At 72.4% G+C, this 54,362-nt stretch carries 43 protein-coding genes (1 of these 43 cut by a window edge); 28 read left to right on the forward strand and 15 right to left on the reverse strand.

All coding sequences use genetic code 11. From position 1 onward, the window contains the following. The 3 genes from ACFY0I_RS20435 to ACFY0I_RS20445 form a co-directional block, all read left to right on the forward strand. On the forward strand, positions 1 to 311 hold the final stretch of the coding sequence (locus tag ACFY0I_RS20435; protein ID WP_388897497.1) for a hypothetical protein. The gene continues 775 nt to the left of window position 1, outside the view; the window shows 311 of its 1,086 coding nt (coding positions 776–1,086); its start codon lies off the left edge, out of view; the stop codon is at positions 309 to 311. Beyond that, positions 308 to 1,423 carry a neocarzinostatin apoprotein domain-containing protein gene (locus tag ACFY0I_RS20440; protein ID WP_388897499.1) on the forward strand — a complete coding sequence of 372 codons (1,116 nt, stop codon included), beginning with the start codon at positions 308 to 310 and terminating at the stop codon, positions 1,421 to 1,423. Before ACFY0I_RS20435 ends, ACFY0I_RS20440 begins: the two co-directional genes overlap by 4 nt. A gap of 62 nt (positions 1,424 to 1,485) precedes the next feature. Beyond that, entirely contained in the window at positions 1,486 to 2,784 is a 1,299-nt protein-coding gene (locus ACFY0I_RS20445) for a hypothetical protein (protein ID WP_388897652.1), read from the forward strand. An 88-nt stretch (positions 2,785 to 2,872) separates the two neighbouring features. On the opposite strand, the gene ACFY0I_RS20450 is transcribed toward ACFY0I_RS20445, so the two are convergent. Next, positions 2,873 to 4,387: a peptide MFS transporter gene (locus ACFY0I_RS20450; protein ID WP_388897501.1), complete on the reverse strand. Its 1,515-nt coding sequence runs from the start codon at positions 4,385 to 4,387 to the stop codon at positions 2,873 to 2,875. A gap of 471 nt (positions 4,388 to 4,858) precedes the next feature. Here ACFY0I_RS20450 and ACFY0I_RS20455 point away from each other — a divergent pair, with 471 nt between their 5' ends. Next, positions 4,859 to 5,536, forward strand: coding sequence for a response regulator transcription factor (locus ACFY0I_RS20455; protein WP_361598543.1), 678 nt, complete (start codon positions 4,859 to 4,861; stop codon positions 5,534 to 5,536). Between the two features lie 31 nt (positions 5,537 to 5,567). After that, the gene (locus tag ACFY0I_RS20460) at positions 5,568 to 6,833 is read left to right on the forward strand and encodes an ATP-binding protein (RefSeq protein ID WP_388897503.1); all 1,266 of its coding nucleotides are present in this window, start codon (positions 5,568 to 5,570) and stop codon (positions 6,831 to 6,833) included. 22 nt (positions 6,834 to 6,855) lie between these two features. Here the strand turns inward: ACFY0I_RS20460 and ACFY0I_RS20465 are convergent, their stop codons facing one another. Then, the gene (locus ACFY0I_RS20465; RefSeq protein ID WP_388897505.1) at positions 6,856 to 7,386 is read right to left on the reverse strand and encodes a GtrA family protein; all 531 of its coding nucleotides are present in this window, start codon (positions 7,384 to 7,386) and stop codon (positions 6,856 to 6,858) included. A gap of 219 nt (positions 7,387 to 7,605) precedes the next feature. Here ACFY0I_RS20465 and ACFY0I_RS20470 point away from each other — a divergent pair, with 219 nt between their 5' ends. From ACFY0I_RS20470 to ACFY0I_RS20485, 4 genes are all read left to right on the forward strand, one after another. Then, positions 7,606 to 8,745, forward strand: coding sequence for a 5-(carboxyamino)imidazole ribonucleotide synthase (locus tag ACFY0I_RS20470; RefSeq protein ID WP_388897508.1), 1,140 nt, complete (start codon positions 7,606 to 7,608; stop codon positions 8,743 to 8,745). Next, positions 8,742 to 9,278, forward strand: coding sequence for a 5-(carboxyamino)imidazole ribonucleotide mutase (gene purE / locus ACFY0I_RS20475; RefSeq protein ID WP_388897511.1), 537 nt, complete (start codon positions 8,742 to 8,744; stop codon positions 9,276 to 9,278). The genes ACFY0I_RS20470 and purE overlap by 4 nt, the downstream gene beginning before the upstream one ends. Further along, positions 9,275 to 10,453, forward strand: coding sequence for a dipeptidase (locus ACFY0I_RS20480; protein ID WP_388897513.1), 1,179 nt, complete (start codon positions 9,275 to 9,277; stop codon positions 10,451 to 10,453). Before purE ends, ACFY0I_RS20480 begins: the two co-directional genes overlap by 4 nt. 319 nt (positions 10,454 to 10,772) lie before the next feature. Further along, positions 10,773 to 11,906: a membrane dipeptidase gene (locus tag ACFY0I_RS20485; RefSeq protein ID WP_388897516.1), complete on the forward strand. Its 1,134-nt coding sequence runs from the start codon at positions 10,773 to 10,775 to the stop codon at positions 11,904 to 11,906. Here the strand turns inward: ACFY0I_RS20485 and ACFY0I_RS20490 are convergent. Together ACFY0I_RS20490 and ACFY0I_RS20495 are read right to left on the reverse strand one after the other, a co-directional pair. After that, on the reverse strand, positions 11,903 to 13,195 hold the full coding sequence (locus ACFY0I_RS20490) for a glycosyltransferase family 87 protein (protein ID WP_388897519.1): 1,293 nt from the start codon (positions 13,193 to 13,195) through the stop codon (positions 11,903 to 11,905). The two genes, ACFY0I_RS20485 and ACFY0I_RS20490, sit on opposite strands and share 4 nt — an antisense overlap. A gap of 177 nt (positions 13,196 to 13,372) precedes the next feature. After that, positions 13,373 to 14,716 carry a UDP-glucose dehydrogenase family protein gene (locus ACFY0I_RS20495; protein WP_388897521.1) on the reverse strand — a complete coding sequence of 448 codons (1,344 nt, stop codon included), beginning with the start codon at positions 14,714 to 14,716 and terminating at the stop codon, positions 13,373 to 13,375. A gap of 181 nt (positions 14,717 to 14,897) precedes the next feature. Between ACFY0I_RS20495 and ACFY0I_RS20500 the strand changes: the two genes are divergently transcribed. The 3 genes from ACFY0I_RS20500 to ACFY0I_RS20510 all read left to right on the forward strand — a co-directional run bounded on the left by ACFY0I_RS20500 (position 14,898) and on the right by ACFY0I_RS20510 (position 18,519). Continuing rightward, positions 14,898 to 16,070 carry an acyl-CoA dehydrogenase gene (locus ACFY0I_RS20500; RefSeq protein WP_281206420.1) on the forward strand — a complete coding sequence of 391 codons (1,173 nt, stop codon included), beginning with the start codon at positions 14,898 to 14,900 and terminating at the stop codon, positions 16,068 to 16,070. 535 nt (positions 16,071 to 16,605) lie between these two features. Beyond that, positions 16,606 to 17,688, forward strand: coding sequence for a sugar phosphate nucleotidyltransferase (locus ACFY0I_RS20505; protein ID WP_388897524.1), 1,083 nt, complete (start codon positions 16,606 to 16,608; stop codon positions 17,686 to 17,688). Positions 17,689 to 17,712: 24 nt separating this feature from the next. Then, the gene (locus ACFY0I_RS20510) at positions 17,713 to 18,519 is read left to right on the forward strand and encodes a polyprenol monophosphomannose synthase (protein WP_388897527.1); all 807 of its coding nucleotides are present in this window, start codon (positions 17,713 to 17,715) and stop codon (positions 18,517 to 18,519) included. 229 nt (positions 18,520 to 18,748) lie between these two features. Here the strand turns inward: ACFY0I_RS20510 and ACFY0I_RS20515 are convergent, their stop codons facing one another. Further along, entirely contained in the window at positions 18,749 to 20,089 is a 1,341-nt protein-coding gene (locus ACFY0I_RS20515; RefSeq protein WP_388897530.1) for an LCP family protein, read from the reverse strand. 106 nt (positions 20,090 to 20,195) lie between these two features. Here ACFY0I_RS20515 and ACFY0I_RS20520 point away from each other — a divergent pair, with 106 nt between their 5' ends. The 3 genes from ACFY0I_RS20520 (at position 20,196) to ACFY0I_RS20530 (ending at position 23,717) form a co-directional block, all read left to right on the forward strand. Further along, the gene (locus ACFY0I_RS20520; protein WP_388897531.1) at positions 20,196 to 20,732 is read left to right on the forward strand and encodes an acyl-CoA thioesterase; all 537 of its coding nucleotides are present in this window, start codon (positions 20,196 to 20,198) and stop codon (positions 20,730 to 20,732) included. A 189-nt stretch (positions 20,733 to 20,921) separates the two neighbouring features. After that, positions 20,922 to 22,052, forward strand: coding sequence for an acyltransferase family protein (locus tag ACFY0I_RS20525; RefSeq protein WP_388897534.1), 1,131 nt, complete (start codon positions 20,922 to 20,924; stop codon positions 22,050 to 22,052). A gap of 141 nt (positions 22,053 to 22,193) precedes the next feature. After that, complete coding sequence (locus ACFY0I_RS20530; RefSeq protein WP_388897536.1) at positions 22,194 to 23,717, forward strand: glycosyltransferase family 39 protein; 1,524 nt, start codon at positions 22,194 to 22,196, stop codon at positions 23,715 to 23,717. A 47-nt stretch (positions 23,718 to 23,764) separates the two neighbouring features. Here ACFY0I_RS20530 and ACFY0I_RS20535 read toward each other — a convergent pair whose 3' ends face one another. Continuing rightward, the gene (locus ACFY0I_RS20535) at positions 23,765 to 25,141 is read right to left on the reverse strand and encodes an LCP family protein (protein ID WP_388897539.1); all 1,377 of its coding nucleotides are present in this window, start codon (positions 25,139 to 25,141) and stop codon (positions 23,765 to 23,767) included. A 276-nt stretch (positions 25,142 to 25,417) separates the two neighbouring features. Here ACFY0I_RS20535 and ACFY0I_RS20540 point away from each other — a divergent pair, with 276 nt between their 5' ends. Beyond that, positions 25,418 to 26,443 (forward strand): glycosyltransferase family 2 protein, encoded by a 1,026-nt coding sequence (locus ACFY0I_RS20540; protein WP_388897542.1) that lies wholly within the window; start codon positions 25,418 to 25,420, stop codon positions 26,441 to 26,443. A gap of 74 nt (positions 26,444 to 26,517) precedes the next feature. Here ACFY0I_RS20540 and ACFY0I_RS20545 read toward each other — a convergent pair whose 3' ends face one another. The 4 genes from ACFY0I_RS20545 to ACFY0I_RS20560 form a co-directional block, all read right to left on the reverse strand. Then, positions 26,518 to 28,212: an LCP family protein gene (locus tag ACFY0I_RS20545; RefSeq protein ID WP_388897545.1), complete on the reverse strand. Its 1,695-nt coding sequence runs from the start codon at positions 28,210 to 28,212 to the stop codon at positions 26,518 to 26,520. Positions 28,213 to 28,378: 166 nt separating this feature from the next. Further along, on the reverse strand, positions 28,379 to 30,118 hold the full coding sequence (locus tag ACFY0I_RS20550) for an LCP family protein (RefSeq protein ID WP_388897548.1): 1,740 nt from the start codon (positions 30,116 to 30,118) through the stop codon (positions 28,379 to 28,381). A gap of 223 nt (positions 30,119 to 30,341) precedes the next feature. Further along, on the reverse strand, positions 30,342 to 31,583 hold the full coding sequence (locus tag ACFY0I_RS20555) for an LCP family protein (RefSeq protein WP_388897551.1): 1,242 nt from the start codon (positions 31,581 to 31,583) through the stop codon (positions 30,342 to 30,344). A 247-nt stretch (positions 31,584 to 31,830) separates the two neighbouring features. Further along, a complete protein-coding gene (locus tag ACFY0I_RS20560) occupies positions 31,831 to 32,574 on the reverse strand; it encodes a TIGR03089 family protein (RefSeq protein WP_388897655.1) in 744 nt (247 codons plus the stop codon). A gap of 139 nt (positions 32,575 to 32,713) precedes the next feature. On the opposite strand from ACFY0I_RS20560, the gene ACFY0I_RS20565 reads away from it, so the two are divergent. Then, a complete protein-coding gene (locus tag ACFY0I_RS20565) occupies positions 32,714 to 34,153 on the forward strand; it encodes a peptidoglycan recognition protein (protein WP_388897553.1) in 1,440 nt (479 codons plus the stop codon). A gap of 274 nt (positions 34,154 to 34,427) precedes the next feature. Further along, positions 34,428 to 35,426, forward strand: a complete 999-nt coding sequence (locus ACFY0I_RS20570; RefSeq protein WP_388897555.1) for a DNA-3-methyladenine glycosylase family protein — start codon at positions 34,428 to 34,430, stop codon at positions 35,424 to 35,426. Here ACFY0I_RS20570 and ACFY0I_RS20575 read toward each other — a convergent pair. Genes ACFY0I_RS20575 through ACFY0I_RS20585 form a run of 3 tightly spaced genes read right to left on the reverse strand, consistent with a single transcriptional unit; the run spans position 35,423 to position 38,245 of the window. After that, the gene (locus ACFY0I_RS20575) at positions 35,423 to 36,718 is read right to left on the reverse strand and encodes a coenzyme F420-0:L-glutamate ligase (RefSeq protein ID WP_388897558.1); all 1,296 of its coding nucleotides are present in this window, start codon (positions 36,716 to 36,718) and stop codon (positions 35,423 to 35,425) included. The genes ACFY0I_RS20570 and ACFY0I_RS20575 overlap by 4 nt on opposite strands. Next, positions 36,715 to 37,674: a 2-phospho-L-lactate transferase gene (cofD, locus tag ACFY0I_RS20580; protein ID WP_388897560.1), complete on the reverse strand. Its 960-nt coding sequence runs from the start codon at positions 37,672 to 37,674 to the stop codon at positions 36,715 to 36,717. Before cofD ends, ACFY0I_RS20575 begins: the two co-directional genes overlap by 4 nt. 13 nt (positions 37,675 to 37,687) lie before the next feature. Continuing rightward, entirely contained in the window at positions 37,688 to 38,245 is a 558-nt protein-coding gene (locus ACFY0I_RS20585; protein WP_388897563.1) for a cysteine dioxygenase, read from the reverse strand. 641 nt (positions 38,246 to 38,886) lie between these two features. Between ACFY0I_RS20585 and ACFY0I_RS20590 the strand changes: the two genes are divergently transcribed. The 3 genes from ACFY0I_RS20590 to ACFY0I_RS20600 all read left to right on the forward strand — a co-directional run bounded on the left by ACFY0I_RS20590 (position 38,887) and on the right by ACFY0I_RS20600 (position 44,411). Then, the gene (locus tag ACFY0I_RS20590) at positions 38,887 to 39,150 is read left to right on the forward strand and encodes a WhiB family transcriptional regulator (protein ID WP_003983763.1); all 264 of its coding nucleotides are present in this window, start codon (positions 38,887 to 38,889) and stop codon (positions 39,148 to 39,150) included. 216 nt (positions 39,151 to 39,366) lie between these two features. Beyond that, positions 39,367 to 42,930 (forward strand): glycosyltransferase family 2 protein, encoded by a 3,564-nt coding sequence (locus ACFY0I_RS20595; RefSeq protein ID WP_388897566.1) that lies wholly within the window; start codon positions 39,367 to 39,369, stop codon positions 42,928 to 42,930. Then, the gene (locus tag ACFY0I_RS20600; RefSeq protein WP_388897568.1) at positions 42,927 to 44,411 is read left to right on the forward strand and encodes a DUF5719 family protein; all 1,485 of its coding nucleotides are present in this window, start codon (positions 42,927 to 42,929) and stop codon (positions 44,409 to 44,411) included. Before ACFY0I_RS20595 ends, ACFY0I_RS20600 begins: the two co-directional genes overlap by 4 nt. 117 nt (positions 44,412 to 44,528) lie before the next feature. On the opposite strand, the gene ACFY0I_RS20605 is transcribed toward ACFY0I_RS20600, so the two are convergent. Next, positions 44,529 to 45,005 (reverse strand): metallopeptidase family protein, encoded by a 477-nt coding sequence (locus ACFY0I_RS20605; RefSeq protein ID WP_384003993.1) that lies wholly within the window; start codon positions 45,003 to 45,005, stop codon positions 44,529 to 44,531. Positions 45,006 to 45,177: 172 nt separating this feature from the next. On the opposite strand from ACFY0I_RS20605, the gene ACFY0I_RS20610 reads away from it, so the two are divergent. The 6 genes from ACFY0I_RS20610 to ACFY0I_RS20635 all read left to right on the forward strand — a co-directional run bounded on the left by ACFY0I_RS20610 (position 45,178) and on the right by ACFY0I_RS20635 (position 50,917). Beyond that, positions 45,178 to 45,597, forward strand: coding sequence for a DUF3499 domain-containing protein (locus tag ACFY0I_RS20610; protein WP_388897658.1), 420 nt, complete (start codon positions 45,178 to 45,180; stop codon positions 45,595 to 45,597). Positions 45,598 to 45,675: 78 nt separating this feature from the next. Beyond that, positions 45,676 to 47,046 (forward strand): phosphomannomutase/phosphoglucomutase, encoded by a 1,371-nt coding sequence (locus ACFY0I_RS20615; protein WP_388897571.1) that lies wholly within the window; start codon positions 45,676 to 45,678, stop codon positions 47,044 to 47,046. A gap of 240 nt (positions 47,047 to 47,286) precedes the next feature. Next, positions 47,287 to 47,472, forward strand: a complete 186-nt coding sequence (locus ACFY0I_RS20620; protein WP_362883080.1) for a Trm112 family protein — start codon at positions 47,287 to 47,289, stop codon at positions 47,470 to 47,472. A gap of 97 nt (positions 47,473 to 47,569) precedes the next feature. After that, on the forward strand, positions 47,570 to 48,703 hold the full coding sequence (locus ACFY0I_RS20625) for an SIS domain-containing protein (RefSeq protein WP_388897574.1): 1,134 nt from the start codon (positions 47,570 to 47,572) through the stop codon (positions 48,701 to 48,703). 46 nt (positions 48,704 to 48,749) lie between these two features. Next, complete coding sequence (manA, locus tag ACFY0I_RS20630) at positions 48,750 to 49,907, forward strand: mannose-6-phosphate isomerase, class I (protein ID WP_388897578.1); 1,158 nt, start codon at positions 48,750 to 48,752, stop codon at positions 49,905 to 49,907. Between the two features lie 74 nt (positions 49,908 to 49,981). Further along, positions 49,982 to 50,917 (forward strand): cation diffusion facilitator family transporter, encoded by a 936-nt coding sequence (locus tag ACFY0I_RS20635; protein WP_388897581.1) that lies wholly within the window; start codon positions 49,982 to 49,984, stop codon positions 50,915 to 50,917. A 99-nt stretch (positions 50,918 to 51,016) separates the two neighbouring features. On the opposite strand, the gene ACFY0I_RS20640 is transcribed toward ACFY0I_RS20635, so the two are convergent. Then, entirely contained in the window at positions 51,017 to 53,092 is a 2,076-nt protein-coding gene (locus ACFY0I_RS20640) for a fructose-specific PTS transporter subunit EIIC (protein WP_388897584.1), read from the reverse strand. Positions 53,093 to 53,445: 353 nt separating this feature from the next. Between ACFY0I_RS20640 and ACFY0I_RS20645 the strand changes: the two genes are divergently transcribed. After that, a partial coding sequence (locus ACFY0I_RS20645; RefSeq protein ID WP_388897587.1) for an adenosylhomocysteinase occupies positions 53,446 to 54,362 on the forward strand: 917 nt, incomplete at its 3' end.

Consider the following 54,362-nt stretch of genomic DNA (forward strand, 5'->3'; position numbering starts at 1 on the left):
TGCTGCCCGGTCAGCGGGTGGAGCTGACCGAACCGTGGCCCGGCGCGCCGGTCCTCGACCGGGTCGCCGTCACCGTCACCGTCACCGCGCCCGGCGCCGCCCCGGCCACCGCGACCGCCACCGCGTGGTTCGTGCCGTGGGGCATCGCCGCCCTCACCGGCGCCGGCCTGCTCCTGCTCGGCGGGACGGCGACGGCCGCGCTGCTCCTCGTACGCCGTACCCGGGGCGCCCCGCGCGACCGGCCGCCGCCGGAACCCGCCGCCGCCCCGGACCGGGCACCGCACCACGAGCTGACGGGAGCATCCAGGTGAGCCGCACCCCGGGCGCGAAGGCCCTGCCCCTCCTCGCCCTGGCCCTGGCGGCGCTCGCCCTGGCGTTGCTGCCCGCCGCCGCGCCCGCCGCCGCCGACGAGAGCAAGGCCGCGGCGGCGCTCTCCCTCCAGGAGGCCGCCAAGGGCACCGAGATCACCGTCACCGGCACCGGCTGGCGGGCCAAGACCATGGTGATGCTGCTGGTCTGCGGCCAGAACATGATCGGCGGCACCAACAGCTGCGCCAACGCCGACGGGGCCGCCGTCGCGGTCGCCGCCGACGGGGGCTTCACCGCCCGGCTCCAGGTCGTCGCACCACCCAAGCCCTGCCCCTGCGTGGTCAACGTGGCATCCGTCAACGGGGACCAGTCCACCGTCGCCCTCCCGTTGCGGATCACCGACCACGAGAGCGCCCCGCTGCCCGCCGAGTCCGGGACGGCCCGGCTCGCGATGCTCACCGGGGTCCGGCTCCGGGGCGACGACGGCGTGCTGACCTGGTTCGGCGCCCCGCCCTCCCGCCGGTTCACCGTCACCGTCGGGAACCTGGGCTCGGCGCCCGTCAAGGACCCCGTCTTCCAACTCGGCACCGCCCACGGGGTGTTCGCCCCGACCTGGGAGGAGGCCCGGTGGAAGGGCACCATCGCGCCCGGTGGCAAGGCCGAGATCGGCCTGGACGTGGCCCTGCCCGCCGGAGCCCACGGCGACTACACCGTCTCCCTCAAGTACGGGGACACGGTGGTCGCCGCCCAGCCGTGGGGCGTGGACCGTCCGTACGGGGTGCTGCTGTTCTGGGGCCTGCTCCTGGTGGTGGTCCCGACCGCGCTGTTCCGGGCCGGGATGGCCGTCGTCGACCGGCTCCGACCGCGCGCCACCCCGGCCGCCGGCGGTCGCCACCGCGGCGCGAAGGCCCCGGACGCCGCCACCGCGGTGACCGCCCGGCTGCCGAGGATCCCCGCCGCGCGGGGCTCCGCGCCGGCCGCCCCCCAGACCCCCACGGCGGTCCTGCCGTGGTTCATCCCCGAGGAGCAGGCGCCGGCGCGGGACGCGCCGGCTGAGCAACCGCAGACATCCGCACCGTCCGATCAAAGTCCGACAACGAAGGGACATTCGTGAACACCCAACGGAGGGCGAGCGCGGCCCTGGTCGCGCTGCTGCTCGGCGGCGCGGGCATCGCCATGGCGGCTTCCCCCGCCCAGGCCGCCGATGCCACCTACAAGGTCAAGTGCGTACCGCCCGCGGGCGGCGGCGACCCGGTGGAGGGCGAGAGCACCGTCAAGATCACGGCCCCGGCCACGGCCAAGGTGGGCGACGAGGTCGACGTGTCGTGGGAGACCGTCAAACCCGCCTCCAACAACACCGACCTCATGGTGATCCCGAAGGACTCCGTGGTGCCCACCGGCTGGTTCACGGTGGGCGGGGGAGGGGGCGAACTGAAGGTCGTCGGGGAGAAGAAGAACCCGGAGATCCCGAAGAAGGCCCCCATGGTCATGTCGACGATGAAGGGCAAGCTGAAGCTGACCAAGGCGGGCAAGGTCACGCTGACGCCGGGCCGGTACGAGGTCGCCGTCTCCTTCCCGTTCGGCACCTTCGTCACCAAGTGCGCCCCGGTGGGCACCGTCTCGGGAGGCGCCACCATCGACGTCTCCGCGGGCTCCACGGGCGGCGCGACGACGGGCGGGGCGACCACGGGCGGGGCGACGACGGGCGGGGCGACCACGGGTGGCGCGACCACGGGTGGCGCGACGACCGGTGGCACGACCACGGGCGGCACCACGACCGGCGGCGCGACCACCGGTGGTTCCACCACCGGCGGCGGCGGAGGCGGGACCGACTTCCCGGGCAAGCCCGTCGAGGTCGCCTTCGACTGCGGTCCGGTCGTCCCCGGCGGCATCAAGACGCCGGTGACGATCAACGCCAAGAAGAACGGCGGTGACTACGAACTCACGGTCAAGACCGCCAAGGGGGCGATGGCCGCTCCCATGGCGTTGCCGGCCGGTGCGCTCAAGCCCTCGATGAACGTCAAGCTGGGCGGCGCCGACTCCGGCACCGTCAAGGTCTCCGGCCCGGCCAACGCCGAGCCGATCCCCGACAAGGCCCCGGTCAACCTCAGTGACATGACCGGCACCTACAAGCCCGGAAAGTCGGGCAAGGTGACGCTGAGCCCCGACCAGTTGACGATCGACGTCACGATGGCGCCGGGTTCCACCCCGATCAACGTGCCCTGCAAGGCGGCCAGCAGCGGCGTCTCGCTGGAGCTGGACACCGCCGCCCAACCGGGCGGCAGCGGCTCCACCACGGCCGGCACCACCGGAGCCACCACCGGCGGTTCCGCCGCCTCGGGCGGGCTCGCCGAGACCGGCGCGCAGGACGAGGGCGGCATCCAGGCCCTCGCCCTGGTCGCCGGCACGGTGATCCTGCTCGGCGGCGCCGTCTTCGCCTTCACCCCGTGGCGCCGCCTGCGCGGCACGAGGTAGGCATCCCGTACGACGTCGGACGCACCCGTACGACGGAACGGCCCGGCACGCCTTGCGGCGTGCCGGGCCGTTCTGCTGTGCGGGTGCGTCAGTGGACGCTGCCCATCAGGGCCTGGACGCGCTTGCGGTACATGTAGACCGCGAAACCGGCGGCGGCGGCGAGCGTCGCCTGCATGGCGATGATCCCGGTGCCGTTCAGGTCCACACCGGCCAGCGACAGCAGACCCGTCGTGCAGTCACCGGCGGTGACCGCGAGGAACCAGACACCCATCATCTGGGAGGCGTACTTCTGCGGGGCCATCTTCGTGGTGACCGAGAGGCCGACCGGGGAGAGGCACAGCTCGGCGATGGTCTGGATCATGTAGATCGAGACCAGCCACATCGGCGACACCATGGTGCCGTCGGAGGCCATGCTCATCGGGACGACGAAGACGAAGAAGGAGCCACCGACCAGGACGAGACCCATCGCGAACTTCACGATGGTGTTCGGCTCCTGGTTCTTGCGGGCCAGCCACAGCCACAGCCAGGCGAAGACCGGCGCCAGCGCCATGACGAACAGCGGGTTCAGCGCCTGGTACCAGGTGGTGGAGGGGTCCCAGCCGAAGAGCGTGCCGGTCTTGGAGTCGGCGAACAGCGACAGGGTGGAACCACCCTGGTCGTAGATCATCCAGAAGACGGCGGCGGCGATGAAGAACCAGATGTACGCGGACATCTTCGACTGCTCGGGAGCCGAGAGGTCCTTGTCGCGCTTGATGCGGGCCAGGACGACGACCGGGATGATCAGACCGGCGATGGTGATCGGGTACAGCGCCCAGTTGATCGTGAACATGCCCATGGCGGTCACGGTGCCGTAGAAGGCGGCGACGATCGCGATGGCGATGACGGCCTTGACGACGATGCCGTTGCGCTCGGTGGCGGACAGCGGGTTCGGGACGACGCTGCTCTGCGGGCTCAGGGTGCGGCCGAAGACCAGGAACACGATCAGGCCCAGACCCATGCCGATCGCGGCGAGCAGGAAGCCGAGGTGCCAGTTGACGACCTCACCGACGGTGCCGATCGCGAACGGCGCACCGAAGGCACCCAGGTTGATGCCGACGTAGAACAGCGTGAAGCCGCCGTCACGACGCGGGTCGTCCGCACCCTTGTACAGGTGGCCGACCATCGTGGAGATGTTGGCCTTCAGCAGACCGGAACCTATGGCGACCAGCAGCAGACCGACGAAGAACGCGATCTGGCCGGGCAGCGCGAGCGCCACGTGACCGCCCATGATCACGAAGCCGGCGATGGCGACGGTCTTGCGGGCGCCCCAGACGCGGTCACCGAACCAGCCGCCGGGCATGGCCATGAGGTAGACCATCGCGACGTACACGGAGTAGATCGCCGTGGCCGCGCCCATCTTGTAGCCCAGGCCACCGCCCTGGCTCCCGGTCGCGGCGTCCGTACCGCCGGAGACCAAGTACAGGACGAGGAGCGCACGCATGCCGTAGTAGGAGAACCGCTCCCACATCTCGGTCATGAACAGCGTGGCCAGGCCGATCGGGTGGCCGAAGAGGGTCTTCTCGTGAGCGGGGCTCTGAGAAGCCGTCGTCAGGCTGGAAGCCATGGTCGATCCTTGCTTGCTCGGGACGCTCGGCTTCGTGAGCCGAACTGCGCCCGGTGGGGGGTGGCCGGCACCGGCGACGGATGTCCCACCCCACGCCCGGGGTCTCGTCCTCCGGGGTGCCGGAGTCGAAGGGTCAGCCGTCACCGGGATCCACGCCCGGCGCGCACCTTCGCGCGCAGGGCCCGGCCCACAGGTCATTCACTGTCATCTGGGTCGGAGCAATCCGACCAGAGCAGAATTTGAGGTCCTTGGCTCGCTTTTCGGCACAAGGATCCCCGGAGTAGTGCATGAGGCGTCTCGCCACCATACGACACGACACTGCGGCATATGGAAGGACTTGAGAGATGGATCACAGGTTCCGGGGGAACCGATCGACCATATTCGAAGGCGCGGGGTCGTGCGCAAGCACAGATAGCGAGGGGCCCGCAGGAGGGCCTCTCCTTTGACCCGCCGCGGACTAACATCACCCACATGACGCGTGTACTGCTCGCCGAGGACGACGCATCCATCTCGGAACCCCTGGCCCGCGCCCTGCGCCGGGAGGGGTACGAGGTCGAGGTCCGGGAGGACGGCCCCACCGCCCTGGACGCCGGACTCCAGGGCGGCATCGACCTCGTCGTCCTGGACCTCGGGCTACCCGGAATGGACGGCCTCGAAGTCGCCCGCCGGCTGCGCGCCGAAGGCCACGGCTTCCCGATCCTGGTCCTGACCGCCCGCGCCGACGAGGTCGACACGGTCGTCGGCCTCGACGCCGGCGCCGACGACTACGTGACCAAACCGTTCCGGCTCGCCGAACTGCTCGCCCGCGTCCGGGCCCTGCTGCGGCGCGGCGCCGCCGAGACCGCCCAGCCGCCCGCCACCCACGGCGTGCGGATCGACGTCGAGTCGCACCGCGCCTGGATGGGCGAGGAGGAGCTCCAGCTCACCGCCAAGGAGTTCGACCTCCTGCGCGTCCTCGTCCGTGACGCCGGCCGGGTCGTCACCCGCGACCAGCTGATGCGCGAGGTCTGGGACACCACCTGGTGGTCCTCCACCAAGACCCTCGACATGCACATCTCCTGGCTCCGCAAGAAGCTCGGCGACGACGCGGCCAATCCCCGCTACATCGCCACCGTCCGCGGCGTCGGCTTCCGCTTCGAGAAGAGCTGACGCCGCCCCGTCCTAGGGCATCCTCTAAGGCATGCGCCGCCGCCTGATCAACTCCACGCTCGCCGTGGTGCTCGTCGTGATCGCCGTGTTCGGGGTCTCCCTGGTCATCGTGGAGACCCGGACCATCACCAGCAGTGCCCAGGACCGGATCGGGTCCGAGGCCCTGCGGCTGCTCGGCATCGTCGAGGCGGACGCCCTGGAGCGCAAACCCATCGACGCCGCGGCCCTCGCCGAACAGCTGGACCTCGGCACGTACGCCCGCATCACCGTCCCCGGGCAGCAGGTCGTCGAGGTCGGGCACCGCATCGAGGGCAGCGTCATCCGCGGCACCGCGCGCGGCGAACAGGGCGAGACCGTCCTGGTGGAGGAGAACCGCTCCACGGTCACCAAGGAGGTCGGGCGGACGCTGGCCGTGGTCGGCGCGGTGGCCCTGCTGGCCGTCGTGGCGGCCGTACTGCTCGCCGTACGCCAGGCCAACCGGCTGGCCTCCCCGCTCACCGACCTCGCCGAAACCGCCGAACGCCTCGGCTCGGGCGACCCGAGGCCCCGCCACAAACGGTACGGAGTACCCGAGCTGGACCGGGTCGCGGACGTGCTGGACTCCAGCGCCGAGCGGATCGGACGGATGCTCACGGCCGAACGGCGCCTCGCCGCCGACGCCTCCCACCAGTTGCGCACCCCGCTGACGGCCCTGTCGATGCGGCTGGAGGAGATCACCGTCACCGACGACCTGGAGACCGTGCGGGAGGAGGCGACCATCGCCCTCACCCAGGTGGAGCGGCTCACGGACGTCGTCCAGCGGCTGCTCACGAACTCCCGCGACCCGCGCACCGGCTCGGCGGTCCTCTTCGACCTGGACGAGGTCGTCAAACAACAGGTGGAGGAGTGGCGGCCCGCCTACCGCAGCGCCGGACGGGCCATCGTGCGCTCGGGGCGGACCGGCATGCGCGCCGTGGGCACGCCCGGGGCGGTCTCCCAGGTGCTGGCGACCCTCGTGGAGAACGCGCTGATGCACGGGGGCGGCACGGTCGCGCTGCGCACCAGGGTCACGGGCAACCAGGCCGTACTGGAGGTCACCGACGAGGGCCCCGGCGTCCCGCCGGACCTCGGCAACCGGATCTTCGAGCGGGCCATCAGCGGCCGCAACTCCACGGGCATCGGCCTCGCCGTCGCCCGGGACCTCGCCGAAGCGGACGGCGGCCGGCTGGAACTGCTCCAGACCCAGCCGCCGGTGTTCGCCCTCTTCCTCAGCCGTACGGCGCCGGAAGGGACGGAACCGACGAGCACGGTGCGGTGAGGGGGGCCCGAGCAGCCCGGTCCTACTTGGTGGCCGTCGGCTCCGGGGCGAGCGTCGCCACCGGCACGTCGTGGCCGTCACGCTGCTCGACGATCAGCGAGGGCGCGGCAGCGGTGGGCAGGGCCTTGAAGACCCAGGTCCGGTAGGACCAGAAGCGGAAGATGGTCGCCACACCCATGCCGAGGAACTTGAAGATGTTGTTCTGCAGCGAGCTGTCCCAGCCGAACCCGTACGTCGCGGCGTAGAGCACACCGCTCTCGATGACCATCCCGATGCCGCTGAACAGCACGAACAGGAACATCTCGCGCCGCCGGCCGCCGAGGTCGCGGTCGCGGTAGGTGAAGTACCGGAAGCCGATGTAGTTGGTGATGATCGCCACCACGATGGCTATGACGTTCGCGCGCACGATCTGCAGATCGGTCGTGCTCCGGAGCAGGTTGAACACGCCGAAGTTGACCAGGACGCCCAGCCCGCCGACCGCGCCGAACTTGATGACCTCCCGCACGAGGCCGCGGACGCGCTCGGTCAGCGGTGCTGCTTTCGGCGTGCTCATGTGATGGTTCAGTCCCTGTCCGTCGTCGTCGCCCCTCGTTGAGGCGTCACTCGATTTCGTCAACCCGTTCATGGTAAGTGTCGCCCCCCGGCTCCGTCCGTGGGTTCCCGGCCCTTGCGACGCACGGCACACGGGCCTCGACCGGAACCGACGGGTCCGCTCCGGGGGCTCGGCCCGGGCGGGTCCGGATGGCGCAATACCGACGGATACCCTGGAGTGGTGACGTTCCCGGTAGTCGGCATGGTCGGCGGCGGACAGCTCGCCCGCATGACCCACGAGGCGGGCATCCCCCTCGGCATCAAATTCAAGATCCTCAGTGACACCCCACAGGACTCGGCGGCCCAGGTCGTGAGCGACGTCGTCATCGGCGACTATCGCGACCTGGAGACGCTCCGCGCCTTCGCGCGCGGCTGCGACGTGATCACCTTCGACCACGAGCACGTGCCCATCGCACACCTGCGGGCCCTGGAAGCGGACGGCATCCCCGTCCGACCGGGGCCCGACGCGTTGGTGCACGCCGCGGACAAGGGGGTGATGCGCGCCCGGCTCGACGAGATCGGCGTGCCCAGCCCCCGCCACCGGATCGTGAGCGATCCGGCGGACGCGGTCGCCTTCGCGGACGAGGTGGGCGGCTTCCCCGTCATCCTCAAGACGGTGCGCGGCGGGTACGACGGCAAGGGGGTGTGGTTCGTCCGCACCCCCCAGGACGCGGAGGCCCCGTTCAAGGCGGGCGTCCCCGTCCTCGCGGAGGAGAAGGTCGAGTACGTCCGCGAGCTCGCGGCGAACATCGTCCGCTCCCCGCACGGCCAGGCCGTCGCCTACCCCGTCGTCGAATCCGTCCAGGTGGACGGCGTCTGCGACACGGTGATCGCCCCCGCCCCGAACCTCTCGGAGGAGCTGGCGGGCGAGGCCCAGGCGCTCGCCCTGCGCATCGCCAAGGAACTCGACGTGACCGGCCACCTGGCCGTGGAACTGTTCGAGACCACCGACGGCCGCATCCTCGTCAACGAACTGGCCATGCGCCCGCACAACAGCGGGCACTGGACCCAGGACGGTGCCATCACCTCGCAGTTCGCCAACCACGTCCGTGCCGTCCTGGACCTTCCTCTGGGCGACCCGCGCCCGCGGGCCCGCTGGACGGTCATGGCCAACGTGCTCGGCGGGGACTACCCCGACATGTACGCGGCGTACCTGCACTGCATGGCCCACGACCCGCAGTTGAAGATCCACATGTACGGCAAGGACGTGAAACACGGCCGCAAGGTCGGCCACGTCAACACCTACGGCGACGATCTGGACGATGTGCTGGAGCGCGCACGTCACGCAGCCGGCTACCTCAGAGGAACGATCACGGAATGAGCACCACCACCGCCCGCCCCGTCATCGGCATCGTCATGGGTTCGGACTCCGACTGGCCGGTCATGGAGGCCGCCGCCAAGGCGCTGGACGAGTTCGAGATCCCGTACGAGGTCGACGTCGTCTCCGCCCACCGGATGCCGCGCGAGATGGTCGCGTACGGCGAGCAGGCCGCCGACCGCGGCCTGAAGGCGATCATCGCCGGCGCGGGCGGCGCCGCCCACCTGCCCGGCATGCTGGCCTCGGTCACCCCGCTGCCGGTCATCGGCGTCCCGGTACCGCTGAAGTACCTCGACGGCATGGACTCCCTGCTGTCGATCGTCCAGATGCCCGCCGGGGTTCCCGTCGCCACGGTCTCCGTCGCCGGCGCGCGCAACGCCGGGCTGCTCGCCGTCCGCATGCTCGCGGCCCACGACCCGGAGCTGCTCGCCCGGATGCGCGACTTCCAGCAGGAGCTCAACGACCAGGCCACGGAGAAGGGCAAGCGACTGCGTACGAAGGTCGCCGGCGCGGACGCCTTCGGGTTCGGCAAGTGAGCGCGGCGGACCTGCTCGGGCAGGCCCGGGAGCTGCTCGCCGCGTACCCGGTGGTCGACGGCCACAACGACCTGCCGTGGGCGCTGCGCGAGCAGGTCCGCTACGACCTCGACCGGCGGGACATCGCCGCCGACCAGAGCGCTCACCTCCACACCGACATCCCCCGGCTGCGGGCCGGCGGCGTCGGCGCGCAGTTCTGGTCGGTCTACGTCCGCTCCGACTACACCGGCGACCAGGCGGTCAGCGCCACGCTGGAACAGATCGACGCGGTCGAGCAATTGATCGCGCGTTACCCGCGGGACCTGCGGCTCGCGCTGACGGCGGACGACATGGAGGCGGCCCGCGCCGAGGGCCGCATCGCCTCACTGATGGGCGCCGAGGGCGGCCACTCCATCAACAACTCCCTCGCCACCCTGCGGTCCCTGCACCGACTCGGCGTGCGGTACATGACGCTGACGCACAACGACACCATCGACTGGGCGGACTCGGCGACCGACGAGCCCCGGCACGGCGGCCTCAGCGACTTCGGCCGCGAGGTCGTCCGCGAGATGAACCGCGTCGGCATGCTGGTGGACCTCTCGCACGTCGCCGCGACGACGATGCGCGACGCCCTCGCGGTCTCGGCCGCGCCGGTGATCTTCTCGCACTCCTCGGCGCGGGCCGTCTGTGACCACCCGCGCAACGTCCCGGACGACGTCCTGGAACTGCTGCCGGCCAACGGCGGCGTCGCGATGGTCACCTTCGTCCCGAAGTTCGTCCTCCAGGCGGCCGTCGACTGGACCCTGGCCGCCGACGAGAACCTGCGCGCGCACGGCTTCCACCACCTGGACACCACCCCGGAGGCGATGGCCCTGCACCGCGCCTTCGAGGAGCGGCGCCCGCGCCCGGAGGCCACGGCGGCCACCGTCGCCGACCACCTGGACCACATGCGCGAGGTGGCCGGAGTCGACCACATCGGCATCGGCGGCGACTACGACGGCACGGCCTTCACCCCGGCCGGCCTGGACGACGTATCGGGCTACCCGAACCTGATCGCGGAACTCCTCTCCCGCGGCTGGTCCACCCCCGACCTGGCCAAACTCACCTGGTCGAACCCGGTCAGAGCCCTGCGCGACGCGGAAGCCGTGGCCCGCGACCTCTCCGCGACAACGGACCCGTCGAACGCCCACCTCTGACGAACGCCGGACCCGATGATCCAGCCCCGCCGGCGTTCGAGGCGCTGGGGTCCGGGGGTGGCGCCCCCGGCGACGGACCCGTACCCGAGCCCCGCCGGCCCCTGAGGCGGGAACGGTGGAAGGGCGGGTGGGGGACCGCGCCGCGCAGCGGCAACCCCACCGCCCACCCCGGTCCGCCTCCGGACCCCCCGCACCCCCGGCCGGCCAGGCCGGAGGTGGGGGAACACCCGAACGCCACATCCGCCGGGCGACTCACGCACCCCCCGTGTCACGGTGGCACCAGCCTCCCCCTGCTGCCGCCGAGACCGGAGCCAAAGCCATGGCCGACCTGCAGGAAGAACCCCACTCCGTGGGCATCGGTACCCAGGACCCACCCGCCCCCGCCCCCGCGAGGCCGGCCGGAGCCCTGGACCGGGCAGCCGCCCTGCTCGCCGTCCATCCCGTCGCGGACGGCTGCAACACCCTCGTGTGGACCCTGCGCCGGAGCCCGTACCTCGACATCGAGACCCCGGACACGGGCGTCGACACCGACATCCCCCGCCTGCGCTCCGGCGGCGTCGGCGCGCAGTTCTGGTCCCTGCTCGTACCGTCGGACGCCGAGGACCAGGCCGCCGAGAACGGTGACGCCGAAGACGGTGACGCCGAAAACGGTGACGCCGAACACGAGGCCGACGGCCCCGACCAGGTGGTCTCCGAGACCCTCGAACAGATCGACGCGGCCCTCGCCCTGATGCGCCGCTACCCCGACAGCCTCTGCCTGGCCCTCGGCGCCGACGACATGGCCGACGCCCGCAACCGCGGCCGCATCGCCTCGTTCCTCGGCCCCGTCCCCGGCCGCACCCTCACCGATTCGCTCGGCGCGCTGCGCGCCTTCCACGCCCTGGGCGTGCGCAGCGTCGCCCCCGCCGGAGCCCCGTGGGCACGGGACGAACTGACGCCCTTCGGCCACGAGGTGGTCCTGGAGACCAACCGGCTGGCGATGCTGCTGGACCTGACGGGCTGCGCACCGGCCGTCGCCTGCCGCCTCGCGGCGGCCTCGAAGGCCCCGGTGGTCGTCTCGAACACCGGCGCGGCCGCCCTCAACCCCCACCCGGGCAACGTCACGGACGAGGTGCTGCTCGCCCTCCGGGCGGCGAACGGGCTGGCGATGGTCACCTTCGACACGGCGCGCACGGGGGACTCCCTGCACGCGGTCGCGGACCACGTGGAACACGTACGGGCGCTGGCCGGCCCGGAGGGCGTCGGTCTCGGCGCCGGCTTCGGCGCGGAGCGGGCCCGCCCGCGCCCGGCCGGCCTGACGGACGCCTCGGGCTACCCGAGGCTGATCGCGGAACTCCTGGACCGGGGCTGGTCGGAGGCCGACCTGGCCCTGCTGACCTGGGGCAATGCCCAACGGGTGATGCGCGGGGTCGAGTTCACGGCCCGCGCCGCACAGCACCGCAGAACCACCTAGGGCTCGGGCTCGGGCTCGGGAACAACGGTCGCCCGCCACAGGCGCAGCCCGGACCACAGGGTCGCGTACAGCAGGATGCCGTTGCGCGCGCCCAGCACGACGGTGCCGAGCGCGGTGTTGCCGAGGATGTCCGGGCCGTACCAGACCGGAAAGATCAGCGAGGTGAGCGCGGTGGCGACCACGAGCAGCCACGCGATCGGCCGCTGCGTGGTGTGACGCGAGGTCAGGCAGACGGCCGCGAGGCCGAGCAGCCAGATCAGGTACTGCGGGCTGATGACGCGGCTGGTGACCGTGAACATCATGATGGCGCACAGCGCGGCGTCGAACGGGGTCGCGCTCGACCAGCGGTTGGCCCGCACGCGCCACAGCAGGAGCAGCAGGAAGCCGATCAGGGTCAGCATCAGGGAGGCCCGCGCGATGCCGGGCACGTACGGGCCGACGTACTCGTAGGCGCCGTACTGGTACTCGATCCGGCCGGGCCACAGGTCCAGGAGGCGGGCGGTCATCAGGACCGAACCGCCGAGGGACTCGATCTGGACCCCGCGGTCGCCCTGGTTGCCCAGGAAACCGAAGGTGTCGCGGAACAGCGCGGCGAAGACGGCCAGCAGCGCGACGCAGGACAGCGCGGCCGCGGTGACGGCCTCGCGGGTGGACCTGCCGCGCGGGGTGCCGAGCAGGGCCAGCAGTGGCCAGACCTTGACCATGCCTCCGACGCCGGCGATGACGCCGCCGAGCCGCGGCCGGTGGCGCAGGCAGAGCAGCGAGCCGACGGCGAGCAGGGTGACCTGGATGTCGTAGCGGGCGAACGGGGTCGCCATCAGCAGCGGCAGCGCGCCCAGCCACAGGGCCGCGCCGGCCATGCTGCCGTCGCCCCGGCGGGCGGCCCGCACGAGCCCGGCGAGGATCACGCCGTCGCACAGCACGGTCAGGGCGACGAAGGCCTGGAAGTAGGTGAGGAACGGCAGCAGATCGGGCGAGAGGAAGATCGCGGCGGCTGCCGGGGGGTACTGCCACATGATGTCGTTCTGCGGCATCGTCCACGTGACGAGGACGTCGTACCAGTTGTGGTAGGTCGCGGTGACCTCGACCCGGACGAGGTTCGAGGTGTGGAAGTCGTTGACGAGCATCCACAGCATCGCGGCCCGCGTGGCCACCCAGAGGCCGGCGACGCAGAGCAGGGAGCCGGGGCCCCGTGCGGCCGCCTCGAAGGCGCTCCGCCGCTCACGGGAGCCGGGCGCCGCCGTCGGGTGAGCGCCGGCCTTGGTCGGAGGGCTGCTGGTCGTGGTCATCGGCCTGAATTCTACCCAGTCGATATGTCCGGATATCGATGTTCAACGGAACGTCGGCAGAGGCGGATAGGTGGCCGGACGCCGACCGATGGCCACCGACCGACCGTCACCGACCGACCACCGCCGACCGATTGTCGCCGACCGACCTCGGTCGACCGATCACCGCCCCGGCCGGGGTCACGCGTGCGGCCGTCCCATGGCGCGGTACGTCCAGCCCGCCGCGCGCCAGCGCAGCGGGTCGAGGGCGTTGCGGCCGTCCAGGAGGAGCCGGTCGGTGACGACCTCGCCGAGCGCGGCGGGGTCGAGATCGCGGAACTCGCGCCACTCGGTGAGGTGCAGGACGACCTCGGCGCCGCGGGCCGCTTCGACCGCGGAGTCGGCGTACCCGAGGGTGGGGAAGACGCGGCGGGCGTTGTCCATGCCCTTGGGGTCGTAGACGGTGACCTGGCCCCCCTGGAGGTGGATCTGCCCGGCCACGTTCAGGGCGGGTGAGTCCCGCACATCGTCCGAGTCCGGCTTGAACGTGGCCCCCAGCACCGCCACCCGCTTCCCGAGGAAGGAACCGCCGACCGCCTCGCGGGCCAGCTCGACCATGTGCCCGCGGCGCCGCATGTTGATGGAGTCGACCTCGCGCAGGAAGGTCAGGGCCTGGTCGGCGCCCAGTTCACCGGCGCGGGCCATGAAGGCGCGGATGTCCTTGGGCAGGCAGCCGCCGCCGAAGCCGATGCCGGCGCGCAGGAACTTCGATCCGATGCGGTCGTCGTGCCCGATGGCCTCGGCGAGCTTGGCCACGTCGCCCCCCGCGGCCTCGCAGACCTCGGCCATCGCGTTGATGAAGGAGATCTTCGTCGCGAGGAAGGAGTTCGCGGCCGTCTTGACGAGTTCGGCGGTCGGGAAGTCGGTGACCACCATCGGGCTGCCCTCGGACAAGGGCGTCCCGTACACCTCGCGCAGCAGCTTCTCGCCCCGGTCGCCGCGGACGCCGACGACGATCCGGTCCGGGTGGAGGGTGTCCTGGACGGCGAATCCCTCGCGCAGGAACTCCGGGTTCCAGGCCAGTTCGACGTCCTCGCCCGCCGGGGCCAGCGCGGCCAGCTTCGCCGCGAGGCGGTCGGCGGAGCCGACGGGGACCGTGGACTTGCCGACGACGAGGACCGGCCGGGTCAGGTGCGGGGCCAGGGACTCCATCGCGGAGTCGACGTACGACATGTCGCAGGCGTACTCGCCGTGCTTCTGCGGGGTGTTCACGCAGACGAAGTGGACGTCGCCGAACTCGCCCACCTCCTCCCAGGAGGTGGTGAAGCGCAGCCGCCCGCTGGAGCCCGGCAGACCGGCGACGTGCGCGGCGAGCAGGTCCTCCAGCCCCGGTTCGTACATGGGCACCCGGCCGGCCGCGAGCATCTCGATCTTCTCCGGAACCACGTCCAGCCCCAGCACCTCGAAGCCGAGCTCGGCCATCGCGGCGGCGTGCGTCGCGCCGAGGTAGCCGGTGCCGATCACAGTGATCTTGAGGGGGGCCATGAGTGCTCCAGAGGTGCGGGGCCGTTTGCGGCCACCGAGCATAGTCGCGCCCCGGGCGGGGGACGCTCCCCGCTGTCACGCAGCTCACGTGCGCGGTACATATCGCTGCCGGGGGCACGGACACTAAGATTTGGGTTACTTAACGGTAGTTAGCATCGTGCACCTTGGGGAGTGAGAGATCTTGGCGGGTTCTGCCGACTTCGACCTGTACCGCCCGGCGGAGGAGCACGACATGCTCCGCGAGTCCGTCCGCTCGCTCGCGGAGGCGAAGATCCTGCCGTTCGCGGCCGCGGTCGACGAGGAGTCCCGCTTCCCGCAGGAGGCCCTCGACGCCCTGGTCGCCAGCGACCTGCACGCCGTCCACGTCCCCGAGAACTACGGCGGCGCCGGGGCCGACGCCCTGGCCACCGTGATCGTGATCGAGGAGGTGGCCCGCGTCTGCGCGTCCTCCTCCCTGATCCCGGCCGTGAACAAGCTCGGCTCCCTCCCGGTGATCCTCTCCGGTTCCGAGGAGCTCAAGGCCAAGTACCTCGGCCCGCTGGCCAAGGGCGACGCGATGTTCTCGTACGCCCTCTCCGAGCCCGACGCGGGCTCCGACGCCGCCGGCATGAAGACCCGCGCCGTGCGCGACGGGGACTTCTGGGTGCTCAACGGCGTCAAGCGCTGGATCACCAACGCGGGCGTCTCCGAGTACTACACGGTCATGGCCGTCACGGACCCCGAGAAGCGCTCCAAGGGCATCAGCGCCTTCGTCGTCGAGAAGGGTGACGAAGGCGTCTCCTTCGGCGCCCCGGAGAAGAAGCTCGGCATCAAGGGCTCCCCGACGCGCGAGGTCTACCTCGACAACGTGCGCATCCCCGCCGACCGCATGATCGGCGCCGAGGGCACCGGCTTCGCCACCGCGATGAAGACCCTGGACCACACCCGCATCACCATCGCGGCCCAGGCGCTCGGCATCGCCCAGGGCGCCCTGGACTACGCCAAGGGCTACGTCCAGGAGCGCAAGCAGTTCGGCAAGCCGATCGGCGACTTCCAGGGCGTGCAGTTCATGCTCGCGGACATGGCCATGAAGATCGAGGCCGCCCGCCAGCTGACGTACTCGGCCGCCGCCAAGTCGGAGCGCGTCTCCGCCGGTGGCGACAAGGAGGACCTCACCTTCTTCGGCGCCGCCGCCAAGTGCTTCGCCTCCGACGTGGCCATGGAGGTCACCACGGACGCCGTCCAGCTCCTCGGCGGCTACGGCTACACGCGCGACTACCCGGTGGAGCGCATGATGCGCGATGCCAAGATCACGCAGATCTACGAGGGCACCAACCAGGTCCAGCGCATCGTCATGGCGCGCAACCTGCCGTAGCGGCAGGGCTTTCGGGCCCGGAGGAAGCCCCCGCCCCGGCGGGGGCTTCCTCGGTTCCCGGGGGCCCGCCGTCACTCGCGGTGCCCGGCCGGCGGGTGCGGTCGAACCGGCCCGGCGTGGCCGGCGGGGGCCCGCGAGCGGCCCCGCGGGCGTCGTCGTTGGTAACGGGTTGCCGACAGGTTCGGGACGGACCGCGGCCGACCGGCGGTGGGCGCGCGCCCGGCCGAGGGGGCTCGGGTGGGCGCGCGCCCACCGCCCCCGTCGGACCCGCGGTGACCCTCCGAGCTCCCGGACAGGGCTCTGACCAGCGGCGATGCCGAGTCGGTCCGGCTACTGCCCGTCATGTGCCCGATATGCGGCCCTCCGTGGCGTGCGCGGGCCGATGTCCCGCATTCCGCCCGTCCCCGCGACGGCGTCCGGCCGTGATCCGAACGTGGCCGGAGGCGGTCCCGCAGCACCCTCCACCGGGCTCGGCATGCCCCCGGATGGGCTAAATTTGAACCTTCGTATGCCCGAACCGCTTGGGGAGAAAACAATGACGGAAGCGATCCTGCTGGTTGGCGGGCAGGGGACGCGACTGCGCCCCGTGACGGTGAACACTCCCAAGCCGATGGTTCCGGCCGCAGGTGTCCCCTTCCTCGCCCACCAGATAGCCAGGGCCGCGGCCGCCGGCGTCACGCACATCGTGATGGCCACCTGCTACCTCGCCGAGGTCTTCGAGCCCTACTTCGGTGACGGTTCCGACTTCGGCATCACCCTTGAGTACGTCGTCGAGGACGAGCCCCTCGGCACCGGCGGCGCCATCCGCAACGCCGCGCAGCGCCTGACCGGCGGCCCGGACTCCTCCGTACTCGTCTTCAACGGCGACATCCTGACGGGCCTGGACATCGCGGGCCTGGTCGACTCCCACCGGGCGGCCGACGCCGACGTCTCCCTGCACCTGGTGCGGGTCGACGACCCCCGCGCCTTCGGTCTGGTCCCCACCGACTCCGAGGGGCGGGTGCTGGCCTTCACCGAGAAGCCGCAGACCCCCGAGGAAATCGTCACCGATCAGATCAACGCCGGCTGCTACGTGTTCCGGCGCAGCGTGATCGACTCCATTCCGGCCGGCCGATCGGTATCCGTCGAGCGCGAGACCTTCCCGGGTCTGCTCGCCTCCGGTGCCAAGCTGCACGGCGTGACCGAGGACACCTACTGGCTGGACCTCGGCAAGCCCGAGTCCTTCGTCCAGGCCTCCGCCGACCTCGTCCGCGGCATCGTGGCCTCCCCGGCCGTCCCCGGCCCCCGCGGTGAGTCCCTCGTGCTCCCGGGTGCCCATGTGGCCGAAGGCGCCAAGCTGTCGGGGGGTACGGTGGTGGGTGCCGGTGCCCGGATCGAGTCGGGCGCGGTCGTCCAGGGATCGATCGTGCTGGACGGTGCGACCCTCGGCCCGGACACGGTGGTGAACGCCAGTCTCATCGGCGCCGGTGCCTCGGTGGGTTCGCGCACGGTGGTGAACGGCGCGGTCATCGGAGACGGCGCCGTCGTCGGGGCTGACAACGAACTTCGCGCGGGGGTGCGGGTGTGGTGCGAGGCGGAACTTCCCGCTGCCGCCGTCCGCTTCTCCTCCGACCGGTGACCAACTTCAGTGAGGCATAACCCTGTGATAGGCGAGCAGCAGACTCCCCGCGCGACCCACGTCGCGAGCACGAAGCTTCCGGACACCTGGGCGCACACGCCGCTCACCGTCGTCATGCCCACGTACAACGAGGCGGGCAACCTGCCGGGCATGGTCGAGCTGATCATGGGTCTCGACCAGCCGGGCCTGCGCCTGCTGATCGTCGACGACTCCTCGCCCGACGGCACCGGCAAGATCGCCGACGAGCTCGCGGAGGGCTTCCTCACCGAGGACGGCAAGCCGCGCATGTCGGTCCTGCACCGCACCGCGAAGGACGGCCTCGGCCGCGCCTACGCCGCCGGCATGGCCAAGGCCGTCGAGGACGGCGCCGAGTACGTGCTCCAGATGGACGCGGACGGCTCCCACCCCGCCGAAAAGATCGCCGAGATGCTGGGCGTCGCCCGCTCCACCGGCGCCGGTCTCGTCGTCGGTAGCCGCTACGTTCCGGGCGGCACCCTGTCCGACGCCTGGGGCGCGCACCGCAAGCTGCTGTCCCGCTGGGCCAACGCCTACGCGAGCACCATCCTGGGCACCCGCGTCCGCGACATCACCGGCGGCTTCAACCTGTGGAGCGCCGAGGCGCTCAAGGCCATCGACCTGGCGTCGATCGGCAGCGCGGGCTACAGCTTCCAGGTGGAGATGAAGTTCAAGGCGCTGCGCCGGAACTTCCAGGTTATGGAGGTCCCGATCCACTTCGAGGACCGCACCGTCGGCGAGTCCAAGATGAACCTCGCGGTCCAGCTGGAGTCCATCGCCATGCCGTGGAAGCTCCGCGCCCGCGCGGGCAAGTAGCCGCGCCGACAGGCCCGTCGTGGGGGGGGGGGGGCCCCCCCGGGGGGGGCCCGCCCGGCCCCCCCCCCCCCCCCCCGGCCCCCCCCCCCGCCGGGGGCCCCGGTGTCCCCCCCCCCGCGGGGGGGGCCCCCCCCCCCCGGGGGCGGGCCCCCCCCCGCCCCCGGCCCGGGGGGGGGGGGCCCGGCCCCCCGGGGGGGGCCCCCCCCCCCCCACGCCCGGCCCCGCCCGGTCACTGACCCCGGACGGTGACCTTCTCGTCGTTCTGGATCTGCTTGACGAGCTGCTGGACCTTCGCCTTGTCCCAGACGAGGTTGCCGCCCCGCTGGCCGGAGATCGGCATGTTCATCGAGACGCCGTCACCGCTGTTGACGCCCTTCATCGCGAAGAACATCTGGCCCAGGTCCCACAGGCCCATGTCCTTGTCCACGATCAGGGTGTCCAGGCCCGCGCCCATCACCGGGTACAGCGAGAAGGGGTTCAGGACGGTGCTCGGCGTGGCCGCCTGGCTCGCCAGCGCCCCCAGGAACTTCTGCTGGTTCTTGGTGCGCTGGAGGTCGGACTCCGCGAAGGCGTAGCGGGTCCGTACGAAGGCCAGCGACTGCTCGCCGTTGAGGGTCTGGCGGCCCGCCTGGAAGTCGGCGCCCGACTTCTCGTCCTTGAACGCCTTCTCGATGTCCAGCTCGACCCCGCCGAGCGCGTCCACGATGTTCGCGAAGCCGGCGAAGCCGATCTCGGCGTAGTGGTCGATGCGCAGCCCCGTGTTGAACTCCACGGTGCGCACCAGCAGCTCCGGGCCGTCCTCCGCGTACGCCGCGTTGAGCTTGACCCGTCTGCCCTGCGCGGGGAACTTCTTCCCGGACTGCGAGCCGACGAAGGAGGGGATCTCCACGTCCGAGTCGCGCGGCAGGGAGATCATGGTGTTCCCGCTGGAGCACTTCGCCAGGATCATCATCGAGTCCGTGCGCTTGCCCTCGGCGGAGCCCGTGTGGAGCTTCTTCTTCTCCTCGTCGGACATGCCCTCGCGGCTGTCGGAGCCGACGATCAGGTAGGTCGTGCAGTCGCCCTCCTTCGGGCGCTCGACCACCTTGGAGAGGTCGACCTCGCGGCGCACCTTGGAGTCGGCCCAGAAGTAGGTGCCGATCGTGGTCACCACGAGGACGGAGGCCACGACGATCGAGCCGACCTTGATGCGCCGGCGCCAGTCGACGGGCCCCCGGGCCGGGCCCGGCCCGCCTGTGCCACCGCCGCCCGGGGGCCGCTGCCCGGGACCGCCGGGGCCCGAGGGCGAACCGTAGACCTGGCCGGTGTTGTAGCCGCTGTCGTAGCCGCCGGCGTCGCCGGGACCGCGGGTCTGCTGCTGCGGGACCCCGTACGCGGGCGGGCCCGCCGGGGGAGCGGACTGCGGCGGGACCGGCGGCCGGGCCGGGCGCTGCGGCGGCTGCGGCTGCCGCTGGACGTGACGCATCCGCTGCGCGCCCTCCGGCTGTGCCTGCCCGCTGCCGTGTCCGTACCCGTCATCGCGGCGGCCGCGCGCATCGCGCTCGCCGCTCCACCCGTCCCAGTCACTCATGCGGACAAGGATGCCCGCACCGGCGTGTCGCTCGACACCCCGGTGGGGGGTTCGTACCGGTGCTGTTGCACACCTGATGCCTCCGGTACCGATTTAAGGTGTCCGTATGACAGACATACCGGTCGAACCGCAGGGCAAGCCCGTCTCGGCCTCCCGCACCACGCTCAGCCACATCATGACCGCGAGCGACACGAATCTCCTGGGCACCGTGCACGGCGGCGTGATCATGAAGCTGGTGGACGACGCGGCCGGCGCCGTGGCCGGTCGGCACTCCGGCGGTCCCGCCGTCACCGCCTCCATGGACGAGATGGCCTTCCTCGCGCCCGTCCGGGTCGGCGACCTGGTCCACGTCCGGGCGCAGTGCAACTGGACCGGCCGCTCCTCCATGGAGATCGGCGTACGGGTGCTGGCCGAGCGGTGGAACGAGTCCACCCCCGCCACCCAGGTCGGCAGCGCCTATCTGGTCTTCACGGCGGTGGACGCCGAGGGCAAGCCCCGCCAGGTGCCGCCGGTGCTCCCGGAGACCGAGCAGGACCGGCGCCGCAACCAGGAGGCCCAGATCCGCCGCACCCACCGGCTCGCCCGCCGCCAGGCGATCATGGAGTTGCGCGAACGGCGCGCCGCGGAAGGCCTCGACGACTGACGACGCGCACGCGTGTTTCGGATCACGGATCCGCCGCAGTGCCATGAGCCGGTGTCAGCCCCCCGTAAGGTGGCGTGCGACGTCCGGGCGCAATTGCCAGTAGATGTGACGTCGGATCCTGAGCCGGACACATCGCGGAGTCGTGCCCCCATGTCAGCTGTCATACCGCCCCTGCCTGTGCGTGACGCCGTGTCGTCGCAACCGGCCCGTCCGGCCGGAGGCGCCCCGCGCCGCCCCCGGCTCTACGTCCTGGACGGGTTGCGCCTGATAGCGGCGCTGTCCGTGGTCGCCTTCCACTGGGCCGGGGTCAACATCCACCCCGAGGTCTGGGGCAACACCCCCCAGAACCTGATGCCGAGCGTGCACCGGGTCGCCTCGTACGGATGGATGGGCGTCCAGCTGTTCTTCCTGATCAGCGGCTTCGTGATCTGCATGTCGTGCTGGGGCCGGTCGCCCCGGGACTACTTCACCTCCCGGATCGTGCGGCTCTACCCGGCGTACTGGGTCGGCATCATCATCACCACCCTCGTGGTGAACTTCGCGGCGACCGTCCGCGCCGCCCGCGAGCCGATGAGCATCAGCGACGTGCTGACCAACCTCACGATGCTGGAGCGCCCCCTCGGTGTGACCGAGGCCGACGGCGTGTACTGGACCCTCTGGATCGAGCTCCGCTTCTACCTGCTCTTCGCCGTCGTCGCCGTGATGGGGCTGACCTACCGCCGCGTGCTCGCCTTCTGCGGGATCTGGACGATCCTCGCGGTGATCACGCCGGGTACGGACAGCAAGCTGATGGACACCGTCTTCATGCCGCAGGACGCCCCGTACTTCATCGCGGGCGTGGCCATGTACCTCATCTACCGGTTCGGTGTGAACCCGATGCTCCTCGGGGTGGTCGGCTTCTCCTGGCTGTACGCGCAGAACCGGCTGCACATCACCGTGGGCGCTTACGAGTACGAGGTGCACCACACCTTGTCCTGGCCGGTGATGGCCGCCGTTTCCGCCGCGGCGTTCCTCGTCATGCTCGCCGCGGCGATGGGCGCCCTCAACTGGATCCGCTGGAAGTGGCTCACGGTGGCGGGGGCCCTCACGTACCCCGTCTACCTGCTCCACCAGGAGCTCGGCTGGGCGATGATCCGCTGGGGTCGCGACCACGGCATCGCTCCGTTCCAGCTGTTGGCCATCTGCCTGGCCGCCATCCTGGTGCTCTCCTGGCTCGTCCACCGCTTCGCCGAGCGGCCGTTGTCGGCGTTGCTCAAGCGGCTGCTCGACGGGGCGAAGGTCTCGCTGCCCAAGAGCGATCCGCCGGTCCGCCCCAGGTGAACCGCGGGTGGCGAGCGCTGTGCGGGAGTGGTTGCCGCCCCGGGCACTGATCTACCCTGACACGTCGGGCCGGCTCCGGATTCCCCATGCGCCGGGGCCACTCGCGCAGCTGCACCTTGATGGACTCGGAAGGTACGTGCAATGACCACCAGCAGTACGGCAGTCGCGGCCGGGGCCGGCCCCGGCCGCCCCGTCGAGAACGACGGGGCGGGACGCCCCGGCGGTTCGCGCGCGATGCGCCGGGCCCGTCTCGACTGGCTGTGGGCCGCCGTGCTGACCTTCGCCGTGGCCTGCGCGGGCAGCGGCAACCCGAACCTCTGGCGTGACGAACTCGCCAGCTGGAACGCCGCCACCCGTGGCACCGGCGACCTGGTCGAGATGCTGGGCAACGTGGACGCCGTCTCCGGGCTCTACTACCTGCTGCTGCACGGCTGGGTCTCCGTCGTCGGCGATTCCGCGACGATGCTGCGGATGCCCTCGGCCCTCGCCATGGCAGGCGCTGCCGCGTTCGTGGTGCTGACCGCCCGCAAGGCGTTCGACCGCCGCACCGCCGTCTTCGCGGGCTTCCTCTTCGCCCTGCTCCCGTCCGTCACCCGCTACGGCCAGGAGGCCCGCTCCTACGCCTTCGCGGTGCTCGCCGTCACCGCCGCGACCTGGTTGCTGCTGCGGGCGCTGGACCGTTCGACCCCGGCCCGCTGGGCACCGTACGCCGTCGCGGTGGCGGCGGCCGGCCTGTTCCACATCGTTTCGCTGCTGTTCCTCCTGCCGCACGTCCTGATCGTGCTCCTGCGCTGGTGGCAGGACCGGCGCGGGCGCACCGTCGTCGGCTTCGCGGTGACGGTCGCCGTCGCCCTGGTCCCGGTGGTTCCGCTGGTACTGCTGGGCCAGCGCCAAGTGGGCCGACAGATCAGCTGGATCAAGACTCCGCACCTGCGCAGCATCGCCGACGTCTGGGACACCCTCTTCGGTTCCCCGCTCGTCGCGCTCGCCGTAGCCGCGCTCGCGTTGCTTCCGCTCGCCGGCACCCGCGGCCGTCGGCCGGCCGTGGAACTCGTACTGGTCGGCGCGGCCCCGATCGCGGCCGCCTGGGTGGTCTCCCAGGGCAGCACCTCCTACTTCATGGACCGCTACCTGCTCTTCACCATGCCCGCCTGGGTGGTGCTCGCCGCCGCCGGTCTGGCCGCCCTGCGGCCCCGGCCGCTCGGGGTGGTCGGCTTGGCCGCGGTGATCCTCCTCGGCCTCCCCGACCAGCGCCAGATCCGCACCGAGACGTTCAAGAGCGGTCGCGAGGGCGAGGAGGCCGCGCGGATCATCGCCAAGGGCTACCGGCCCGGTGACGGTTTCGTGCCGGTCCGGGGCAGCGACAGCGTGTTCATGGTCGATTTCCAGGTCGAGTACTCCCTGCCGGAGCGGGTGAAGCTCCGCGATGTGTTCGCGCAGCGCTCGGCCGTCGCGAGCGACGACCTGTTCCCGGTGGAGTGCGAGCAGCCCGAGCGGTGCCTCGGTACGACCCGACGGGTGTGGGTGGTCACCTGGAGCGGTACGCCGAACCCGTACCACAAGCTCCCGAAGGAGCAGGCCGACGTGCTGGAGAAGCACTACAGGCTCGTCGAGAGGACGAAGGTGCGCGACCTCCAGGTCTCCCTGGTGGAGCGCGTCCGCTAGCGAAGTCACCGACGGGGCGGGGCCCGAGCGGCACGGGACGGCCGCGGCTACTTCCCGCACACCACCTGGTCGCCCGTCACCACGCCGAACGTGCCCTGGTACGGGTCCTCCGCCCGGACCGGCACGACCTTCTTGTAGTCCGTGCCCGCGATGACCAGCACCGTGCGGCCCTGGCGCGGCACCGCGCGCAGTTCGCTGCCGGGCAGGGCCGTCGCGACCGTCCGGGCGGTGCGGTCCCACCGGGGGTCGTACGCGATCACCGTGCGCCGCACGTCCCGGCCGGCGCCGTTGCCCGGGGCGCCGGTGGTGTTGAATCCGGTGGCGCGCAGCGCCGAGTCGACCCGGCCGCCGAGCCCGTCGATCCGGGTCCCGTTCTCCACCTGCACCTTGATCTGGCTCGGCGGCACGTCCACCGCCACCGCGGCGGGCCGCCGGGTCCCCCCGGCGCGGGCCGGGGCCAGCGGCCGGTCCTGGCGGACCGACTCGAACAGCTTGGCGGCCTTGGCCGCGTCCCACTTCACCGTCGACCCGATGCCCTTGACCGCGTACGAGGCGTCCCCGACCGGGACCGAGGCGAACTCGGACGACGAGGGGGTGAAGTCCCGCATGGCCTGCCCCAGGGCCAGCATCTGCTCCGAGCCGAAGTCCCGGTCGGCCCGCACCGAGCCCAGCAGCGTGGAGCTGACCTCCTTGAACTTCACCGGGTTGAGCAGCACCCCGCCCCCGGTCGCCTGCTTGATCAGGGCGGCGACGAACCGCTGCTGGCGTTGCATCCGGCCCAGGTCGGAGGCCCCGTCGATGTGGCGCGAGCGTACGTACTGCAAGGCCTGGCCGCCCGTCAGCCGGTGCGTGCCGGGCAGCAGGTCGAGGCCCGTATAGGTGTCGCGCATCGGCTTGGCCGTGCAGATCTCGACGCCGCCCATGGCGTCGACGGTCTTCATGAAGCTGGTGAAGTCGACCTCCAGGTAGTGGTCGATCTTCACCCGGGTCATGTTCTCCACCGTGCGCACCGTCAGGTTCGGCCCGCCCTCGGCGTAGGCGGCGTTCAGCTTCACCGGGTGCGCCTTGTGCGGCTTCCCGGTCACCAGGTCGTGGTGGGCGGGGACCTCGGCGTAGCTGTCGCGGGGCAGGCTGATCACACTCGCCCGCTCCTTGTCGGCGGACAGGTGCACCAACATGATCGTGTCGGTGCAGTGGCAGGGCGCGCCGCCGAGGCGGTACTCCCGCTTCTCCTCCTTGGTGATCCTGTCGCGGCCGTCGGTGCCGACGAGCAGGAAGTTCAGGCCGTGCCCGGCCTGGGGGCGGTTCTTCATGTCCTTGAACGGGTCCACCCGCTGGATCCCGGTGTCCAGGCCGGTCATCACCGCGTGCCCGACGGCCCCGGACCCGAGCACCACCACCGCCACCCCGGCCGCGATCCGCACTCCCCACCGGGGTCTGTCCCGCCGGCGCCGGGCCTGCGGGCCGCCCCGCCGCGCACGCTGTGGCTGGGGCGGCCTGGCGGGTCGGGTGGGACGGTGCGGCTGGGGCACGAGGGACACCTCCGCGGGGGAACAGCAGGGCAACGGTCGGCTGATTCTTAGGATTCGTCAGAACAGTAGGCCCATACGATCAGCCTCTGTCCGTACCGCTCGTCCGGCGCGCACCCGTTTCCCCCGTACGCGGTAACGTGACACCGATACCCGACCTTGAAGGACCACATGCCCGCGCAGCAGCCCGCAGTCTCGGTGATCATGCCGGTGCTCGACGAGGAGCGCCATCTGCGCGACTCCGTCCGGCACATCCTCGGACAGGAGTACGCAGGCGAGATGGAGGTGGTGATCGCACTCGGGCCGTCCACGGACCGCACCGACGAGATCGCCGCCGAGCTCGTACGCGAAGACCCGCGTGTCCACACCGTCCCGAACCCCACCGGCCGGACGCCCGCCGCCCTGAACGCCGCGATCAAGGCCTCGCGCCACCCGATCGTCGTCCGCGTCGACGGCCACGGCATGCTCTCCCCGAACTACATCGCCACCGCCGTCCGCCTCCTGGACGAGACCGGCGCGCAGAACGTCGGCGGCATCATGCACGCCGAGGGCGAGAACGCGTGGGAGCAGGCCGTCGCCGCCGCGATGACCTCGAAGATCGGCGTCGGCAACGCGGCCTTCCACACCGGGGGGCAGGCCGGCCCGGCCGAGACCGTCTACCTCGGCGTGTTCCGCCGCGAGGCCCTGGAACAGCAGGGCGGGTACAACGAGGAGTTCATCCGCGCCCAGGACTGGGAGCTGAACTTCCGCATCCGCGAGGCCGGCGGGCTCATCTGGTTCTCGCCCGAGCTGAAGGTCCAGTACCGCCCCCGCCCGTCCGTACGGGCGCTGGCCAAGCAGTACAAGAACTACGGCCGCTGGCGGCACGTGGTGGCCCGCTACCACGCCGGCTCGATCAACCTGCGCTACCTGGCCCCGCCCACCGCCGTCTGCGCGATCGCGGCCGGCCTGGTGGCGGGCGCGACGCTGACGCCCTGGGCCCTCGTGGTCCCGGCCGGCTACCTCGCGGCGATCACCGCCGGCTCCGTACCCGCCGGCAAGGGGCTTCCGCTCAAGGCCCGGGCGCAGATCCCGGTGGCCCTGGCCACCATGCACATGTGCTGGGGCTTCGGCTTCCTGACCAGCCCGCGCTCGCTCGCGGCGAAGGTCATCGCCAGCCGCCGCCCGTCGGTGCGACGGGACTCCTCCGAGGTCTGAGCGGTACGCGCAAGGGGTGACCCCCCTCCCTCGCGGGACGGGGTCACCCCTTGCGCGTTTCCCAACCGCCGGAGCTACCAGCGGTACGGCTTGTACACCTCCATGCAGGCCCCGCTGTCGGAGCCGTTGATGGCGTCGGCCGTGTCCGGCACCGCACCGGCCTCGGGCGGCGCCTGCTGCGGGAACGCCGCGCCGTCGCGCCAGTCCGCTCCCACGACCAGCGTGAGCCGGGAGACCTGCGCCGACTGCTGCGCCGCGGTCGCCGGGATCCCCAGCGCGGCGGCCACGGCCTGCGCCTCGTCGGCTAGGTCCGCGGTCGGGTAGCGCACGACGGTGGTCTTCTCCGGGGTCAGCGCACTGTCCGCCCGGGCCGAGGTGAAGCCCTTAGCGACCAGGGCCTCCGTGACCGAGGCCGCCCGCCCGGGCGCCAGCGGCATCCCGGCCGCGGTGCCGTTGACCACGTGCACGGCGATCTTGTCGTTGGCGGTGACCGGCGCCTTGGACGGCTCCTGCACGGTCCCACCGGGCTGCGAGGAACTCGCGGCCGGCTGCGGGGTCCCCGCGGCCGGCGAGCCGGTGGAGGCCTCGGGCTCCCTCGGGACGCCGTTCTTGTCGAAGGCGACGTCCTTGCGGAGCATCGTCCACATCTTCTCGGCGTCCGCGGTGTTCACCACGAGCCGGTTCAGGTCCCGCGGGTCGGGGAAGGTCGGCATCGTCGTCATCGTGATGCGGTTGGTCGGGACGTGCTTGAGCTCCATGGCCAGGTTGAAGAGCTTCTTGACCGACCCGATCTCCTCGGAGACCTCCAGCGCCCTGGTGCCCGCCTCGGCCAGGGCCGTGATGCGGCCCACGTCGGTGAAGGCGTTCTGGCCCTTGAGCTCGCGCATCATCGAGTTCATGTACATGTGCTGCGCCTGGGCCCGGCCCAGGTCGCTGCTGAAGGCGTGGCGGGTGCGCAGCCACTGGAGGGCCTGCTCGCCCTTGACCTTCGTGGTGCCGGCGGGGAGCTTGAGGCCGGATCCGCCGCCGTCGGTGCCGAGGGCACGGTCCCAGACGTTGTCCTTGACGCAGACCGGGACCCCGCCTATCGCGTCCGCCATCTGCACCACACCACTGAAGTCGATCGTCATCCAGTGGTCGATGTAGATGTTGGTCAGCTTCTCCCAGGTGGCCAGGGTGCAGCCGGGACCCCCGCGCCCGAGGGTCTCGTTGATCATCGCCGTGGTCTTCTTGTACTTCTCGCCGGTCTTCGGGTCCGTGCACTCGGGTATCTCGACCCGGGTGTCGCGCGGGATGCTCACCACGGAGGCGTTCTCCCGGTCCGCCGACACGTGCAGCAGCATCTGCACGTCCGCCAGCGGCGGCGCCCCGACGCTGTCGTGGCTGCCGCCGAGCGCCAGGTTCTCCGGCTTGTTCCGGCTGTCGGAGCCGAGCAGCAGGATGTTCAAAGGGCGTTGGCCCTTGGCGTTGGCCCGGGACTTCTCGACGCTGCTGTCACCGCTCAGGCGCTGACCGCTGCGGATGTTCCCGTCCAGGTGGCGGTACCAGAGGTAGCCGGCCGCCGAGGTCCCCAGGATCAGGAACGCCATCACGGACGCCACCCAGAACAGGGTCCGGCGCTTGCGCCGGCGGGCCGGTCCGCCGCCGGGGGTCCCGGAGCCGGAACCCCTTCTCTGTGGGGGAACCGTGCCGGCTGCCTCGCCACCGCCGGATATGCCTCCGGCGGCCCGGTCGGGCGTCCCCTCCCCCCGCACGCTGCTGTGCCTCACGCGTCCCCCCTCAAGATCACTATCGTGGTGTGGTGCCGGTCCTACCGGCTGCCGCCCGTCATCCTCGGCGGTCTTCCTGTGCGCGCCGCCGGTAAGCGGCGTTCATCGGTCCGCGCCCGCGTGCCGTCCGGGCCCGGCGTCGTCGCCGGACCGGTCGGTCGGCCGGTCACCGGGCGCAGACCGCCTTGTCCGCCTCCAGGCGCTGGAGTCCCTCCGGTGCCTGCTGCGGAGTCGCCGAGGCCGGGTTCAGCGGAGCCCCCGGTTCCTTGAAGTCGGCGCCCAGCGTCAGCTTCATCGGCGCCTTCGGCGCGGCGTCGGTCGTACCGATCTTCAGGGCGGCCGCGGACAGCCCCATCATGTCCGCCAGTGCCCGGGCCTGGTCCGCCTGGTTGGGGGCGTACTCCAGCTGGGTGCTGCCGAGCTTGACCGCGGCGTTGCCGTGGTTGCTCGCCCGGTAGACGCCCTTGCTCTGCTGGAGCCAGGTCAAGGTGGTGGAGGCGGAGCCCGAGGGCCCGCCGCCGTTGTAGACCTCCACGCGGACGTCCCCGGCGGGTGCGCGGTTGCCCTGGAGCAGCGCGTCCTGCTTGCTCTTCGCCTCGCTGTCGGCCGCCTCCTTGGCGGCCTCCTTCTGCTTCTCCACCTCGGTCAGGGACACGTCCCCGCGGATCATCTCCAGCAGGGGATCGGCCTGGGCGGAGTTGACCACGACCGTCAGGTTCTGGTTCGGGGGATCGTTGGGGTTGTCGAGCACCGGCAGCGTCGTGAACGTGACGTTCTTGAGGTCGATGTCCTTCAACTCACCGGCCAGGTCGGTGAGCTTGCCGATGGATCCGAGGCCCTGGTCCACGGTCAGCGACTTGGTGGCGGCCTCGGCCAGCGAGAAGAACTTCTTCGGACTGGTCAGCGTTTCCTTGGACTTCATCTCGCGCATCATCGAACCCAGGAACTGCTGCTGGGTCTTGATCCGGTCGAGGTCGCTCTTGAGGCCGAACGCGTGCCGGGTCCGTACGAAGGCCAGCGCCTGCTCGCCCTCCAGCCGGTGCTCGCCGGCCTTCAGATCGAGCTTGGAGGCCTGGTCCTTGACGTCCTTCTCCACGCACACCGGAACGCCGCCGACCGCCGTGCTCAGGCTCTTCACGGCGTTGAAGTCGACCATCATGAAGTTGTCGACCGGGACGCCGGTGAGCTCTTCGACCGTCCGCATCGTGCAGCCCGGGTCACGCCCCTCCTGGCCCAGGCTGTTGTTGAAGCGGGTCGCCTTGGTGGCGGGGATGTCCTTGACCGCCCCGTCCACCTTCGTCGGGCAGACCGGGATGTCGGTGATCAGGTCGCGCGGGATGGACAGCGCGGTGGCGTTCGAGCGGTCCTTCGAGACGTGGAACAGGATCGTGGTGTCGGCGTGGCCGACGCTGTTCGCGTCGCCGTACCCCTGGTTGCCCGCACCACTGCGCTTGTCGGTGCCGATGACCAGGATGTTGATCGGCTGGTCCTTCTTGAAGCTGCCCGCCTTGCGACCCGTGTCGATGACGTTGAGGTTGCTGTTCAGGTGCTCGAAGTACAGGTACGCGCCCACCGAGCCGCCGACCAGCAGGAACGCCACGGTCCCGCCGGTGATCGCCAGCCGCTTGCGGCGCCGCTCCGAGGCGCCGCCGGCCTTGCGCGAGCGTCCGCCGCGCCGTCCGCCGGGCGGTCCGTCGCCCCGACGGGGCTTCGGGACGGCCGGGGACGGAGCCGTGGGCGTGGCCGGGGCGGGGGCTCTGCGGCGGGATCTGCGCGGTGGCGCGACGGTGGGCTGCTGCGCAGCGGAATGGTCCAGTTGCAGTTCGTAGTTGCCAGTGCGGGGATTGAGGACCCACTGGTCTGCGGGGTCGATCTCGTCCGCCCGCCCACGGCTTTGCGCATCCACGGTTGCTCGAATCCTCCGTCGGTGCTTCGCGACGCGCCTCCCCCCAGGCGCGCGGTCAACGATCCGGCTGCTGGTGCACGGCCTCTTGGCCGGCCGGTGCACCGGATCGCTCACCTTATCCGGCCAGGTCGGCAGCAAACCATGCCGGGGACAAAATCCACTCCCCTTATAACGGGCCAAAACCCCCAAGCGGCGCGGTCGGGTCCCGGCTTTTTGGATTGCTTTACCGGCAATCGGCCTGACCTGCGGTCGTTCCCGTGAAAGTGGGGACGGGGCCGGGGGTGGCGCCGGTTGCGATGTTCCCGTCCGCGTCGGCCGAATTTTCGTCCTCCGCGCGCGCGTCCGCACGTTCCCGCAGGTCCTGCGTGTCATCCGACTCCGCATCCGACTCGGGGTCGGGCGGGGTGACCGTCAGCGGGCGGTCCTCGCGCAGTTGCTGGAACAGCCGGTCCGCGTCCGGCTCGACCAGTTCGTCCCGATTGGGGTTGCTCGGGTACGGACGGCGGGGCACTGTCAGGAACTTGACCTGCTCGGTCGGTATGTCCCTTACGCTCCGCACGAGTTCGTACAGGCCGCGCAGCGAGGCCAGCCCCGGGTCGGTGGTCACCGAGGACGTCGCCGCGTCCAGCACCGGATACAGCCGCGTCGGATTCAGCAGGACCCCGTTGCCCTGCACCTTCTTCACGAGCGAGCCGAGGAACTGCTGCTGGCGCTGCATCCGTTGGGTGTCGCTGCCGTTGCCCAGGCTCTGCCGGGCCCGGACGAAGCCGAGGGCCTGCTCGCCCCGGAGCAGATGGCGCCCCGCCGCGAGCCGCAGCCGCGCCTCCGTGTCGTCCACCGGCTCCTTGAGGCACACCTCCACCCCGCCGACCGCGTCGACCATCCGCTTGAACCCGCCGAAGTCCACCACCATGTGGTGATCGATCCGGATCCCGGTGAGCTTCTCCACCGTACGGATCGTGCAGGCGGCCCCGCCCCACTCGAAGGCCCAGTTGAACTGGACGAACCGCTCGCCGGTGCGGGTGCCGTCGGGCTTGAGGCAGCTCGGGACGTTTGTCATCAGGTCCCGCGGTATCGACACCGCCGTCGCGCTCTTCCGGTCCTCGGGCAGGTGCAGCAGGATCGTGGTGTCCGAGCGCTGGGTGCCGCGGTCCTGGCCGTACCCGGTGTTCCCCTTGCCGGCGCGCGAGTCCGAGCCGATCAGCAGGATGTTCTGCGCGCCCGTCGTGAGGTGGGCCGGACGCTCCCGCTCGTAGCGCTCCAGCTCGGCGGCGGCCGAGGCGTCCGCCGTGATGTTCCCGTCGAGCTTCGCGTACAGCCACCACCCCACAGCGGCCCCCGTGAGCACCAGCAGGGCCGCGCCGAGGGCGATCCAGCGCAGCATCCGGCGCCTGCGGCCGGTCAGGGGCTTCCAGGAGCCCCCGGCCGGCCCGGCGCCGTCAGGTATGCCCGCGCGGTCCGTCACTCGCGTTCCGTCCCCTCGGCCGCCGTGGAACAACGGGCCGTGCGGGTGAGCACGACCTGGAGCCGAGTCTCCCCCGGGGTGACGGGACCGGCCCGGGGGCGGGGTGCCGTCAAGGGCCATGTGGGTGACAAATAGTCCGAAGTCGGGCAGGTGGGGCCGGGGGAGGAGGCGCACGGACGGACGGGCGCGGGGTCCGTCGGCCGTCGGCCCGTAGACCCGTCGCCCCGTAGACCCGTCGCCCCGTCGGTCAGGCCGTGTGCGTGACCCGCTCGCTCTCCACCCGCTGTGCCAGCCCGGCCTCCGACAGGGCGTCCAGGTTCCGGCACAGCACCACGGACCCGCCGGTGGCCAGCGCCCCGAAGAGGCCCGCCGACAACCCCTCCCAGGTGTCGTAGCCCAGTCCCGACAGCACCCGGGAGCCGTCCCCGCGGCCGGCCGCGTCCGCGCGGGCCCGCGCGACGAGCTCCGCGTACGAGAACTCCTCGCCGCCGACCACCAGGCCCGGCCCGTCCGCGTCGACGGGGGCGAACGGCGCGAACCGGTCGCCCTGCCCCGGCACCTCCACGGCGTAGTCCGCGAACCCGGCGGGCGGCTGCGGGAAGCGTCCGCCCAGCGGGCGCAGCGCGAGGGCGACCCGCTCGCCCTTGCACGCGCGGGCCGCGTCCAGCGTGTCCGGACCGCTCACCACGAGGTCCGCCCGGGCCGGATCGCCGCCGACCTCGGCGACCACCCCGACCGACGCGCAGGCGAGCAGCCACACGGCGCTCTGCCAGTGCGCGGGGAGCAGCAGCGCGAGCCGGTCGCCCGGCTCGGCGGCCAGGTCGCCCTGGAGCAGGTTCGCGGTCTTGGCCACCCAATTGGCGAAGGTGGCGACGGACAATTCCACGCGCTCGCCCGTGGCGTCGTCGTAGAAGGTGACGAGCGGGCGGCCCGGATCCGCGGCCAGAGCGGATCGCAGCAGGTCGGCAGGGGTGCGGTCAGTGGCGTTCACGCGCCCCAGCGTACGCGGGCCCTTCCCCCGTACGGAGGCCAACGGCTCGGCCGTCCAGGGGAGGAGCCGGGCGGCGCCGGCGGACGGATCGTCAGTTCTGCGATGGCGGTTCGTGGTGAGCGAGTTCAGCATCGCTTCCATGCGTGGATTCCTTGCTTCCTCGATCGGCGTCGCGACGGCTGCCGCACTGGTCCTGCCGCTCGCCCTCACCACTCCGGCCCTGGCCGCCCAGTCCGGCACGGTCGCCCCCGAGACCCCGGCCGGGTCCACCCAGTCGCTGCCGCTCGTCCCCCTGGGACCCTCGGCCGGCCGGATCCCCGGGGTCCCCGGCATGAGTGCCTCCCCCGGACTGCCCGAGGGGCGGGGCCTGCCCGAAACCCAGGGCCTCGAGGCACCCGAGGTCAAGACGTTCTCCCTGGTCGGCGTCGTCTGGGACGACGTCGCCACCCAGCTCCACGGCCTCGTCCAGGTCCGTACCCGCTCCGTGGAGACGGCCGCCTGGTCCGACTGGCAGGACGTGGAGACCCACAACAGCGAACACGCCGCCGATCCCGACGCGACGGAACGCGGCTCCGGCCGGGTGCGGGGCAGTACCGCGCCCCTGTGGGTCGGACCGTCCGACGGGGTGGAGGTACGGGTCCAGGCCGAGTCCGGGGCCGGGGCGGAGGGCGGTGGCCCGGGCACGCGGGCGGCGTCCCGCCGGTTGCCGTCCGGCATGCGCATCGAACTCGTCGACCCGGGGGCGGACCGGCCGCCCACCGTCATCGACGGCAAGAACGGCATGCCCGCCGAGGACGACAAGGGTCAGGTGGGCGCCCTGCCCGGGATGACCATGGAGATGACGGAATCCTCCTCCGCCAACCTCCCGCACGCCCCGCTCGGAGCCAACGAGATCGTCGCCCTCGACAAGGCCGACTCCACCGCCGACGCGATCCTCGCGGGGGAGGGGACGGCCCAGAAGGCCGCGCCCTACATCGGGCCGCGCCCGCGCATCGTCACCCGCCAGGGCTGGGGCGCCGACGAGAGCCTGCGCGAGAAGGGCTTCGTCTACACGAACACCGTCAAGGCCGCCTTCGTCCACCACAGCGCCTCCGGCAACAACTACGCCTGCAAGGACGCCCCGGCGGTGCTGCGCAGCCTGTACCGCTACCACGTGGTCAGCAGCGGGTGGCGGGACATCGGCTACAACTTCGCCGTCGACAAGTGCGGGACCGTCTACGAGGGGCGGGCGGGCGGCGTCGCCAAGGCCGTCCTCGGCGCGCACACCATGGGCTTCAACACGGACAGCATGGGCATCGCGGTGATCGGCTCCTACTCGACGACGGCCCCGCCGGCCGCCGCCGTCAACGCGGTCGCGCAGCTCACGGCGTGGAAGCTCGGGCTGTTCGGGGTGGACCCGCGGGCCAAGGCCACGCTGAAGTCGGGTGGCGGCAACCTGTACAAAAAGGGCAGCAACGTCAAGCTGAACGTCATCTCGGGCCACCGCGACGGCTTCGCGACGGAGTGCCCCGGCCGCCTGCTGTACGGCCAACTGCCCCCGGCCCGCACGTCATCGGCGAAACTCCAGGGCCGCCCCTGACCTGGCCGGTCGGGGGGTGGGTCCGGTCCGGTCCGGGCCACGCCGGGCCGGGTAGTGGCGGCACCGCGCGCCAACACATCAGGTTCCGGTCCCGGCCAACACCCCACCCCGTCCCTGTCCCCGTCCCCGACCCCGACCTGCGCGTCCCACCCCCTCCAGCCTCGCCGGCGTTCGAGGCGCGGGGTCCGGGGCGGAGCCCCCGGGGGTCCGGGAGGGGGCGGCCCCGGACGGCAGGGGCCCAGGCCGCACCCCGGCCAGGGGATACGCTCGGGGGGTGGCCTCACCCCGGGAACCCCTGACGCGGAGCGGCGTGCGCGGCGGCCGTACCGTCGTCCCGCCGGGCCCCGGCAACGGCACGCCGGCCCGAGCCGGCTCCAGGCCCCGGACCTGGGTACCCGGAGCACCGCTGGACCTCGGGCTCACGCTCGGCCCGCTGCGCCGCGGCCCCGCCGACCCCACCTTCCGCACCACCCCCGACGGCTCCGTCTGGCGGGCGACCCGCACTCCCGACGGCGCGGCCACCCTCCGGGTGGCCCTCCGCGGGGAGGCGGTGGACGCCGAGGCGTGGGGTCCGGGGGCCGACTGGGTCCTCGCGCACCTGCCCGAACTGCTCGGCGCCGGCGACGACCCGACCGCGTTCGTCCCCCGCCACCGGCTCCTGCACACCAGCCACCGCCGCCGCCCCGGGCTCCGCCTGACCCGTACCGGGCTGGTCCTGGAGTCGCTGGTGCCGACCGTGCTGGAGCAGAAGGTCACCGCCGACGAGGCGTACCGCGCCTGGCGCCGGCTCGTGCGCCAACACGGGGAGCCCGCCCCCGGACCGGTCGACATGTACGTGATGCCCGACGCCCGCACCTGGGCGCTGATCCCCTCCTGGGACTGGCACCGCGCCGGGGTCGACTCCAAGCGTTCCGCGACCATCGTGCGGGCCGCCCGGGTGGCCGCCCGGCTGGAGGAGGCCGCCGCGATGGAGCTGCCGGAGGCGATGCGCAGGCTGGAGGCCGTCGCCGGCATCGGCCCCTGGACCTCCGCCGAGACGCTCCAGCGCAGCAACGGCGCCCCCGACGCGGTGACCACGGGTGACCTGCACCTGCCGGGCATCGTCGGCTACGCCCTGACGGGCGACCGGGACGCCGACGACGCCGTCATGTTGGAGCTGCTCGCCCCGTACGCGGGCCAGCGCCACCGCGCGGCCCGGCTGATCCTGCTGGCGGGCCGCACTCCGCCCCGCCGGACCCCGCGCATGCCGCGCGGGGACATCGGCCTGCTCTAGCGGACCTCGACGTACTCCTCCACCGGCCGGGCCGGCCGGTCGCGGGGCGGTTCGGCGGCGTGGCCCACGGCCACCGCGCCCATCGGGTCCCAGTGCTCGGGCAGGCCGAGCACCTTGCGCACGACGTCGCGGCAGAACATCGTCGAGGACACCCACGCCGAGCCCAGCCGTTCGCCGGCCAGCGCGACGAGGAAGTTCTGCACGCCGGCGCCCATGGCGACGACGAACATCTCCCGCTCGGCCGCGTCCCGCCGGGCGTGCCCGTAGTCGTGCGCCCCGTCGGTGACCATGCAGGGGACGACGAGGTACGGCGCGGCCCGCAGGACGTCGCCGCGCCGGATCCGGCGCGCGATGGACTCCTCCGACCTGCCGTCCCCCCGCAGGTCCTCGATCCAGGCGTCGCGCATCGCGTCGAGGAGTTCCAGGCGGGCGCCCGGCGATTCCAGCAGGACGAACCGCCAGGGCGTCGTGTGGTGCGGGGCCGGGGCGGTGACGGCGGCGGCCACGGCCCGTCGCACCGCGCCGGGGTCCACGGGCTCGTCGGTGAAGGCCCGTACGGTGCGCCGCTGCGTGACGGCCTCCCGTACGGCTTCGGAGGTGCCGAGCCGGAACATGTCGTCGGCGGGGGCGCGGACGAGGTCCCGGGCGGTGGGGCCGTCGTCCAGCACGTGGCCCAGGCCGCGGACGACGGCCACGGGGAGCCCGGCGGCCTTGCCCTTGACGAGGTCTCCGGCGGCGGCGAGCTCGTCGGCGGTGGCCACGACGGTCGCGCCGAGCGGATTGCCGTGGGCGTCGTGACCGCCGCGCAGGTCGTCCAGGACCCGTACGCCGGCCGCGCCGATGGCGACGTCGGTCAGTCCGGTGCGCCAGGGTCGCCCGAAGGTGTCGGTGACGATGACGCCGACGTCGACGGACAGGGCCGCGCGCAGCCCCGCGCGGATCGCGGCGGCGGAGGCGTCCGGGTCCTCGGGCAGCAGCAGGACGGTCCCGGGGGCGGTGTTGGAGGCGTCGACCCCGGCGGCGGCCATGACCAGGCCCTGTCGGTTCTCGACGACGCGCAGCGGGCCCCGGCGGGCGACGACCCGCACGGTCTCGGCGTCGATGGCCTCCTCCCGGGAGGCGGCCCGGGTGATGCGGCCCTCGGCCTTGGAGACGATCTTCGAGGTGACGAGCAGGACGTCACCGTCGCGCAGGTCGGGGGCCGCGGCGGCGATCAGCGCCGCCAGGTCGTCGCCGGGTCGGATCTCGGGGATCCCGGGGACGGCCCGTACCTCGTACGAGGGAACCGTCACCGGGAGGACTCCGCCAGGTCGAGGGCGGCCCGTGCCATGGCGGCGGTCGCTGCGAGGTCGGTCATCATCAGCGGCACGGCGCGGCAGGTGATGCCGGCGGCCTCGACCTCGGCGACGGTGTCCGCGTCGGCGGTGTCGACGAGCCAGCCGTCGAGCAGCCCGGTGCCGTAGTGCAGGGCGACGGCGGCGGCGGTGGACTCGACGCCGACGGCGGCGAGCACCTTGTCGGCCATGCCGCGCACGGGGGCGCCCCCGACGATGGGGGAGAGGCCGATGACGGGGGCGTCGGCGGCGGCCACGGCCTCGCGGATGCCGGGTACGGCGAGGATGGTGCCGACGGAGACGACCGGGTTGGACGGCGGGAAGAGGATGACGTCGGCGGCAGCGATGGCCTCCAGGACGCCGGGCGCCGGCTTGGCCTGTTCGGCGCCGACGGGCACGACGGCCTCGGCGTCGAGCGAGGCGCGCAGCCGGACCCAGTACTCCTGGAAGTGGATGACGCGGCGTTCGCCGGTCTCCGCGTCGGTGACGGCCACGTGGGTCTCGACGCGGTCGTCGGACATGGGCAGCAGCCGGACGCCGGGCTGCCAGCGGTCGCAGAGGGCTTCGGTGACGGCGCTGAGCGGGTAGCCCGCGCCGAGCATCTGCGTACGGACGATGTGGGTGGCGAAGTCGCGGTCGCCGAGGCCGAACCAGGCGGGTCCGACGCCGTAGGCGGCGAGTTCCTCCTTGACGGTGAAGGACTCGTCGGTGCGGCCCCAACCCTGGTCCTCGTTGATGCCACCGCCGAGGGTGTACATCACCGTGTCCAGATCGGGGCACACCTTCAGCCCGAACAGGTGAATGTCGTCACCGGTGTTGCCGATGACCGTGATGTCCGCGTCGGGGACCGTGACCTTGAGTCCGCGGAGGAAACGGGCGCCGCCGATGCCGCCGGCCAGTACAACAATGCGCATGCAGCGCAGTCTGTCAGGCGGTGGCGTGCGCCTGGTGGGCCGGGGAGCAGCTGTGCATCGGCATCTCGGTCAGGCCGGGGAAGTAGACGTGCAGGCTGACCGCTCCTTCGAGGCTGTCGTTGACGACCTCGTGGGCGTAGCCGGGGGCGAAGACGCGCTGGGAGCCGGGGCCGAGGGTGAGCGAACCGCGCGCGCTGTGCTCGGTGAGTTCGCCGTCCAGGACGGTCAGGACGCCCGAGGAGCCGCCGTGGCCGTGGAGGCCGCTGCCCTGGCCGGGGACCCAGCTGAGCAGCCAGACCTCGTAGCCGGGGCCGGTGCGCAGACGGTGGTACCAGCGGGTGGTGGCGTCGTACTGGACCAAGTGCTCCCAGCCGGCGCGGTCGGCGGCGACGGACCGGGCGAGGCCGACGAACTCGGCGATGGTGCTCGGGTGCTCGCGGGCGGGCTGGAGGAGGTGCTGGACGGCGAGGATGTCGCCGGCGATCTGCAGGTCGCTCTCGACGACGGCCGGGGCGGTGGGGGCGGCGGCGGTGGGGGCGAGGGCGGTGGTGGGTGCGGCTGCGCTGTTCATCGTGGGGGTTCCTCGACGGATGTCAGTCGTGCGGGGCGGTTGCTGTGGGGGAGCCGGTGCTCTACGGGAGCCGGAGCTCCTGGGGCATCAACAGCTGCAACAGCAACAGCGAACCTGGGCAGCGCGCAGGAACCCACGAATGGGGGTCCGGGTGGCGGCTGCGGGCGCTGACATGAAGACAAGGAGAACGGGGGAAGGGTCGGACTGTCAACCCAATGTCCGTTTTACGAGAAAAGTTTCACCTCATCCGGTTACCGTGCGCGGAGAAAGGTTTGTGCAGTCCGCACCAGGGGATGTGCCGCTCAAGTACCGCCGAAACCGCCCTCAAACCCACCGCCTCGACTCGTGACCGGAATGTGATCCGCGCCGCATGTTCGGCCGAATCGCAACCCCTCCTTCGGAGTGGGACGTCGATCAAGGGGAAAGAGCGCATCGTCGCGGCACCCGTGGCTTGTGTCACGATTTTTGGCGATATGAACACTTTCTGCATAGGCTTGGTTCCGCAGAGTGAATAAGGGGCCCAATAGCAGATCCCGGCTTGACTGCGTAGGAGCCACACACTTGTAATTTCACTCGTGTCGTTACGTAGCGATCAGTGACGACGTCACCACGGGGACGCACAGACAGAGCGAGGGGCGCACATGACCGAGCTGTTTCAGGAACTGCTGGTCGAGGAGGCGGACGAGGAGCTCGGATGGCAGGAGCGCGCTCTGTGCGCCCAGACCGACCCCGAGTCCTTCTTTCCCGAGAAGGGCGGCTCCACCCGCGAGGCCAAGAAGGTCTGCCTCGCCTGCGAAGTCCGCTCCGAATGTCTTGAGTACGCCCTCGCCAATGACGAGCGGTTCGGCATCTGGGGCGGCCTCTCCGAGCGCGAGCGCCGCAGGCTGAAAAAGGCAGCGGTCTGAACCCCCCGGAGCACCGCCGACCGGGCACCCGCAGCGCCGGCCACTGCATATCGAACGGCACCACCCGCAGGACCCCGGTAGAGCAAACGGTCCGCCTCCCGCACCTTCCCCGCAGGAGGCGGACCGTCGTCTTTCCAGCCGTTAGTGTGGGGCGCTGTCCAGCAGCCTCCGAGGGCACACCACCCCCGGATCCCCGGCCGGAGGGCCTGTACCGCGATGTCCCTGCACAGCAACTCGCCGGCCTCCCACCGGAGCCCCGCCACCCCCGAGTTCCCCCGGCACGTCGTCACCGCGGTCCTCGTCGCCCATGACGGAGCCCGCTGGCTGCCCCGGACCCTCGCCGGACTCCTCGCCCAGGAACGCCCCGCGCAGAACCACGTCGCCGCCGACACCGGAAGCGCCGACGAATCCGCGCGCCTGCTCACCGAGGCCCTCGGCCGCGACCGCGTCCTGCACCTCGCCCGCCGCACCGGGTTCGGCGCCGCCGTCGACGAAGCCGCCCGCACCGCCGGAGTCCTGACGCCCGAGGACCTCCCCTACCTCAAGCGCCCCAGCGGCTGGGACCCCGTCAGCCGCACCTGGCGCGACGACGCCTACGACCTCCCCGAACACCCCCACGGCGAACCCGTCCAGTGGCTCTGGCTGCTCCACGACGACAGCGCCCCCGAGCCCGACGCCCTCGCCGAACTCCTGCGCGTCGCCGACGACAACCCCGACGCCGCCGTCATCGGCCCCAAGCTGCGCGGCTGGTACGACAGCAGGCAACTCCTCGAAGCGGGCGTCACCATCGCCCGCGGCGGACGCCGCTGGACCGGCCTCGACCGCCGCGAACAGGACCAGGGCCAGCACGACCAGGTCCGCTCCGTCCTCTCCGTCTCCACCGCCGGCATGCTCGTACGCCGCGACGCCTACGACGCCCTCGGCGGCTTCGACCGCAGGCTGCCCCTCATGCGCGACGACGTCGACCTCTGCTGGCGCGCCCACAGCGCCGGGCACGACGTCCTCGTCGCCCCCGAAGCCGTCCTGCGCCATGCCGAAGCAGCCGCCCGCGAACGCCGCACCGTCGACTGCGCCGGCCGCTCCGCCGTCGGCGCCCACCGCGTCGACAAGGCCGGCGCCGTCTACACCGTGCTGGCCAACGCCTCCGGCCGCGCCCTGCCCTACGTCCTGCTCCGCCTCCTCGTCGGCACCCTCCTGCGCACCCTCGGCTACCTCGTGGGCAAGGCCCCCGGCCAGGCCGTCGACGAGATCACCGGCCTGCTCACCACCCTGCTCCGGCCCGGCCGCGTCCTCGCCGCCCGCAAGGCCCGCCGCAAGCCCACCGTCCCCGCCGCCGAACTGCGCCCCCTGTTCCCGCCCCCCGGCGCCACCCTGCGCGCCAACGCCGAACAGTTCCTCGGGCACCTCGGCTCCGACCGCGACACCGACCGGCCCGCCGCCGGCCGCCACGGCGGCGCCCCGGAGTCCGCGCCCGGCTCCGAGGCCGCCGACCACCTGGAGCACGCCCCCGCCGGCCGGCTCCGGCGGATCGCCCGCAACCCGGCCCCCGTCCTCTTCGCCCTGCTCCTGCTGGTCTCCCTCGTCGCCTGCCGCGCGCTGATCGGCGGCGGCTCCCTCAGCGGCGGCGCCCTGCTCCCCGCCCCCGGCAGCGGCCTGGACCTGTGGCGCGGCTACACCGGCGACTGGCAGCCCGCCGGCGTCGGCACCACCGCCGTCGCCCCGCCCTACCTCGCCGTCCTCGGCGCCCTCTCCGTCCTGCTGTTCGACTCCACCCGGGCCGCGCTGACCCTGCTGCTCGTCTGCTCGGTGCCGCTCGCCGGACTCACCGCCTACTTCGCGTCCCGGCCGCTCGTCACGTCCCGCCTGCTGCGCGCCTGGGCCGCCGTCGCCTACGCCTTCCTCCCCGCCGTCACCGGCGCCCTCGCCGGCGGCCGCCTCGGCACCGCCGTCCTCGCCGTGCTCCTCCCCCTGATCGCCCGCTCCGCCGTCGCCGCCGCGGGCTTCGCGGACGGCGCCGGTCCGCAGGGCGGACGGCGCGCGCTGTGGACCTACACCCTGCTGCTGACCCTGGCCACCGCGTTCACCCCCGTCGTGTGGCCGCTCGCCGCCGTCCTCGGGACGGCCGCACTGCTCGTACGCCGCGTCCGGCGCACCACGTACGCCCTGCGGCTCCTCGTCACCCTCGCCGTACCGCTCCTCGTCCTCGCCCCCTGGTCCCTGGGCCTCCTCACCCACCCCGGCCGCTTCCTCGACGAAGCCGGACTGCCCTGGACGGGCGGCCCCGCAGACCCCCTCGACCTGCTCGGCGCCGGCCCCGGCGGCCCCGGTGCCGGCAGCGCCCCGCTGTTCGCCGGCGCCGTCCTGGCCGCCCTCGCCGCCCTGCTCCGCGCCGACCGGCGGTTCGCCGTACGCACCGCCTGGACCGTCGCCCTCGCCGGACTGCTGCTCGCCGTCGTCCTCAACCGCGGCGGCTGGGCCGGCCCCGGCACCCTCCTCTACGGACTCGGCCTCCTGGCCGCCGCCGCCATCGGCGCCGACGGCGCCCGCGAACGGGTCGCCGCGCGCAGCTTCGGTTGGCGCCAACCGCTCGCCGTGCTCGTCGCGCTCGCCGCCGCGGCCGGACCGCTGTGCGCCGCCGCCCTGTGGGGCGCGGCCGGGGCCGACGGACCGCTCCGGCGCCGCGACGCCGTCCAGGTCCCCGCCGTCGTCGCGGAGCAGTCCGCCGACAGCAACCGCACCCGCACCCTGGTCCTCGGCGGTGACTCGCCCGCCACCGTCTCCTACACCCTGGTCCGGGGTTCCGGCGCACGCCTGGGCGACGCCGAACTCCTCGCCGCCGCCGGCAGCGAGCCCCGCCTCGCCAAGGCCGTCGCCGGCCTGGTCTCCGGATCCGGCGCCAACCACTCCGAGCAACTCGGCGCCTTCGCCGTCCGCTACGTGATGATCCCGCCCGGCGGCCCCGAACGGATGCGCCGCGTCCTCGACGGCACGCCCGGCCTCAAGCAGCGCCACCAGGAGAACGGCACCGCCCTCTGGGAGGTCCAGCGGCTGCCCGCCCGCGTCTCGGTGCTCGACGGCAAGGAGGGCCGGGCCCCGATCGCCGTGGACGCCGGCCCCGTCGAGGCCCACGCCAAGATCCCGGACGGCGAGGAGGGCCGCACCCTGCGCATCGCGGACCGGGCCGACCCGGGCTGGCGGGCCACCCTGGACGGGAAGCCGCTGACCCCCACGACCCTCGACGGCTGGGCCCAGGGCTTCGAACTGCCCCGCGAGGGCGGCCGCCTCGACCTCGTCCACGAGGACTCGCTCACCCGCGACGCCTGGCACTGGGCACAGGGCCTGCTCGCCCTCGTCCTGCTCGTCATGGCCCTCCCGGGCCGCGCCGCCCGCCTCGACGACGACCTCCCCGACGAGGACACCGCCCCCACGGCCGGCGCCGGACCGGGCGAGCCAGGCGAGGGCCGCCGCGCCCGCCGGCTGCGCGCCGGCGCCGCGCCGGAGCCGGCGCCGGCCGAAGCGGTCGCCGACCCGTACGCGCAGATCCCGGCGCAGCAGGTGTACGGGGAGGAGGCGTACGCCTACGACGCCCCTTACCCGTACGAGGGGCAGCCCGAGCGGCAACAGCCGTACCAGGAGTACGCCGAGCCGTACCCCCACCCCCAGCAGCAGCCCCCGTTCCCGCAGCAACAGCAACAGCAGCCCCACCCGTACGAGTACGACCAGCGGTACGACGCCTACGGACAGCACGACCCGCGTCCGGACGGGAGCCCCCAGCAGTGAAGCAGCGCGCCCTCCTGACGCCGGCGGCGGTGACGTTGGCGCTGGCCGCCGTCACCGGACTGGCCTTCCTGACCGCCCCCGCCTCCGCCCCGGCCGTCGCGGCCCGGCAGGAGGCCGCCTCCCGCATGCCGGTGGAGCGGTCCCTGCTGGTGTGCCCCGCGCCCAGCTCCTCCGACATCGCCGAGACCACGTACACCTCCCTGACCCCCGGCAAGGGCGACGGCCACGGCGCGGCCCGGCTGCTGACCAAGGACGGCAAGCCCGTCCTGGAGCCGAAGGAGCCCGGCAAGCCCGTCGGAGCGGGCGCCTCCGGCGCCGAGGCCCCCGCGCTGACGGGAGTCGCCGAGGGGGTCCTGGCGCCCGGCTGGACGGCTCAGCAGACCACCAAGGTCTCCGTCGGCCAGGCCCGCGGCCTGCTCGGCCTCTCCTGCACCGCGCCCGGCACCGACTTCTGGTTCCCCGGAGTCAGCACCGCCAAGGGCCGCCAGGACTACGTCCACCTCACCAACCCGGACGACACCGTCGCCGAGGTCGACATCAAGCTGTACGGCCCCGAAGGGCTGGTCAAGGGCAAGCCGGGGACCGCCGACACCGTCATCGCCGTCGAGCCCCGCTCCACCGTGAAGGTCCTGCTGTCCTCCCTCGCGCAGGAGGCCCATCTGCCCGCGGTCACCGCGCACGTGACGACCAGTTCGGGCCGGGTCGGAGCCTCCGCGCAGATCGCCGAGGACGGAGTCGGCGCCGACTGGCTGCCCGCCTCGGTCGGCCCCTCCGGCAGCCTCGTGCTGCCCGGCATCCCCGCGGACGCCACCTCGGTCCGCCTCGTCGCCTTCGCCCCGGGCCAGGAGGACGCCGACCTCTCCGTGAAACTGGCCGGGCCGACCGGGCCGATCAGCCCCGCGGGCAACGAGCAGCTGCACCTCAAGGCCGGCATGACGGCGAGCGTCGACCTCGGCGACGTCACCCGCGGCGAGGCCGGCTCGCTCCTGCTGGCCCCGACCGACCCGAAGAAGGCCGTACCGGTCGTCGCGGCCCTGCGCGTGGTGCGCGGCGCCGGCGCCAAGCAGGAACTCGGCTTCATCGCCGCGAGCGGCCCCGTCGGCGCGCGGGCGACCGTCGCGGACAACAGGCCCGACGGCAACGAGAAGACGACCGCACCGGCCCTCACCGCCGTCGGCGCCGACGCGAAGGTCCGGATGACGGCCTCCCCGGGCACCGAGGGCGGCACGGCGGAGGTCCGGGAGTTCACCGTCAAGGCGGGCACCACCCTCGCCGTGACCCCACCGCCCGCCCCGGCGGGCGGCAAGGGCTCCTACGCCCTGACCCTCGAGACCCTCTCCGGGGGCCCCGTCCACGCCGCCCGCACCCTGACCCTGCCCCACGACGGGATCCCGATGTTCACGGTGCAGACCTTCTCCGACGACCAGTCCACCGTCTCCGTCCCGAAGGCCGTCGAGGACCCGTCGATCCTGGTCCGCTGAGGGCCGATCGGGCCCGCCGGGTCCGCCGGGTTCGCCGGGTTCGACGGACGTCCGCCGGGTTCGCCGGGTCCGACGGACGTCCGCCGGCCGTGCGCCGGTGCGTCGCCCGGTGCGGGCTCAGTCCTGCCCGTACCGGGGGTCCACCGTCTCCGGCGAGAGCCCCAGCAGCTCCGCCACCTGCTCCACCACGATCTCGTGCACCAGCAGCGCCCGCTCGTCCCGCGTCTTGGCCCGGATCTCCACGGGCCGCCGGAACACCACGATCCGCGCCGGCCGGCCGTCGCGGGCCTCGATCAGCCCGCCCAGCGGTACCGCCTCGTCGTTCCAGCCGCTCTCCGGACCGCCCGGCGGGCCGGGCACGTCCGCGACGACGAACTCCACCTCGTCCAGCTGCGGCCAGCGCCGCTCCAGCCGCTCCACCGAATCCCGTACGTGGTCACCGAACAGTTCCGCCCGACTCGCCGCCAGCGGCACCTGGGGCGGCGCCAACGGCCCGCGCATCCCCCGTCCGTGCCGGTCGCGGCGCCGCGGACCCGGCGCGTGCGGGGTCTCGGCGGAAGGGGTCGGGCGGGGAGGAAGGGCGCTGTCCGTCACCCCCGCAGCGTAGCCCTCACCCGGTCGTCCGGCAGGGCTTCGATCCGGCCGCGACGGGGTGTCGCGCCGCCCTCGGGACCCCGACGGTACGGCCGGGATCGGGACCCGCAGCGAACCCGAAGCCCCTTGATTCCGGGGCCCGGTGAGCACGACACGGCCCCCCGGCCGGGGGGTGAGTCGTCGCGGCCCGGTCAAGAGTGCGGTACCGTCCAACGTCGTGAGCCTTGTACGTCGCTGTTCGCGCACCGCGTGCGGCCGCCCTGCCGTCGCCACACTGACGTACGTCTACGCCGACTCGACCGCAGTTCTCGGTCCGCTCGCCACCTACGCCGAACCCCACTGCTATGACCTGTGCGCCGAGCACTCGGAGCGCCTGACCGCCCCGCGCGGCTGGGACGTCGTACGCCTTTCGGACGGTTCCGGCCCCTCCCGCCCCAGCGGGGACGACCTCGAAGCGTTGGCCAACGCGGTCCGGGAGGCGGCCCGTCCGCCGGAGCGCGCGGCCGGGGCCGGCGGCGCCGGATCCGGCCCGCAGAGCACCGGGGAGACCCGTCGCGGACACCTGCGCGTCCTGCGTTCGCCCGACTCCTGACCAACGGATCGTCCGATGAGCGGTTCTGCCCACAAGGTAGGTTTGCCCCACCGAACAGAACCTTCAGGAGGGCAGGCAGTGGCCGCAGATCTTTCGAACATCGTCAAGGCATACGACGTACGTGGCGTCGTACCGGACGAGTGGGACGAGCCCCTGGCCGAGCTGTTCGGTGCCGCATTCGTCGAGGTCACCGGAGCGACGGCGATCGTCATCGGCCATGACATGCGCCCCTCCTCCCCCGGTCTGTCCGCCGCCTTCGCCCGCGGCGCCGCCGCCCGCGGCGTCGACGTCACCCTCATCGGGCTGTGCTCCACGGACCAGCTGTACTACGCCTCCGGGAAGCTGAACCTGCCCGGCGCGATGTTCACGGCCTCCCACAACCCGGCGCAGTACAACGGCATCAAGCTCTGCCGCGCCGGCGCCGCGCCCGTGGGCCAGGACACCGGCCTCGCCACCATCCGCGAGCTCGCCGAGAAGTGGACCGACGAGGGCGCCCCCGCGATCCCCGCCGGCACCGTCCCGGGCACCATCACCGAGCAGGACACCCTCGTCGGCTACGCCGAGCACCTCAAGGGCCTGGTCGACCTCACCACCATCCGCCCGCTCAAGGTCGTCGTCGACGCGGGCAACGGCATGGGCGGCCACACCGTCCCCACCGTCTTCGAGGGCCTCCCGCTGGACCTCGTCCCCATGTACTTCGAGTTGGACGGGACCTTCCCGAACCACGAGGCCAACCCCCTCGACCCGAAGAACATCGTCGACCTCCAGGCCCGCGTCCTCGCGGAGGGCGCCGACCTCGGCCTCGCCTTCGACGGCGACGCCGACCGCTGCTTCGTCGTCGACGAGCGCGGCGCGGGCGTCTCCCCGTCCGCGATCACCGCCCTGGTCGCGGCCCGCGAGCTGGCCCGCAACGGCGGCGAGGGCACGATCATCCACAACCTGATCACCTCGTGGTCCGTGCCGGAGGTCGTGCGCGAGCAGGGCGGCACCCCCGTCCGCACGCGCGTCGGCCACTCCTTCATCAAGGCCGAGATGGCCGCCTCCGGCGCCATCTTCGGCGGCGAGCACTCCGCGCACTACTACTTCAAGGACTTCTGGAACGCGGACACCGGCATGCTCGCCGCGCTCCACGTCCTGGCGGCCCTCGGCGGCCAGGAGGGCACCCTCTCCGCGCTCGTCGCCGAGTACGACCGCTACGTCGGCTCCGGCGAGATCAACTCGACCGTCGCCGACCAGGCCGCCCGCACCGCCGAGGTCAAGGCCGCCTACGCCGACCGCGAGGGCGTCACCTTCGACGAGCTGGACGGCCTCACCGTCTCCGCCGCCGACTGGTGGTTCAACCTGCGCCCCTCGAACACCGAGCCGCTGCTGCGCCTCAACGTCGAGGCCCGCGACGAGGCCACCCTGGAGAAGATCCGCGACGAGGTCCTCGCGCTCGTCCGCGCCTGACCGCACGGCCGTCGCGCACGGCCGTCCGCGCCCGACCGCACGGCCCCCGGCCCCCGGCTCCTTCCCAGGACGGGCCCGGGGGCCGCGCCGGACCCGTGCCGACCGTCGCGGGCCGCCGCGCGGCGCAGCCGACGCCGCGGGTCCGGTACGGCCGCACCGGACCACCCCTCAGGGCCGCGCCGCGGGTCACTCGGCGGTACGCTGACCTCGCCCGATCCGCACCCCGAAGGGAACCGCCCCATGCCGCTCGAAGCCGGCCTCCTGGAGATCCTCGCCTGCCCCGCCTGCCACTCGCCCCTCGAGGACAAGTCGGCCGACGAGAGCGCACCCGAGCTGATCTGCACCGGCCAGGACTGCGGCCTCGCGTACCCGGTCCGCGACGGCATCCCGGTGCTCCTCGTCGACGAGGCCCGCCGCCCCGCCTGACCCCGAGCCGGATCCCGCTCCCGCACCCCCCGCGCAGACCGCAGACGCTGAGACCGGTTCCACCACCCCGGATCCGTCAACACCGCCGGAGGCCGCCATGCTCGACGAGCCACTCCTCGACGCACCGGACGATCTCGCCCGTGCCGACCGCCGCGGCCTGCTGCGCGGCGCAGCCGACGCCGGCGCCAGAGTCCGAACCGCCGCACGGCACGCGGCCGAGGCCGGCCTCGCCGACCTGCGCCCCGACGGGCGCCCCCGCGCGGTGCTCATCGCGGGTCCCGGCACCGCCGCCACCGGCGTCGCCGACCTCCTCGGCGCCCTCGCCGGAGCCTCCGCGCCCGTCATCCGGCTCCACCCGACCGGCGTCGCGCACGCCGCCGGGGCCCTGCGCTGGGCGCTCCCCGGCTGGGCCGGTCCCGTGGACCTGCTGCTGATCGTCACCACCGACGGCACCGAGCCCGGCCTCGCCGTCCTCGCCGAGCAGGCCTACCGGCGCGGCAGCAGCGTCGTCGCCGTCGCCCCCGAACGCTCCCCGCTCAGCGAGGCCGTGGACGGCGCGCACGGGGTCCTCGTACCGATGGCCAAGGCCCCGTACCAGGAGTACGACGAGTCCGCCGCGGCCGGACCCGGCGCCCTGTGGGCGCTGCTGACCCCGCTGCTCGTCCTGCTGGACAAGCTCGGCCTGGTCGCCGCCGCCCCCGACGTCCTCCAGCGCGTGGCCGACCGGCTCGACCGCACCGCCGAGCGCTGCGGGCCCGCCATCGTCACCTACTCCAACCCGGCCAAGACCCTCGCGACCGAACTCGCCGACTCCCTCCCGCTCATCTGGAGCGAGGGAGGCGCCGCGGGCCCCGCCGGCCGCCGCTTCGCCGCCACCCTCGCCGAGCTGGCCGGTCGGCCCGCCATCGCCGCCGAACTCCCGGAGGCGCTGCCCGCCCACGGAGTCCTGCTCGCCGGGTCCTTCGCCGCGGGCGCCGACCCCGACGACTTCTTCCGTGACCGCGTCGACGAGCCCCAGGCCCTGCGCGCCCGCATCGTCCTGCTGCGCGACCGGCCCGCCGGCGGACTCACCGCCGCACCGGCCGCCCGCGAGCTCGCCCTCAGCCACGACACGGCCATCAGCGAGCTCGAACCGGAGGAGGGCGGGGAGCTGGAACAGCTCGCCGAGCTCCTCGCCGTCACGGACTTCGCCACCGCCTACCTGGCGCTGACGACCCGGGGCCACGGCTGAGGCACGAACCCGTGCCCGCTCACACCTCAGACCCAGGAAGACGACGATGGACCGCCTGACGAACACGATCCGCCCCTACGCCTGGGGATCCACCACCGCCATCCCGACCCTCCTGGGGGTCGAGCCCACCGGTGAACCGCAGGCGGAAATGTGGATGGGCGCCCACCCCGGCGCCCCGTCCCGCCTGGAGCGCGACGCGGTCGGCACCACCCTCGCGGACGTCATCGCGGCAGACCCCGAAGGCGAGCTCGGCGCCGCCACCGTCGCCAAGTTCGGCCCCCGCCTGCCCTTCCTGCTCAAGATCCTGGCCGCGGGCGCCCCGCTCTCCCTCCAGGTCCACCCCGACCTGACCCAGGCCAAGGAGGGCTGGGCGGACGAGGAGCGCCGCGGCGTCCCCGTCGACGCGGGCCACCGCAACTACAAGGACGCCAACCACAAGCCCGAACTGATCTGCGCGCTCACCCCCTTCGACGGCCTGTGCGGCTTCCGCCCGCCGCTGGAGGCCGCCGCGCTGCTCGAAGGCCTCGGCGTCGACTCCCTCAAGCCGTACGCCGACCTGCTGCGCGCCCACCCGCAGGAGGCGGCGCTGCGCGAGGTCCTCACCGCCGTACTGACCGCCGACCGCGCCGAGATGACCCGTACCGTCACCGAGGCCGCGGCCGCCGCCGAGCGGCTCGGCGGCCCCTACGCCCCGTACGCGGGACTCGTCCACGACTACCCCGGCGACCCGGGCGTCATCGCGGCGATGCTGCTCAACCACGTACGGCTCCAGCCCGGCGAGGCCATGTTCCTGGGCGCGGGCATCCCGCACGCCTACATCGACGGCCTCGGCGTCGAGCTGATGGCCAACTCGGACAACGTGCTGCGCTGCGGGCTGACGCCCAAGCACGTGGACGTCCCCGAACTGCTCAAGGTCGTCGTCTTCGAGCCGAGCGCCCCGGGCATCATGCGCCCCGAGGCCGACGGCGAGGAGGTGTACGAGACCCCCGTCGACGAGTTCCGGCTCTCCCGGTTCCTGCTGGCCCCCGGCGGAGCCCCGCAGGCCCTCCCCGACGCCACCCCGCAGATCCTGCTCTGCACGGCCGGTGCCCCCGGGGTCGGTGAACTGACTCTCGCACCGGGGGAGTCGGTCTTCGTCCCGGCGGGCGAAAAGGTCGAACTGTCAGGATCGGGCACGGTTTTCCGCGCCACCGTGGTGATCTGACGCAGCCCACGAGGACGATCGCCTGACACAATGTGCCGCCGTAGTCAGTGGCTAGGAAGGGACATCCAGCACCCATGAGCGCGTCGGGCGGTACCAGGGCGATCGTGGCGGCACTCGCCGCCAACCTCGCCATCGCCGTAGCCAAATTCGTGGCATTCCTCTTCAGCGGCTCCTCGTCGATGCTCGCGGAGAGCGTCCACTCGCTGGCCGACTCCGGCAACCAGGGACTGCTGCTCCTCGGTGGCAAGAAGGCCAAGCGCGAGGCGACCCCGCAACACCCCTTCGGGTACGGGCGCGAGCGCTACATCTACGCGTTCCTCGTCTCCATCGTGCTCTTCACCGTCGGTGGCATGTTCGCCATCTACGAGGGCATCGAGAAGATCAACCACCCGCACGCGATCGAGGCCTGGTACTGGCCCGTCGGCGTCCTCGTCTTCGCGATCATCGCGGAGTCCTTCTCCTTCCGCACCGCGATCAAGGAGTCGAACGAGATCCGCGGCCGGCAGACCTGGAGCCAGTTCATCAAGCGGGCCAAGGCCCCCGAGCTTCCCGTCGTCCTGCTGGAGGACCTCGGCGCGCTCGTCGGCCTGGTGCTGGCACTCGGCGGCGTCGGCATCGCCCTCGCCACCGGCAACGGCGTCTGGGACGGCATCGGCACCCTGTGCATCGGCATCCTGCTGATCGTCATCGCCATCGTGCTGGCCGCCGAGACCAAGTCGCTGCTGCTCGGTGAGGCCGCCGGCATCGACGAGGTCGAGAAGATCAAGGCGGCCATCGTCGACGGCGACGTCGTCACCCGCATCATCCACATGCGCACCCTGCACCTCGGCCCCGAGGAACTGCTGGTCGCCGCGAAGATCGCCGTCGAGCACGACGACACCGCGACGGAGGTGGCCAGGGCCATCAACGCGGCCGAGGCCCGCATCCGCGAGGCCGTGCCGATCGCCCGCGTGATCTACCTGGAGCCGGACATCTTCGACCCGGCTGCCGCGGTCCCCGAAGGCAAGTGACCCGGAGCGCGCCGCACACGTACGAGGGCCCCCGCAGCCGACCGGCTGCGGGGGCCCTCGTACGTCCGGATCCCCACCCGCGCCACGACGCCGCGGCTGCTAGCGGATCTCGCGCAGCACTTCCAGGACGGCAGGCCCGTCCGGCGCGCTCTGCAGCCGGTCCCGGAACGCGGAGTCCATCAACTTGCGCGACAGCAGCGCCAGGATCCGCAGGTGCTCGTCACCGGCGGCGGCCTCCGGCACCGAGATCATGAAGACCAGCCGGGCCTTCGTCCCGTCCAGGGCGCCCCACTCGATGCCCTCCGCGGACCGGGCGAAGCCGACCGTGGGCCGCGCCACCGCGTCCGTCTTGGCGTGCGGGATCGCGATGGACTCGCCGAGCCCCGTCGTCCCCTGCGCCTCCCGCGCCAGGGCGACCCGTACGAGTTCCTCCACGTCGCGGACGTTGCCGGTGGTGGCCAGCATCTCGGCCATCTCCCGGATCGCGGCCTCCTTGGAGTCGGCGACCAGCTCCGTCCTGACCGTCCGCTCCGTCAGGTAACCGGACAGCACCTCCTGCGGCTCCACCTCGACCGGGGCGGGCGCGGTCTTCGTCAGCACGGCCGTCCCTCCGGCCGCGACGGCGCCCACGGGGGCGGCGCCCGTTCCCGTTCCCGTTACCGGGGCGACTACCGGCCCCGCGCCGGCACCGGCCGGTACGGGCAGCGCGGTGGCGGGCGGCGCGGTGCCCGCGGCGCGGCGTTCCTTGATCCCGATCAGCGCGTTGGTCGTCAGCGCGGTCACCACGGTGCCCGCCACGATCGCGACGAGGAACCAGCCCACGCCGCCGATCGCGCCCAGCGCGGCCACGATCGGCCCGCCGTGCGGTACGTGGTCACCGACACCCGCGACACCCGCGATGGCACCCGCCACCGCGCCGCCGAGCATGTTCGCCGGGATGACGATGGCCGGCCGGGCCGCCGCGAACGGGATCGCGCCCTCCGAGATGCCGAACACGCCCATGAAGAGCGCGGCCATGCCCGTGTCGCGTTCCTGCTCGGAGTACAGCTTGCGGCGCAGCACCGTCGCCAGACCCTGGCCGAGCGGCATGACCGGGATGGCCGCCGCGCACATGCCCATCACCGCGTAGTTGCCGGAGGCGATGAGCCCCGTACCGAAGAGGAAGGCCGTCTTGTTGACCGGGCCGCCCATGTCGAAGGCGATCATCAGGCCGAGCAGGGCGCCGAGCAGGATCGCGCTGGTGCCGGTCATGCCGGACAGCCAACTCGTCAGGCTCTCGAACACCCAGGAGATCGGCTTGCCGACGACGTAGATGAAGAACAGGCCCAGCGCCGTCGTCGCGACGATCGGGATCACGATGATCGGCATGATCGGCTGGACGACCTTCGGGACCTTGACCTTCTTGATCCACAGGACCAGATAGCCGGCCAGGAAACCCGTCACGATCGCGCCGATGAAGCCCGCGCCCGACTTGGAGTCGTAGAGGGCGCCGGTGTTCGCGATGAACCCGCCGATCATGCCGGGCACCAGCGCGGGCCGGTCGCCGATGGCGTACGCGATGTAGCCGGACAGGATCGGGATCATCAGGGTGAAGCCGAGGGCGCCGATCTGGAAGACGTGGTCCCAGAAGGTGCCCGGCGTGACCGCGTACCCCTCGGCCGTGGCGTGACCGCCCAGCGCCAGGGCGATCGCGATCAGCAGCCCGCCGACCACCACGAACGGGATCATGTACGAGACGCCGTTCATCAGCGCCTTGTAGGCGAGGCTGCGCTCCTTGCCGCCGCCCCCGCTGCCCGCCGCCGCGGCCGAACCCTCCTGGACCGGCGCGTCCTGCACCCGCTCGATCAGTTCCTTCGGCTTGTGGATGCCGTCCGCGACGCCCGTCGACAGCACGCGCTTACCGGCGAAGCGCTCGCGGTCGACCTCCTTGTCGGCGGCGATGATGACCCCGTCGGCCTCCCTGACATCGTTGTCAGAGAGCACGTTCTCGGCCCCGATCGAGCCCTGCGTCTCCACCTTGATGTCCACACCCAGCTCGGCGGCGGCCTGCTGGAGCTTCTCGGCGGCCATGTACGTGTGCGCGATGCCCGTGGGGCACGCCGTGACGGCGACGAGCTTCGGGCGCCCGCGCCCGCTTGCTCCCGCGTCACCGGAACGGCCGGCTGGACTGGTCACTGGAATCTCCTTCACGCCGTGGGCCAACGAGATCGCGCTTGCGCCCCGATCCCTTGGCATCCTCTCCCACATAAGGGGCCGATCAAAAGTCCGAAAGGCCCCGAACCGTTCCGCCGGAGGTCCCCGAAACAGCGGCGACTTGTTTCCCGGCCGACTGGGGCACGCTCCGCCGATCGGTGTAGATTCGTCATCAGTGTCAGGCGTCGCTGCTGATGGCGGTCGGGCGGTCCCCGTGACCGGCCGAGGGGAGAGAGGGCCCCCGACGGACTGTGCTCGGTGCCCCGCCCTGCCCAGGCAAGGACGGCGCGCGGCTCAGCCGTACCCACCCTCTCGAACCATGAGGAGCAGCACCCATGGACTTCAAGGTCGCAGACCTTTCCCTTGCCGCCTTCGGCCGCAAGGAGATCACCCTGGCCGAGCACGAGATGCCGGGTCTGATGTCGATCCGTCGCGAGTACGCCGAGGCGCAGCCGCTGGCCGGCGCGCGCGTCACGGGCTCCCTGCACATGACCGTGCAGACGGCCGTGCTCATCGAGACCCTCGTCGCCCTCGGCGCCGACGTCCGTTGGGCCTCCTGCAACATCTTCTCCACCCAGGACCACGCGGCCGCGGCCATCGCGGTCGGCCCGAACGGCACCCCGGAGGACCCGCAGGGCGTCCCCGTCTTCGCCTGGAAGGGCGAGACGCTGGAGGAGTACTGGTGGTGCACGGAGCAGGCGCTGACCTGGCCGAACACCCCCACCGGCGGCCCGAACATGATCCTCGACGACGGTGGTGACGCGACCCTCCTCGTCCACAAGGGCGTCGAGTTCGAGAAGGCCGGCGCCGTCCCGGACCCGTCCACGGCCGACTCCGAGGAGTACGCCCACATCCTCGCGGTGCTGACCCGCACCCTCGGCGAGACCCCGCAGAAGTGGACGCAGCTCGCGTCCGAGGTCCGCGGCGTCACCGAGGAGACCACCACCGGTGTCCACCGCCTGTACGAGATGATGTCCGAGGGCACGCTGCTGTTCCCGGCGATCAACGTGAACGACGCCGTCACCAAGTCGAAGTTCGACAACAAGTACGGCTGCCGCCACTCCCTGATCGACGGCATCAACCGCGCCACCGACGTCCTGATCGGCGGCAAGGTCGCCGTGGTCTTCGGCTACGGCGACGTCGGCAAGGGCTGTGCCGAGTCCCTGCGCGGCCAGGGCGCCCGCGTGATCATCACCGAGATCGACCCGATCTGCGCGCTGCAGGCCGCGATGGACGGCTACCAGGTCGCCAC

The organism is Streptomyces sp. NPDC001568, from assembly GCF_042893755.1.
Lineage (GTDB): Bacteria > Actinomycetota > Actinomycetes > Streptomycetales > Streptomycetaceae > Streptomyces.

Coding starts and splice junctions, on each gene's coding strand:
- ACFY0I_RS20445 (WP_388897652.1), top strand. CDS start 1,486: ATGGCGGCTTCCCCCGCCCAGGCCGCCGATGCCACCTACAAGGTCAAG.
- ACFY0I_RS20450 (WP_388897501.1), bottom strand. CDS start 4,387: ATGGCTTCCAGCCTGACGACGGCTTCTCAGAGCCCCGCTCACGAGAAG.
- ACFY0I_RS20455 (WP_361598543.1), top strand. CDS start 4,859: ATGACGCGTGTACTGCTCGCCGAGGACGACGCATCCATCTCGGAACCC.
- ACFY0I_RS20460 (WP_388897503.1), top strand. CDS start 5,568: ATGCGCCGCCGCCTGATCAACTCCACGCTCGCCGTGGTGCTCGTCGTG.
- ACFY0I_RS20465 (WP_388897505.1), bottom strand. CDS start 7,386: ATGAGCACGCCGAAAGCAGCACCGCTGACCGAGCGCGTCCGCGGCCTC.
- purE (WP_388897511.1), top strand. CDS start 8,742: ATGAGCACCACCACCGCCCGCCCCGTCATCGGCATCGTCATGGGTTCG.
- ACFY0I_RS20485 (WP_388897516.1), top strand. CDS start 10,773: ATGGCCGACCTGCAGGAAGAACCCCACTCCGTGGGCATCGGTACCCAG.
- ACFY0I_RS20490 (WP_388897519.1), bottom strand. CDS start 13,195: ATGACCACGACCAGCAGCCCTCCGACCAAGGCCGGCGCTCACCCGACG.
- ACFY0I_RS20495 (WP_388897521.1), bottom strand. CDS start 14,716: ATGGCCCCCCTCAAGATCACTGTGATCGGCACCGGCTACCTCGGCGCG.
- ACFY0I_RS20505 (WP_388897524.1), top strand. CDS start 16,606: ATGACGGAAGCGATCCTGCTGGTTGGCGGGCAGGGGACGCGACTGCGC.
- ACFY0I_RS20515 (WP_388897530.1), bottom strand. CDS start 20,089: ATGAGTGACTGGGACGGGTGGAGCGGCGAGCGCGATGCGCGCGGCCGC.
- ACFY0I_RS20520 (WP_388897531.1), top strand. CDS start 20,196: ATGACAGACATACCGGTCGAACCGCAGGGCAAGCCCGTCTCGGCCTCC.
- ACFY0I_RS20530 (WP_388897536.1), top strand. CDS start 22,194: ATGACCACCAGCAGTACGGCAGTCGCGGCCGGGGCCGGCCCCGGCCGC.
- ACFY0I_RS20540 (WP_388897542.1), top strand. CDS start 25,418: ATGCCCGCGCAGCAGCCCGCAGTCTCGGTGATCATGCCGGTGCTCGAC.
- ACFY0I_RS20565 (WP_388897553.1), top strand. CDS start 32,714: ATGCGTGGATTCCTTGCTTCCTCGATCGGCGTCGCGACGGCTGCCGCA.
- cofD (WP_388897560.1), bottom strand. CDS start 37,674: ATGCGCATTGTTGTACTGGCCGGCGGCATCGGCGGCGCCCGTTTCCTC.
- ACFY0I_RS20585 (WP_388897563.1), bottom strand. CDS start 38,245: ATGAACAGCGCAGCCGCACCCACCACCGCCCTCGCCCCCACCGCCGCC.
- ACFY0I_RS20590 (WP_003983763.1), top strand. CDS start 38,887: ATGACCGAGCTGTTTCAGGAACTGCTGGTCGAGGAGGCGGACGAGGAG.
- ACFY0I_RS20595 (WP_388897566.1), top strand. CDS start 39,367: ATGTCCCTGCACAGCAACTCGCCGGCCTCCCACCGGAGCCCCGCCACC.
- ACFY0I_RS20620 (WP_362883080.1), top strand. CDS start 47,287: ATGCCGCTCGAAGCCGGCCTCCTGGAGATCCTCGCCTGCCCCGCCTGC.
- ACFY0I_RS20625 (WP_388897574.1), top strand. CDS start 47,570: ATGCTCGACGAGCCACTCCTCGACGCACCGGACGATCTCGCCCGTGCC.
- manA (WP_388897578.1), top strand. CDS start 48,750: ATGGACCGCCTGACGAACACGATCCGCCCCTACGCCTGGGGATCCACC.
- ACFY0I_RS20635 (WP_388897581.1), top strand. CDS start 49,982: ATGAGCGCGTCGGGCGGTACCAGGGCGATCGTGGCGGCACTCGCCGCC.